The following is a 55,625-nucleotide window of genomic DNA, read 5'->3' on the forward strand; positions in this document are numbered from 1 at the left end:
AAATCCAACCCCCGCAACCATCATCACAGCACAACAAAAAGCCGCTGACCCACAAGGTCCGCGGCTTTCTTGCGTTTGGCCTCACCGATGCCAGCATATTGACCTGCTCAGAACGCGCCGATCGCGTCACCCGAACACGCCAGGACATTTGTCGATGGTGCGCGAACCGAAAATCGTCCTAGCATGTCGCCGATGGGCGATTCAGGCATGGAGGCGATATGCGGGTCAATCGGCGGACGTTGATCTTGGGTGCGGGGGCTGTGGCCATTGCCGGGCAGGCCAGATCTCAGGGGCGGGCAAACGGTTGGTATGATCGCGCCATCGTCATCGACGCGCTGGGCGGGATCGGCGATCCCTATGCGCCCGATGAGGTTCTGCGAATGAGCGACCGGGCCTGGGCGGAGACTCTGGCCACCGGCGTGACGATGGTACGCGACACGGTGTTTCCTGTCGGGAACGTCGCCGATCCCTGGGATGAGTATGTGAAGAGCATCGCCGGGAAGAAGGCATATCTTGCCGCCAATCCCGACCGGCTGCTGCTTGTGCGCAGCGCGGCGGACATTCTGAAAGCCAAGCGCGACGGCAGGTTCGCGGTTCTGCTGGGTACGCAGGATACCGCGATGGTTGGACCGAAGCTCGACCGCATCGCACAGCTGAAGAAGGACGGCGTGATGACCGTCCAGCTAACCTACAACAACCGCAACCTGTGCGGGGATGGCTCGCTCGAACCGGCGAACGCGGGCTTGTCGAAGCTTGGTCGCGCGACGATCGAGCAGATCGAGGCCGAGAAGCTTCTGCTCGATCTCAGTCATGGCGGCGTGCGAACGATGGCCGAGGCTGCGGCCCATGCCAAGCGCCCGCTCGTTATCAGTCATACCGGCGCGCGCGCGCTCGCCGACCATCCGCGCAATACGGCCGACGAAACCATCCGTGCCGTTGCGAACAAGGGGGGCGTCGTCGGCGTCTACTTCATGCCGTTCCTGACGCTCGACAGCAGCCCCAAGGGGGCTGATCTGATCCGCCATATCGAGCATGTCGCCAATGTCGCCGGGGAAGACCATGTCGGTATCGGCACGGACAATGGTGTTCTCCCAAATGCTATCGACGACGCGGCGAGGGAGAGTAATCGCCGCTGGGCCATGGAGCGGGCCAGGGCGGGCATCGCGGCGCCAGGAGAGGGCCCGGACGTGTTCCCGATTGTTGCCGACTATAACAGCGTCGATCGCTACCGCCGTCTCGCCGACGTGCTCGAAAAGCGAGGCTGGTCTACGGCGCGTCTGGAGAAGCTGTTCGGCACCAATTTTCTTCGGGTCTACCGCGAAGCATGGGGTGCGTGAGCAATCGCGACGGCAATCGGACGCGCGCTTCCGGGCGCAAAAGAGTCTGTCGCTGCGCCGCCCGCAGCTGAAGCCGGCTAGCAGGCTGTACGTCGGGTCCACCGCCGCCTAGCCTGCGTCCATGCGTCACGATGATCTTGCTGGTGGCCCGGTTCTCCGATCCGTACATCGCCGTGGCTTCGTTACGAGCGCCTTTGCGCTCTGTGTGGTGCCGGTCGCTGCGCGGAGCCGGCCCGATGCCGACGTGCCATACGTCCCGACACCCATTGAGGTCGTCGAGGGGATGCTGGACATGGCAAGGCTCAAGTCGGGCGAGCGGCTGATCGATCTGGGCTCGGGCGACGGTCGAATCCCGCGGGCTGCGGCACGGCGCGGGGCGAATGCGCTGGGGGTCGAGATCGATGCCGGACTTGTCGCCCGCGCCCGTTCGCTCACCCGGCTCGACGGACTGGAGGCGCGTGCGCGGTTCGTACGCGACGATCTGTTCACGGTGTCGCTGCGCGACGCGGATGTGGTAACATTGTACCTGCTGCCCGAGGTGAACGAGCGGCTGAGATCAAAAATTCTCAATGAGATGAAGCCCGGCGCGCAAGTCATCAGCCATGCCTTCGACATGGGTGACTGGCCGCCCGACGAGCACCGCGAGATCGCCGACAAGCATGTTTATCGCTGGACGGTCCCCGCGATCGCCGGCGGCGAATGGCGGGTGATCCGCGCGGACGGTTCGGTGGTGACGCTTGCAATCGAGCAGCGCTACAGCCGGATTACCGGAACACTCGACGGCCGTGTGCTGCGCGACGCGCGGCTCGCAGGCGCGGCGCTCAGCTTCACCGCAGACGGCATCGGCTATCACGGCGTCGTCGGAGATCGCGCCATCGCTGGCGATAACTGGCGGGCGGATCGGATCGACTAGATTATGAGCACTTAAGCCAGAGCAATAGCGAACCACCCATTGGGGGAGGTTCGGACCTCGCCCGCCGATTGCAGACGGTGAAACAGCGGATTGGAAGTTGACCATGGCAAAGGCTGATCGGCTTGCTCGCCTTGATGATCGTAGAGCGGAACTTGAAGCAGAATATACAGCGGCGCTGATTGCCGCGCTCCGAACCACGGCATCTGGCAAATGGGGACTTTTCGATCACAAAGGTGATCGCTGGTCGCGAGCAGCGGCGGCCCCGATAGTCGATAGCCTGAACGAAGTTGGCGATGCCATCGACGCGGCACGGGACCGGCTTGGCATGCCTCCATACGCGCTTCACCAGGAGTTTCTCGCGTCGCGGGGACCGGTTGGACCGCAAGCCGCGGGAGAACCCAAGCAAGCGCAGGCCTGGCTTGATCGCCTCGCAGGAACGGTGGCAACGGAATCTTAGTCCGGTCCGAAGCAGCCGTTCCGCTTTAAACATTTCCGGTCGCCTGATTGGAGGGTCCTGCCCGCTCGACCGCAGCGCCAACCGCCTCTAAGCCGTCAACATGCGCTACAACGACAACCTCACCGCCACCCGTCCGACTTTCGTTACCCATCTCGAATGCTCGATCACCGGCGAGCGATACGAGGCGGATACGCTGCACGGATTGTCGCGTGCCGGGCGGCCGTTGCTGGTTCGCTACGATCTTGATGCGGTCCGCAGCGCGGTTTCGCCGGCGGATCTGGCGAGACGCCCCGCGGATCTGTGGCGCTATCGCGAGTTATTGCCGGTTCGCCAGGTCGCAAACATCATCAGTCTGGGGGAGATCGCCACGCCGATCGTGCCGCTGAGCAAGATTGCAGCCGGGGCAGGCGCCTCAGCCCTGCTGGTCAAGGACGAGGGGCGACTGCCCACCGGATCGTTCAAGGCGCGGGGTCTCGTCATGGCGATCTCGATGGCGAAAGAACTGGGTGTCACCACCATCGCCATGCCGACCAACGGCAATGCCGGCGCCGCCGCGGCGGCCTATGCCGCGCAGGCGGGGATCGAGGCGGTCATCTTCTGCCCCGACGACACACCCGAGATCAACGTGCGCGAGATCGCAGCACAGGGCGCGCGCGTCTATCGCGTCAACGGACTGATCGACGATTGCGGCAAGCTGGTCGGTGCGGGGAAGGAGGCGAATGGCTGGTTCGACCTCTCGACGCTCAAGGAACCGTACCGGATCGAGGGCAAGAAGACGATGGGGCTGGAGCTCGCCGAACAGCTCGGATGGGAATTGCCCGACGTGATCTTCTACCCGACCGGCGGCGGCACCGGCCTGATCGGCATGTGGAAGGCGTTTGACGAACTCGAGGCGCTCGGCTGGATCGGGGCGAAGCGTCCCCGCATGGTCGCGGTGCAGGCCGAGGGTTGCGCGCCGATGGTCCGCGCATGGGAACAGGGCGAGCGCCACGCCACTCGCTGGGAAGATGCGCATACGCTCGCCGCCGGCATCCGCGTGCCGCAGGCGGTGGGCGATTTCCTGATCCTCGACGCGGTGCGCGCGAGCAACGGTTTTGCGATGGCGGTGAGCGACGCTGCGATCCTCGAAGCGGTCGACGACGCCGCGCGGCTCGACGGCCTGCTGCTTTGCCCCGAGGGCGGCGCGACACTCGCCGCGTGGCGCAAGGCATTGGTCGAGGGGCTGATCTCGCCTGACGACCGCGCGGTGCTATTCAATTGCGCGACAGGTCTCAAATACCCGATGCCCGATCAGTCGCTTACGCTCGATCGCCACGGCCCGATCGACTTCGCCGCGCTGTAGGCAATCCTCGGTCCTCTCCCCATTCGTCACCCCGGCCCTGTGCCGGGATCCACCGGGAGGCAAGCGTTGGACTGGAGGCTTCAGGTCTGTCGGTGCGGCGCAGTGGACCCCGGCACAAGGCCGGGGTGGCGGCGAGGAAGCGAGAAGCCCTACGCCTCCTTCACCCGCAACATCGCCACCGCCGCGAACAGCAGCGTCACTGCGGCGAAGGCCATCGTCCAGATCGGTTCGCCGGGGAAGAAGCGGTTCATGATCGAGCCCATCACGGTCGCGACCAGCAATTGCGGTACCACCACGAAAACGTTGAACAGCCCCATATAGATGCCGAGCTTGGCCTGCGGCAGGCTTGAGGCGAGGATCGCATAGGGCATTGCGAGGATCGAGGCCCAGGCGATGCCGATCCCGATCTGGCTGACGACCAGCCAGTGCGGATCGCGGATCAGGAAGAAGCTGGCAAAACCCGCAGCGCCGCAGATCAGCCCGATGATGTGCGTCCGCGCCTTGCCGATCCGGCTCGCGAGCAGCGGCAGCAGGGTCAGCGCCGCGACCGCCGCGATCCCGTTATAGACGGTGAACAGCACGCCGACCCAGTTCGCCCCCTCCTGATAGCGCGGGTCTGTCGCGTCCGCCGCACCGTAGAAATACTGCGCGACCACCGGTGTGGTGTTGATCCACATGATGAACAGCGCCGACCAGCTGAAGAATTGCGCCACAGCGAGCTTCTTCATCAGCGGCGGCATCCCCGCGAAGTCGCCGACGATATGGCTCAGCATGTTGGCGCCGCTGCCGCGCCGGGCGAGGCCGATCGCGATCAGGCTCGCTACGCCATAGCCCGCGAGAAGTCCGCCGAGCAGATAGACCTCCTTTTCCAGCCCGAACTTGCCGACCGCGACGACAACCGCCGCACCCGCCGCGATCCAGATCAGGCTGGATGTATTGCCGCGCGCGGCGAGCACGCGCATCGCGGTCTCGTCCGCCTCGGCGCGTGGGCCGTCGAACGCCGCCATCTCCTGCGGGCTGTATTCCTTCGTGCTCAGGACGGTCCACAGCACCGCCAGGAACAACGCCGCACCGCCGAACCAGAAGGCGTAGCGTACGGTATCCGGGATGCCGCCTCCGGGGGCGACGTTCGACACGCCCAGATGCTCCAGCCCCCAGGGAAAGATCGATCCGACGACCGCACCCGCGCCGATGAACGCGGTCTGCACCGCATAGCCCGCGCTGTGCTGGTCCTTGCGCAGCATGTCACCGACGAACGCGCGGAACGGCTCCATCGACACGTTGAGCGAAGCGTCGAGCACCCACAGCATCACCGCTGCGAACAGCAGCATCGGGGCCAGCGGCATCGCGAACAATGCCAGCGCAGCCATGATCGCCCCGGCCAGAAAATAGGGCCGTCGCCGGCCCAGCCGCCCGAGCCAGGTGCGGTCGCTCATATGCCCGATCACCGGCTGTACCAACAATCCAGTCAGGGGGGCTGCGACCCATAGCGCTGGCAGATCGTCGATGCTGGTGCCGAGCGACTGGAAGATCCGGCTCATATTGGCGTTCTGCAGCGCAAAGCCGATCTGGATCCCGAAAAAGCCGAACGACAGGTTGAACAGGCCCCAAAAGCCCTGACGCGGTTTCTCCATCACGGTTCCTTGAGATGATCTAGTGGGGTGAGCCGCACGAACGTCGCACCACCAGCGTGGCGGGCAGCAGCACATCATCGACGCGTTCTTCGCGGATGCGGCCGAGCAATGTCTCGACCAGGGTCCGCCCCGCAGCGCGGGTATCCTGAAGTACGGTCGTGAGCGGCGGGTTGGTGAAGCTCGCCGCGGCGATATCGTCGAAGCCGACCACGGCGATATCCTCGGCAACCTTGATGCCATGCGCGGCAAAGGCGCGCATCGCGCCGATCGCGATCAGGTCGCTCGCGGCGAGGATCGCATCGAACTTCTCGCCGCTCGCGATCAGCGCCTCGGCCGCCGCGGCGCCCGCTTCCTCGCTGGTCAGCGCGTCGAACTGAAGCCGCTTGCGCGGGATGATCCCGCTTTCCTTGAGCGCCGCGACATGGCCGCGATAGCGGTCGTGGAATTCGGGATAGTGGCTCGACGCGTGGCCGAGGAACGCGATGTTGCGTCGTCCGAGGCTCAGCAGATGCTGTGTCGCTGCGCGCCCGCCGCCATGATTGTCGCATCCGACGGTCAGGCCGATCCCGCCCGATTGCGATCCCCAGCGCACGAAATGCGTTCCCTGCGCCATCAGCTCGGTCAGCTTGTCGCGGTAGAGTTCGTAATCGCCATAGCCGAGCAGGATCAGCCCGTCGGCGCGGCGGCTGTCCTCGAAATCCTGATGCCAGTCGCTGGCGAGCTGCTGGAACGAGACCAGCATGTCCTGCCCGTTGTCGGCGCAGGCGCGCATGATCGATCCCAGCATCGACAGAAGGAAGGGGTTGATCGCGCTGTCGTCGGCGCTCTCGTCCTGAAAGATCAGTACTGCCAGCGTTTCGGCATGGCGGCTGCGCAGGTTCGATGCGGCCTTGTCGACGCGATAGTTCAATTTCTGCGCGATCGCCTCGATCCGCTTGCGCGTCGCTTCGTTGACGCCGGTCCCGCCGCGCAGCGCGCGCGAGACCGTGGGCTGCGACACCCCCGCGAGGTGCGCGATATCGAACGAGGTCGGCTTGCGTTGCATGGCCTTGGGCACTCTTCCCCTATCGTCCGCGGATGTGCCCTCCGCTCGACCTCTGAATGTTCACCCCGTTTCGCCCGCCGCGTCAATGTTGAGCACGGCCATCCGCGCCCACCACGCGACTGAATACGTATGCCGTGTTCTGGCCGCGGCGGCGGCTTGGCGCGAAGAGGGAGACGAACGCGCTGGAATCTGGCGCGCAGACAAGATGGCCCGGGCATAATGGGCCAGCATAGGGGAGGAACCATGCGTCACACCGCCACCGGCCGTCAGGCCGCCCGTCTCGCCATCACCGCCAGCGCCGGCGCCATCGCCGCCATGCTGCTCGTCGCGGCGCCTGCCTCCGCGCAGGATGCCGAACAGCCCGCCGCCGACGAAGGCAGCGAAGTCACCGTCACCGGCTTCCGCCGTGCGCTCGAAACCGCGGTCGCGACCAAGCGCGATTCGAACCAGATCGTCGAATCGGTCTCGGCCGAGGATATCGGCAAGCTCCCCGACAATTCGATCGCCGAAGCGATCGCGCGTCTTCCCGGCCTCACCGCGCAGCGCCTCGACGGACGGGCGCAGGTCATCTCGGTGCGCGGTCTCTCGCCCGACTTCTCCTCGACCCTGTTCAACGGGCGCGAGCAGGTCAGCACCGGCGACAATCGCGGGGTCGAGTTCGACCAATATCCATCCGAGCTGATCGGCGCGGTCGATGTCTACAAGACGCCGTTCGCTGGCCTGATCGGTCAGGGTCTGTCGGGCACGATCAACCTGCGTTCACTTCGTCCGCTCGACTATGGCAAGCGCGTGCTGGGCGTGAATGCGCGCGGCGAGATCGTCTCGCTGGGCAAGCTCAACGCCGGCTCCGACGACAAGGGCTATCGCGCCAGTCTCAATTATATCGATCAGTTCGCGAACGATACCGTGGGCATCACCTTCGGCCTCGCGCACATCAACTCACCGACCCAGTTTGAACGGTTCAACAGTTGGGGCTACCCCAGCTTCGACACCAACAACGATCTTTACGGCATCCGCGATACCAAGGGGACGGCCAGCCAGGCCGACGACACCTTCACCCCGCGTCCCGCCTATGCTGCGGCACAGGGCGCGCGGATCATCGGCGGCGCCAAGCCCTATGTGCAGTCGACCAAGCTGGAACGCACCACCGCGATGGCGACGCTGCAGTTCAAGCCGACACCCGATCTCAACATCCTGCTCGACGGCTATTATTCGAAGTTCAAGGACGCGCAGACACTGCGCGGCATCGAATTCCCGCTTCAGTGGGGCGGTGCGGTGCTTCAGCCGGGCTATACCGTCAAGGACGGCATCATCACCGACGGTACCTGGAGCGGCGTCAAGCCGGTGGTGCGCAACGACGCCAATCTGCGTGAGGCCGATCTTTATTCGGGCGGTCTGAACGTCAGCTACGTCACCGGCGGGTGGAAGATCACCGGCGACGCCAGCTATTCGCGCGTCGACCGTGAGGACAAGGTGCTGGAAACCTATTCGGGCACGTCGCGCGGCGGCGGCAACGGGCCGTTCGACACGCTCGGCTTCAGCCGCGACGCGCAGGGGCGCTACAGCTTCAAGTCGGCGATCGACTATGCCAATCCGGCACAGATCTTCCTGACCAGTCCGCAGGGCTGGGGCGGCGACAACACGCCGGGCGGGCAAGATGGCTTCCTCAACAACCCGAAGATCACCGACGAACTGATGGCCTTCCGCCTCGATGTAGAGCGCGAACTGGGCGACAATCAGGGCAAGATCGCCTTCGGCGCGAACTACAGCAAGCGCGAGAAGTCGCTCGATCTGAAACGCTGGTATCTGGGCCTCAAGGCGAATGCCGCCGATCCGCTGCACAACAGCAGCGTCGCAATCCCCGGCGATCAGCTGCTCGAACCGACCAAACTCGCCTATCTCGGCATTCCGGGTATGGTCAGCTACGATCCGCTCAAGCTCGCCTATAGCGGCCTCTACAACTTCAACGCCGCAACCGACGCCAACCTCTTCGCCTTTGGCTGGGGCGTGCGTGAAGAGATCCTGACCGGCTACGCCCGCTACGACATCGATGTCGAGATGGCGAACGGGTCGAAGCTCGGTGGCAATGTCGGCGCGCAGATCGTCTCGGTCGATCAGTTCTCGAATGGTCAGGGCGCGAGCGGATCGCCTGTCGCGACGGTCACCGACCTGTCGGACGGGGTGCGCTACACCTATGTCCTGCCCAACCTCAACATCGTGGCGCGGCTGAACGACGGCTTCACCGTGCGTTTCGGCGCGGCGCGTCAGATGGCACGGCCGCGGCTCGACCAGATGCGCGCGTCGATGGTCTTCAGCTACAACGCGTCGCTCGCGGGCAATACCGATATCAACTTCTCGCCCTGGGGCGGTGAGGGCGGCAACCCGCGGCTGCGGCCGTGGATCGCCAATGCGTTCGATCTGTCGGTGGAGAAGTACATCGCCCGTGACAGCTACATCGCGCTCGCCGGCTTCTACAAGCACCTCGAAACCTACATCTATCAGGAGAATCAGGTCTACGATTTCACCGGCTTCCCGGTGACCAGCGGGCCTGAGCCGCGGCTGCGTCAAGGCATCGCCAAGGTCTTCCGCAATGGCAGCGGCGGGCGGCTCTACGGCGCCGAACTGTCGGCGACCTTCTCGCTGCGCAACCTCTCCAGCGCGCTCGACGGATTCGGCGTGCTGGGCAGCGTGTCGTACACCGAAAGTTCGATCACGCCCGATCCCAACAATCCGGCGCAGCCGCTGCCCGGCCTTTCGAAATGGGTCGCGAACGGCACCGTCTATTTCGAGAAATGGGGCTTCTCGGCGCGTGCCAGCGTACGCCACCGGTCGAGCTTCCTCGCGGAACTGAGCGGCATCGGCACCGATCGTATCCAGCGGCTCGCCAAGCCCGAGACGATCGTCGATGCGCAGATCGGCTATGAGTTCCAGAGCGGCCCGCTCAAGGGGCTGGGAATTCTCGCACAGGCGCAGAACCTGACCGACGAGCCGTTTGTCACGCATGAAATCGCGGACGAGGCCCTGACGGTCGACCATCAGCGCTATGGCGTCCGTTACCTGCTCGGGTTGAGCTACAAGCTCTGACTTCCCCCCGCCTCCCCGCCGTGGTTCAACTGCGGCGGGGACGTTTTGAGGATCGCTGAAGGATGGCCGATCCCATGCCGCACAGCTCCCGCAGCATCGTCATCGCCGGCGGCGGTACCGCGGGCTGGATGACCGCGGCCGCGCTCGCGCGCTTCTGCGGGCAGGGCTGGACGATCACGCTGGTCGAGTCCGACGAGATCGGCACGGTCGGCGTGGGCGAGGCGACGATCCCGATGATCCGCCTGTTCAATCAGGCGCTCGGCATCGATGAGGCGGAGTTCCTGCGCGAGACGCAGGGCACATGGAAGCTCGGCATCGAGTTCGACGGCTGGCGCGCGCCGGGCGAGCGCTATATGCATGCCTTCGGGCAGGTCGGGCGTGGCCTCGGGCTATTGCCCTTTCATCACTACTGGCTGCGCGCGCATGCGTCGGGCCGGGCGGGGCCGCTCGGCGACTATGCGCTCAACGCGGTCGCGGCCAGGGCCGATCGCTTCGCGCATGTCGAGCGCGCGGCGGATAGCGTCCTGCCACCCATGCCCTATGCCTTTCATTTCGATGCCGGCCTCTATGCCGCCTATCTGCGCCGCTACGCGCAGGCGCGCGGCGTCGTGCGAATCGAGGGGCGGATCGAGCAGATTGAGCGCGATGGCGAGAGCGGCGATGTCGCCGCCCTCGTCCTCGCCGATGGCGTGCGTGTCGCGGGCGAGCTGTTCGTCGATTGCTCGGGCTTTCGCGGGCTGCTGATCGAGGGCGTGCTCGAGACCGGGTTCGAGGATTGGGGCCATTGGCTGCCCTGCGACCGCGCCTTCGCGGTGCCGTGCGAGCGCGCCGATCCGCTGATCCCCTACACCCGCGCCACCGCACGCGCGGCCGGATGGCAGTGGCGGATCCCGCTCCGGCACCGCACCGGCAACGGCTATGTCTTTTCCTCAGCGCATATCGGCGAGGATGAGGCGGCGTCGGTGCTGCTCGCCAATCTCGACGGTGTTCCGCAGGCGGAGCCCCGGTTGCTCAAGTTCCGCGCGGGCAAGCGGCGCAAGGCGTGGAACCGCAACGTCGTCGCGATCGGACTGGCCTCGGGATTTCTCGAGCCGCTCGAATCGACCAGTATCCATCTGATCCAGAGCGGCATCACCCGGCTGCTCGACTTCCTTCCCAATGGTCCGGTCAAGGACGTCGATCGCGATACCTATAACCGCCTCACCGATTTTGAGATCGAGCGGATCCGCGACTTCGTGATCCTCCATTATGCCGCCAACCGCCGGAATGATCCCTTCTGGGCTGCGCAGCGCGGAATGGTGCTTCCGGAGAGTCTCGCCTTCCGCCTCGACCTGTTCCGCGCGAGCGGCCGGATCATCCGTGAGGGCGATGAGCTGTTCGACGTTACCGGCTGGATTCAGGTGATGATGGGGCAGGGGCTCGTCCCCGAGCGCTGGCACCCGCTCGCCGGCGCATTGAGCGATGACGAGCTCGACCAGTTCCTGTCCACCCTGACCGATGCTTTTACCCGCGATGCCGCGCGCATGCCGGCCCACGCCGACTATCTCGAGCGCTTCTGCGCCGTTTTTTCAATCCCCAGCCAGTCGAGTATCGCATGAGAACGCTTGCCCTCGCTTTGACCCTGTTTGCCAGCACCTCCGCCGGCGCGCAGACCGCTGCCCCCGCCGATCTGCGCGCCCGCGCGGCGGAGACGGAGATTCTCTACTTCCTCCTTCCCGACCGCTTCGAGAATGGCGACCCGTCGAACGACAAAGGCGACCTCAAAGGGGATCGCCTGACGACCGGCTTCGACCCTTCGCACAAGGGGTTCTTCCACGGCGGCGATCTCAAGGGCCTGATCCGGCGGCTCGATTACATCCAGTCGCTTGGCGCCACCGCGATCTGGCTTGGACCGATCTACAAGAACAAGCCTGTGCAGGGCGGCCCAGGCGAGGAATCGGCCGGCTACCACGGTTACTGGATCACCGATTTCACCCGGGTCGACCCGCATTTCGGCACTAATGCCGAGATGAAGGCATTCGTCGATGCCGCCCACGCCCGCGGCATCAAGGTTTATCTCGACATCATCACCAACCACACCGCGGACGTGATCCAGTATCGCGAATGCCCAAAGAGCGCGTGCGACTATCGCAGCCGCGCCGACTATCCCTATCAGCGCAAGGACGGGGTGAAAGGCGCGGCGATCAACCCGGGCTTTGTCGGCGACAGCGTGCAGACCCCGGAGAATTTCGCGACGCTCACCGACCCGAACTACGCCTATACACCCTTCGTGTCCGAGGCGGAGCGGACCGTGAAGGTTCCCGCCTGGCTCAACGATCCGATCCATTATCATAATCGCGGCAACACGACGTTCCGCAACGAGAGCTCGACGATGGGCGACTTCGTCGGGCTGGACGATCTGATGACCGAAAGCCCGCGCGTGCTGCAGGGGTTCATCGACATCTATGGCGGCTGGATCGATCAGTTCGGGATCGATGGCTTCCGCATCGATACCGCCCGCCACGTCAATCCGGAGTTCTGGCAGGGCTTTTCCAAGGCGATGATCGATCGTGCGAAGGCGAAGGGCATCCCCAATTTCCATATCTTCGGCGAGGTCGCGAACGACGGGGATGTCGGCGATCTCGCGCTCCACACGCGCGTCCATCAACTCCCCAGCGTCCTCGACTTCGGTTTCCGCGCCGCAGTCCAGCACACGGTTGCGGGCGAGAAGGGACCCGACGTGCTCGCCGCGATGTTCGATCGCGACGCACTGTACGAGGGCGGCGCGGCGACCGCGCTGCTGCTGCCGACCTTCATTTCCAACCACGATCACGGCCGCTTCTCGACCGATGTCCGCAAGGCGTTCCCCAAGGCAAGCGATGCCGAGGTGCTGGCGCGCGTGAAGCTCGCCCATGCGATGCTGCTGCTGCTGCGCGGGGTGCCGACCATCTATGCCGGGGACGAGCAGGGCTTTGTCGCGGATGGCAACGATCAGGACGCGCGAGAGGACATGTTCCCGAGCAAGGTCGCGGTCTACAACGACAACCGGCTGCTCGGCACGAGCAAGACCACCGCTGAGTCCAACTTCGACACTGGCCATCCGCTCTACGCCGAGATCGCCAAACTCTCGATGATCCGCAAGGCAACGCCAGCTTTGTCGCACGGGCGGCAGATGACGCGCACCTATGACGAGAAGCCGGGGCTGTTCGCGGTCTCTCGCTTCGATCCGACAACCGGGAGCGAAGTGCTGGTCGCGCTCAACACCAGCGGTGCTGCGATCACGCGACAGGTGGAGGTCGGCGTTGATTCCAGTGCCTTTGCGCCGCTGGTCGGACAATGCGCGGCATCGGCGTCGGCGCCCGGGAGCGTCACCGTCACGATCCCGGCGTTCGGTTATATCGCGTGCGCAGTCATCGGGGGCGCCAAGTGAGCGAGCCGTCGCGCATGACGGGGACTCAGCCGAACCGCGACTGGTGGCGCGGCGCGGTGATCTATCAGATCTACCCCCGTAGCTTCGCCGACTCGAACGGCGACGGGATCGGCGACCTGCCCGGCGTTGCCGCGCATCTCGATCACGTCGCGTCGCTCGGTGCCGATGCGATCTGGCTCTCGCCCTTCTTCACCTCGCCGATGCGTGATTTCGGCTATGACATCGCCGATTATTGCGGGGTCGATCCGGTGTTCGGCACGCTCGCCGATTTCGATGTTGTGATTGAAAGAGCGCACGTGCTTGGCCTCAAGGTCATTATCGATCAGGTCTATTCGCACACCTCGGATCAGCACGCCTGGTTCCAGGAAAGCCGTGTGAGCCGCGACAATCCCAAGGCTGACTGGTATGTCTGGGCCGATGCCAAGGCCGATGGTTCGCCGCCGACCAACTGGCAGTCGGTGTTCGGCGGCCCGGCCTGGACCTGGGATGCGCGCCGTGGCCAATATTATCTGCATAATTTCCTGAGCGAGCAGCCCGACCTCAACCTGCATAACCCGCAGGTGCAGGACGCGGCGCTGGCGGCAGCGAAATTCTGGCTCGACCGTGGTGTCGACGGCTTCCGCGTCGATGCGATCAACTTCGCGATGCACGATCCCGAATTTCGCGACAATCCGCCCGCGCCCGACACGGGTGCACCGCGTACGCGTCCGTTCGATTTTCAGCAGCATCTCTACAATCAGAGCCACCCCGATATCGTCCGCTTCCTCGAGCGGCATCGCGAGCTGACCGACAGCTATGGCGGCCGCTTCACCGTGGCCGAGGTCGGCGGGCCGACGCCCGAGGCCGAGATGCATGCGTTTACGGAAGGGCAGGCGCGGCTCAACAGCGCCTACAGCTTCGACTTCCTTTATGCGGACAAGCTGACCCCCACACTGGTGAAGAAGGCGGTCGCGACCTGGCCCGATGCGCCGGGCACGGGCTGGCCAAGCTGGGCGTTCGAGAATCACGACGCGCCGCGTGCGCTCTCGCGCTGGGCGGATGGAGCGCATCGCGACGCCTTTGCCGCGATGAAGATGCTGCTGCTGATGTGTCTGCGCGGAAACGCCATCCTGTTCCAGGGGGAGGAACTGGGTCTGACCCAGGTCGAGATCGCCTATGACCAGCTTCAGGATCCCGAGGCGATCGCCAACTGGCCGCTGACCTTGAGCCGCGATGGCGTGCGAACTCCGATGCCGTGGCGTGCGGATGACGAGAATCTCGGTTTCACCCCGGGCAAGCCGTGGCTACCGCTCGGTCCCGATCACGCCGCGCTGGCGGTGGACAGGCAAACCACGCAGAACGGCTCGCTGCTCAACCAGACGCGCGGGCTGATCGCCTTGCGCGCCGCCAATCCGGCACTGCGTGTCGGCGCGATGGAGGTGCTGGAAGCGGGCGAGGCACTGCTCGTCTTCACCCGCACCGCGGACGGGCAGGCGCTGACCTGCGCGTTCAATCTGGGCAAGACGCTGCTGGCATGGCATCCAGCACAGCCGGATCGGTTCCGGGTGCTCGCGGCGGTCAATGGCGCTGCACCGGGATCGCTGCCCGCCTATAGCGGGCTGGTGCTCGAACAAATCGCCTGAGAAGATGGCCGCGTAACAGGAGAGTGAGATGGGCAGATTGATCGCGCTGACAGCGTTGACTTCGATGATGGCGATGCCGGCGCTGGCGCAGGGCGTGGTTCAGAACACGGCCCTGAAAGAAGGCGGCGCGACGGCGATCTCGCCCGACGGCAAGCTCCGCGTCACCGTGACCGTCGATGGCGACGGTCGCCCGCACTATGCCGTCGCGCGCAACGGCAAGGTCCTGATCGAACCCTCGCGGCTCGGTTTCCTGCTCACCGACGCGCCCAAGCTCGAACGCCGCTTCGCGATCGAGAGTCAGGCGACGACCTCGGCGGACTCGACGTGGGAACAGCCCTGGGGCGAGTGGAAGAGCATCCGCGACCGTCACACCGAATTCCGCGTGCGCCTCAAGGAAACGACCGCGCTGGCCCGCGTCATGGACGTAGTGTTCCGCATCTTCGACGAAGGGGTCGGCTTTCGCTACGAATTCCCCGATCAGCCCAATTTGAAGCACGCCAATATCGCGGACGAGCTGACCGAGTTCGGGCTGGCGGGCAATGGCACCGCTTGGTGGATCCCGGCGGGCGAGTGGAACCGCTACGAGTATCTCTACAACCGCACGCCGATTTCCGAAGTCGGTCAGGCGCACACGCCAATCACGGTGAAGCTGCAGGACGGCACGCATATCGCCTTCCACGAAGCGGCGCTGGTCGACTATTCCAGCATGTGGCTGCGCCGCGTGACCGGCACGCGCTTCAAGGCGCAGCTCTCGCCCGGTGCGGGTCCGGCCAAGGTGGTCAAGCAGGGGCCGTTCACCACGCCCTGGCGCACCATGGTGATCGCCGACGATGCGGCGGGCCTCTACACCGGCAGCCGCATGACGCTGAACCTCAATGAGCCGAACAAGCTCGGCGACGTCAGCTGGGTCAAGCCCGGCAAGTTCGTCGGCGTGTGGTGGAACATGATCAAGGGCAAGTGGAGCTGGGCGCGCGGGCCGCAGCACGGCGCCACGACGCAGAATGTGAAACGCTATATCGATTTCGCCGGCGCGAACGGCATCCCCGGCGTGCTGGTCGAGGGGTGGAATGTCGGCTGGGACGGCGACTGGTTCGGCAACGGCACCGACATGAACTTCTCCGGCCCGACCGAGGGTTTCGACGCCGCGGGTCTGGCTGCCTATGCCAAGTCCAAGGGCACCGCGCTGGTCGGCCATCACGAGACCGGCGGCTCGGCCAGCCACTATGACAAGCAGCTCGACACGGCGTTCGCCTGGTCAGCCGCGCATGGGCAAAAGGTGGTGAAGACCGGCTATGTCGCCGACGCCGGCCAGATCGGCCGGGTCGATCCCGACGGGTCGGAGCATCGCGAATGGCATGACGGCCAGTGGATGTCGAACCATCATCTGCGTGTCGTGCTCGCCGCGGCCAAGTACAAGATCAGCGTTGATCCGCACGAGCCGATCAAGGACACCGGCCTGCGCCGCACCTACCCCAACTGGCTCGCCCGCGAAGGTGCGCGGGGGCAGGAATATATGGCCTGGCAGGGCAAGAACCCGCCCGAGCACGAAGCCAATCTTGTCTTCACCCGGATGCTGTCGGGGCCGATGGACTTCACGCCGGGCATCTTGAGCCTCAAGGGCGAGAAGGACAGCGACATCCCCTCGACCATCGCCAAGCAGCTCGCGCAATATGTCGTGATCTACTCACCGGTGCAGATGGCCGCCGACGAGCCGGAGACTTACGCCAGGCTGATGGACGCGTTCCAGTTCATCAAGGACGTGCCGGTCGACTGGGCGGACACGCGCATCCTCAACGGCGAGGTCGGCGATTATGTGACGATCGCGCGCAAGGACCGCAACAGCGCCGACTGGTATCTGGGTTCGGTCGGCGACGAGCAGGCGCGCAATCTGGAGGTGACGCTCGATTTCCTCGATCCGGGCAAGACCTACACCGCGCAAATCTATCGCGACGCGCCCGACACGCGGTACGACAGCGATACGCGGCACAAATACGTGATCGAGACGAAGAAGGTGAAGCGCGGGGACAGGCTGATGCTGGCGCTGGCCCCGGGCGGTGGACAGGCGATCCGCTTCGCGGCAAAATAAGGGACGGAGTGCGTCAGGGTTCTCTTGCACCCCGACATCACCGCAACCTCATCACGTCACCCCGGCCTTGTGCCGGGGGCCACCTGGAGGCAGGCGTCGGGCAAGAGGGTTGAAGGTCGCCAGTGTGGCGCCGTGGACCCCGGCACAAGGCCGGGGTGACGGAAAGGGGAAATCGTTGTCCAACGATCCCCCTACGCGCGCACCCACTCCACCTTGGGATCGTTGAAGTCGATCACATCGGCCAGTTCCCACACATTGCGATAGCCATAGCCGACCAGGTTGATGAACGTCTGGATGTTGAGCGCCAGCGGGCGCGCCTTCATCGGCACGGGACGTGTGCGGTTTGAGAAATTGTTGTTGCAGTAGATCAGGATGCGGCGGTGGACGTTCGGTCCGACCGTCTCTTCCAGCGACTCCGCGTTGAAATCGGGGAAGGGCAGGTTGACCGCGCCCTTGATATGCCCCTCGCGGAACGCGCTTTCCGAACGCGCGTCGAGCAGCAATGTACCGGTCGAGGCAGCCTGTTTCTTGAACTGTGCGAAGGGCAGCAACCGCTCATTGCGCAGCGCGCCGACATCACCGGTCAGCCGCTGGAAGCCCGGATAGTCGATCTGCGGGTTGACGGCTTCGGCCGCGCGCGACTGGCCGAGTGCGGGCGTTGCTGCGCCGATGCCGACGAAGGACAGGAAGAGGCGGCGGTCCATCGATCAATCCTCCGAATGGCGAGAGCGTAACGACCCTGCGCCCGGCTCGCTGTCTGTCGCATGAACCGTTGACGGCGCGCGGACTGCGGCGCACCAGTCTCAGCTGCAACAAAGGGGGTTCCTATGGCTGGCGGACTGTTTCGGACGAAGACGGTGAAGGGGGCCGCCGACCATGCGCCCGAGCATCGCCTTGCCGCCACATTGAGCTGGCCACACCTTGTTGCGCTGGGTGTCGGCGCGATCGTCGGCACTGGCATCCTGACGCTGATCGGCGTCGGTGCGGGCAAGGCCGGCCCCGCCGTGATTCTGTCATTCGTCATCGCTGGCGCAATCTGCGCCTGCGCCGCGCTCGCTTATGCCGAAATGGCGACGATGATGCCCGCATCGGGCAGCGCCTATACCTATAGCTACGCCGTGCTGGGGGAGATCATAGCCTGGGTGGTCGGGTGGTCGCTGATTCTCGAATATTCGCTGGTGGTCAGCACGGTCGCAGTCGGCTGGTCCGGTTATGCGGCGCCGTTGCTCCATGCCTGGACGGGCATGCCGTTGGAATTGATGGCTGGACCGCACGCAAACGGGATCGTCAATTTGCCCGCGATTTTCATCATCGCGGTGGTTGCGGGGCTGCTGTGCCTCGGCTCCAAAGAGAGCGCGACGCTCAACGCCGCGCTGGTGGTGGTCAAGATCATCGCGCTCGCCGTGTTTGTCGCGGTGGCGCTGCCCTATTTCAACGGCGTCAACCTTGAGCCGTTCGCACCGTTCGGCTTCGCCAAGACGATGTCGCCCGACGGCGTCGAGCGCGGGGTGATGGCGGCGGCGGCGATCATCTTCTTCGCCTTCTACGGCTTCGATGCGATCTCGACAGCGGCGGAGGAGACCAAGAATCCGGGCCGTGATCTCGCCATCGGTATTGTCGGGTCGATGATTGCGTGCATCGCCATCTATATGCTCGTCGCGGTCGCGGCGGTCGGCGCGACGCCGTTCACCCACTTCGCCAACAGCCCGGAGCCACTCGCGCTGATTCTCCGCGATCTCGGGCGTCCCGGTTTCGCGACCTTCCTCGCCGTCTCCGCGGTGATCGCGCTGCCTACGGTGCTACTCGGTTTCCTATTCGGTCAAAGCCGCATCTTCTTCACCATGGCGCGCGACGGGATGTTGCCGATTGCCCTTGCCAAGGTATCGAGCCGCGGTTCGCCGGTGCGCATCACCCTGTTCACCGCGGCGATCGTTGCGGTGATTGCGGGTCTCTTGCCGATTGACGAGATCGCGGCGCTGGCCAATGCCGGGACGCTCGCCGCCTTCACTGCAGTCGCCGTATGCATGATGGTGTTGCGCCGTCGCGCGCCCGATGCACCGCGCACGTTCCGCACGCCGCTCTGGTGGCTGGTGGGCGGAGGCGCAGTACTCGGTTGCATCTATCTGTTCTTCAGCCTGCCGATGAAGACACAGCTTTGGTTCCTCGGCTGGAACGCGCTCGGGGTTGTCATCTACTTCGCCTACGCTCGTCCGCGGGTGAGTGCGAAGGGGGTGCAGTGAGCGACTGGCATATCGGGATCATTGGCGGTTCTGGGCTTTACGAGGTCGAGGGGGTCGAGGGCGGCGAATGGGTGAATGTAGTCTCGCCCTGGGGTGAGCCTTCGGACGCGATCTTCACCGGGCGGATGGGCCATACCCGCGTCTCGTTCCTGCCGCGGCACGGGCGTGGGCACCGGATTTCGCCGTCGGAACTCAACAGCCGCGCCAATGTGGATTGCCTGAAGCGACTGGGCGCTACCGATATTCTCGCTGTCTCCTCGGTTGGCGGGCTGACCGAGGAGCGTGCGCCGGGGACGTTCACTGTTGCCGATCAGTTCATCGACCGCACCAAGGGCCGCCCGTCGAGCTTCTATGGCAGCGGCATGGTCGCGCATATCTCGATGGCGGACCCGGTGTGTCCGCGGCTTTCACGTCTCGCCACGGAAGCGGCGCGGTCAGCAGGCGCGCAGGTGCACGAAGGCGGTACCTACCTTGCGATGGAGGGGCCACAATTCTCGACCCGCGCCGAAAGCCATCTCTACCGCAGCTGGGGCTGCGACATCATCGGCATGACCGCGATGCCCGAGGCCAAGCTCGCGCGCGAGGCCGAGCTGCCCTATGCGTTGGTGGGCATGGTCACCGACTATGACTGCTGGCGGGAGGAAGAGGCCGGGGTGGATGTCGCGCAGATCATCGCACAACTTTCGAGCAATGCCGCCAAGGCGCGTGCGATGGTGACGGCACTGCTACGTGGCCTACCCGAAATTCGCGAACCGTCGCCGATCGATACGTGCCTCGACGCCGCATTGATCACCGCGCCGTCCGCGCGCGACCCAGCCTTGCTGGCAAAACTCGATGCGGTAGCCGGGCGGGCGCTCGTCAGGTGATAGCGGATATGGGACGCAGATAGCCGACGAGCAGGCGGGTCACCTCGTTCACGAAGTTGGTTGCCTCGATTCTGGCTGAGTCTGGTGGACGAAGCACGATTTCATGGGTCAGCGTTTCAACCGTGGTCACGCAGATGAAGGTCGCGGTGTCGAGGTCAGTCACCCCGATCTCGCTCCGGCGCGATTCGAGATAGGCGCGAACCACCGCGCAGGTTTCGTGTTTGATCGTTTCGATCTCCGCGAGCTGCCCGTGACGGGGGACTTGCTCATCGAAGATCCGGTGCAGCTCGGGATCGACGCGGTGTGCATCGACCATCGCGCCGACCAACTCACGCAGCGCGGATTCAAGGTCGAGCGACGCTACCGCCGCCATCGCATCGCTCAGCAGCGCCAGAATCTGGCGGTTGTGGCGCGCCACCAGCGCCGCGACGAGCGACTCCTTGTTCGGGAAATACTAGTAGAGCGAGCCAATGCTGACTCCGGCGACCGCGGCGATCCGGTTGGTGCTGGCACGGTCGTACCCCTCGCGTAACAGAATGCGAGCAGTGGCACCGAGCAGCGCCTCGACTGTCACCTGCGACCGGGCCTGCGATGCCGATTTCCGCGGGTTCATCGAAATTGCGCGTGCCATCGCCGCTCAGCGCGCCAATGCGAGTAGACAATGTGAGCGATAGCTCGCAAATTTACGGCATGCAATCCATGGCTCCCGACCGCTATCTGCACGATGCCGCCGCACAGGCTGGCTTCACGCCTGCTTTTCCGCTGCTTGGCCTCTATGACCCGGTCGTCCGACTGCTTAGCCGGGATCGGGCGTGGCGATCGGCGTTACTCGAGCGGCTGGCACCGCGCGCGGGCGAGCTGATCGTCGATGCAGGCTGCGGGACCGGAACTTTCCTTGCGGAAGTCGGGGTCCATGCTCCCGGCGCCGAATTGTTCGGGCTGGACCCCGATGTCCGCATCCTGCGGCGTGCGCGCGGCAAGCTGGCGGCGGCGAGTGTTGCGGCAAATCTGCAGCAAGGCTTTCTGCGTGATATCGCCGGATTGCTCGAAGGCAGAGTGGCTGCAAAAATCAGCTGCAGCCTGGTATTCCATCAGATTCCGCTGGCCGAGAAGCGTGCAGGGCTGGCGGCGATGTACGATGCGCTAGCGCCGGGCGGGACGCTGCTGATCGCGGACTATGGATTACAGCGGACTGCGGCGATGCGCGCGCTGTTCCGGCTGGTCCAGATCGTCGACGGGTTCAGGGATACCCAGCCGAATGCCGACGGCGTGCTGCCGGTGCTGATGCGTGAGGCCGGGTTCGCGGATGTCGAGGAAACCGACCTGTTCGCGACCGCGACCGGCTCGGTTTCGATCTACCGCGCGATCCGGCCGGCCAAGGCTGCGCCTCTCGCCTGACGCGGTTCAGCGGAGAGCGCTCAGAGCCCCATCGAGGCAATGCGCGACAGGATTTCCCTTCGCCGGTCGTCGGTCGCGCTTGACCATTCGGCGATCTCGCCCAGCGTGCGCCCGCAGCCCTCGCACAGACCATCCGTCATGCGGCAGATGTTGATGCACGGGCTTTCGACCGCGGGCAGGGGTGTGAAGTCGAGGAAATCATCCTCGCCTTCAGTTGCGGTCACGCGGGAATGGTGAAGTTGAGGAATTCGGGAACGGGGCCGTTCCAGCCATCATCGGGACCATCGTCGCGCTCGTCACGGCGGCGGTCGCGATCACGGCGCGGACGATCATCCTTGCGCGCATCGCGCGATTCAGGACGCTCGGGGCGACGCTCTTCCTTCCGGGTTTCTCGCGGTTCGGGGCGGCGCTCTTCCTTCTGAGCTTCCCGGGGCTCGCGCGGCTCTTCCTTGCGTGGCTTGTCTTCGGGCTTCTTGTCCGATTTGGGCTTGTCGGCCTTCTTGCTGCGGCCCTTCTTCTCTTCCTTCGGTTCCTCGGCGGGCAGTTCGCCGATTCGCTCGATCTTCGTGCCCTGAAGCTTCTCGATATTCTCGATCGCCTCGGCGTCCGCGCTCGACACGAGCGTGTAGGCGGTGCCGGTAGCGCCCGCGCGGCCCGTGCGGCCAATGCGGTGGACGTAGTCGTCGGGATGCCAGGGGGCATCGAAGTTGAAGACGTGGCTCACGCCCTTGATGTCGAGGCCGCGTGCCGCGACGTCAGACGCCACCAGAATGTTGACGTCGCCAGCCTTGAACCGGTCAAGCTCGGCGATGCGCGACGACTGATCCATGTCGCCATGGATCTCCGCCGAACGATAACCGTGCTTCTGCAGGCTCTTGTTGAGTTCGCGCACCGTCGTCTTGCGGTTGCAGAAGATGATCGCGGTGCGAACATCTTCCCGCTCCAGCAACTTGCGAAGCGCCTCGCGCTTGCCAAAGGCGCTGTTCGGCACCGGCACGAGCCGCTGGGTGATGTTGGTGTTGGTCGAGGCGGGGCGTGCCACCTCGATCGTTTTGGGATTCGACAGGAACTTGTCGGCCAGCTTCTTGATCGGCGGCGGCATCGTCGCCGAGAACAGCAGCGTCTGGCGATTGGCCGGCAGCTTGGTGCAGATATTCTCGATATCGGGGATGAACCCCATGTCGAGCATCCGGTCGGCTTCATCGATCACAAGCAGGTTGCAGCCGGTGAGCAGGATCTTACCGCGCTCGAACAGGTCCATCAGGCGGCCGGGCGTGGCGATGAGGACGTCGACGCCCTTTTCCAACGCCTTGACCTGGTCACCCATTTGGACGCCGCCGATGAGCAGCGCCATGCTGAGCTTGTGGTGGGTGCCGTATTTCTCGAAATTCTCGGCGACCTGCGCGGCAAGCTCGCGTGTCGGCTCGAGGATCAGGCTGCGCGGCATCCTCGCGCGGCTGCGGCCATGCGCGAGGATGTCGATCATCGGCAGCACGAACGAGGCGGTCTTGCCCGTGCCCGTCTGGGCGATGCCGATCAGGTCGCGCATCATCAGCACCGAAGGGATTGCCTGGCGCTGGATCGGGGTGGGGTCGGTATAGCCGGCCTCTGTGACGGCCTTAAGCAATTCGTCAGAGAGGCCGAGATCGGCGAAGCTCATCCAGATGTCCGGAAAGAAGGGGCAAAAGCCCGCATTAAACAGCCGGGCGCATTGAGGAAATGCGCCACAAAGTCAAGGTAAAGACGAATTAGCGCTGCGGAACCAGTGTCCGGAACGCCTTGATCCGGCATTCGCCGCCCGATCGCGAACGGAATACGTCGCGCTTCGCGCAGACCATCCCGTCCTTGGTCGGCTTGACGTAGAAGCCGGTGTAGAAATCGAGCGCGGGACATTCATTACCCAGCCGCGCGCGTACACGCTTGCCGCCCGACAGGAACAGATCGACGCTGTCCGGGCGCGTGATCGTCGCGCCGGCCAGGTTCTGGATCTTGACGCATTTGTCCGAATCCTTCTCGACCCAAGCGATCGGGGGAAGCGGCGCGGCGGGGGCGGAGACGCGGCGGACGGTGTCGGGACGCGGCACGCGAATCACGACATGCTGCTGAATCCGCACCTGTGCGATCCGTGACGGGCCGATGACGACAGGTGCCGGTTTGCGTCCATCTCCCGGAGGAGCTGGAGGCAACAGCAGCGCAGTCGTGGCGGCAAGCAGCAGATACACCATTTCACCATGCCCTATAGCGGACGCGCTTGAACAGTGGATGAATTGCGGGCGGAGGCCCTCGATGGTAGCGGCGCAGCATGGCGCAGCAGAATGTGATCGATGCGGTGACGGCGCGGTTCGGGCCAAAGGCGGTACTGACCGATTCGCAGGCTATCGCGCCGTGGCTCTGTGACTGGCGCGGACGCTATCAGGGCACAGCAGCGGCGATCTTCCAGCCCGATTCGACGGCTGCGGCAGCTGTGATGGTGGCGCTTGCCGCGCAGCACGGCGTTGCGCTGGTGCCTCAAGGGGGCAACACCTCGATGGTTGGCGGCGCGACCCCGCCCGCGGATGGATCGGCGCTGATTCTCTCGCTGCGGCGGATGAACCGCGTGCGACGGATCGATGCGGCCGCAAACCTGGCCGAGGTGGAGGCAGGGCTGATTCTCGCCGATCTCCACGCCGCGGCGCTTGCACAGGGCCGACGCTTTCCACTGACGCTTGGGGCCAAGGGCAGCGCGACGGTGGGCGGCCTGGTCTCGACCAACGCCGGGGGGACGCAGGTGTTACGCTTTGGAACGATGCGCGGGCTGGTGCTGGGGCTTGAGGCGGTGCTGCCCGACGGAAGCGTCCATGAGGGGCTGGCCGCGCTCAAGAAAGACAATCGCGGCTATGACCTCAACCAGTTGCTGGTCGGGGCCGAGGGGACGCTGGGCGTGGTGACCGCGGCGAGCCTCAAGTTGGTGCCAGCGGTGCACGCGCGCGCTGTCGCGTGGGTAGGTCTGGCTTCGCCCCATGCGGCGCTTGACCTGCTGTGGAGGCTGGAAGCTGCGACCGACATGGTCGAGGGCTTCGAGATCATTCCCGCTCGTTCGCTGGCGGCGGTGCTGCAGCATATACCGGGTACCCGCGCGCCGTTGACCGGCGATCAGCCCTGGCACGTGCTGATCGAAGCGGTAGCGACCAGTGCCGATCAGGAATCGCCTGCCGTCCTGCTCGAACGACTGCTGGCAGTTGCGCTGGAACTTGGGCTGGTCGCCGATGCCGTGATCGCGGCGAGCGAAGCGCAGGCGGAGTCGTTCTGGAAGCTGCGCGAATCGATCTCTGAGGCGGAGCGCGCCTGCGGCCCGGCCTTGCAACACGACATTTCGGTGCCGGTGGCGGGCATGCCTGATTTCATGGTCGACGGCGCCAGGGCGGTCGAGGCGCGCTTTCCGGGCGTGAGCGCGGGTGCGTTCGGCCATCTCGGCGACGGCAACGTCCATTTCCATGTCCGCGCGCCAGCGGGCAGCGCTGCGGATTGGGTGAAGGCCAATTCGGACGTGATCAGCCCCTTCGTCCATGATCTTGTCGTTGCGGCCGGCGGATCCATCTCCGCTGAGCACGGTATCGGTCAGATGAAGCGCGACGAATTGGCGCGGCTGTCCTCGCCGGCGCGGATGCACGCACTCACGGCGATCAAGCGCGCCTTCGACCCGCGAAACCTGTTCAACCCAGGTAAGCTCGTTTCCCTTGCACCGGAGCGCCGGGGCCAATAGACCGCGGCAGCTTCATTTCCAGGAGAGTTTCATGGCGAGCGCGCCGCAAGCACAGGGTCTTCCGCTTTTCTATAACGATCTGCAGCCGCTCTCGAGCGATCTGCACGGCACTTGGCGTATTCGTCAGGCTGATGCGGCGCCGTTCATGGCGACTCAGCACGCGATCCCGCTGACAGTGGAGGAGTTCCCGCTGGTCCAGCGCAACATGCCGATCGTCTTCTCGGTTGGCGACGATTCGGTGCCGCTGGGGCTGATGGGCCTGAATGAGGGCGTCAACGTCTTCTTCGGTGCCGACGGCAAGATCAAGGAAGGCGAGAATCTTTACGTTCCCGCCTATGTCCGCCGTTACCCCTATCTGCTCGCCCGCCTGCGTCCGGAATCGGAAGAGCTGTCGCTTTGCTTCGACCCGACGTCCGACACGATTGGTGCGTTCGACGAGGGCGACGCCCTGTTCGAAGACGGCAAGCCGACCGAGCTGGTCCAGAACATCCTCAAGTTCAACGAGGAGTTCGAGATCGCAGGTCAGAAGACCAATGCGTTCCTCAAGGAACTCAACGATCTTGGCTTGCTGATGGATGGCGAAGTCGCGATCCAGCCGGATGGTGCGGAGCAGCCCTATATCTATCGTGGCTTCCGTATGGTCGACGAGACCAAGCTCAACGAGCTTCGCGGTGACCAGCTGCGCAAGATGGCGCAGAACGGAATGCTCCCGCTGATCTACGCCCACCTCTTCTCGCTGAGCCTGATGCGCGACATTTTTGCGCGCCAGCTTCAGCAGGGCAATGTCGTGCCGCAGACCGCGCCGGCTGTCTGACTTACCCACGCTCCCGCCGCGATCGGTGGCGGGAGCGTGTTCTCAACCAGCTTCTTGCCTTCTGGCGCCCCGCGCACGATATCCGCGCCGTTTCGGCCTTCGCGCGATTCTTCGCCGCAGATGAAGGATTTGGCGCCCGATCACCCACCTTCAACGCATTTGCGATTGTGGCCTTGAAGCCACGGTCAAGCCCTACTATATCCTGTTCAGTACGGTTTCGTGTTCCCCCTTTCGCGGAACCGTGCGGCACGCCCTCGGGCGTGTCTCCTCCCTGAACCTTGGCCGCCCGGTGGCAACACCGGGCGGTTTTTTTGTGCCCGCCGGGCCGTGGCGCGCGACTCCCCTGCGTGCGTTGCTGTTAGTCGGGGGGCGCCCGATCCCTATTGCGCGGCGGCGGTGAGAGGCAGCGCCTCGTCTGCGACAGCATCGATGATCCGACGAAGCAGCGTCGCCGCCGCGTCGAAGCCGGGGCCGGGCTGATCCCGGCGACGGTCGAGATAAAGTGTGCGGTCGATTTCGACCTGGATAGCGTGGATGTTCGATGCCGGATCGGCATGCCGGTCGAGGACATGCCCCCCGGCATAGGGCGTATTGACCGTGGCGCGGACCTCCGCCGAATGCACCACGCCCTCGATCCGTCCGATGAAGCGCGCGGCGGCCGCCCGGCCGAACCTGTCTCCGATCACCACACGCGCGCCGCCGGTGGCCAGGGGGGGCATCGAATGAATATCCAGTAGCACCGCCACACCGAACCGGTCGCGCGTTGCCGCCAGCGCCTCTGCCAGCGCTGTGTGATAGGGGCGGTGATCGTGCTCGATCCGCTCGCGGACTTCTTCGTCGGCGAAGCGCCGGCGCCACAGATCGGTTCCGCTCGCGCGGCGGGGAATAAGGCCAAGGCCGCTTCGCAGCTTCAATGACATCGCGCCCTCGGACAGCGGCTGCGCGCCCTCGTCGACCCGCGGATCGCGCTCATGCTCGGCGCGGTTGAGGTCGATCCACGCCCGCGCCCGGCTGGCGATGAACAGCATCTCGGCCCCGCGCGCCGCCAGCGTCAGTGTATCGGCGTGGCGGTCCTCGAGCGGGAGCAGGCTGGTGAGAGGGGCGCGTAACGCCGCGCGCAGCGGCAGTGGATAATCGCGCCCGGCATGGGGGACCGACAGCACGACCGGCGAAACCGGCGTTTCCGGGCCGTAGCGGTCGAAGGACGGTGTTACGCTCACTGGCGGCACCCTATGCGGACCGGGCACGCGCGGCAACGCCTGCCGCGGCTGGAAAATCTTAAGCCCTTCGGGCATATTCTATGCCCTGACGGCCGGCCCGGATTCGTGGGGCGGTGCAGCGCGGACAGCGCTTTAAGGGGTAGGGATGATCAGGATACTTCTGGCTGAGGACGATCGGGTGATGCGCGAGTATCTCGCGCGTGCGCTTGAGCGTTCCGGCTATTCGGTTACCGCCGTCGATCGCGGCACAGCAGCGCTGCCACTGCTTGAGACCGAGCGCTTCGATCTGCTGCTGAGCGATATCGTGATGCCTGAAATGGACGGGATCGAGCTGGCGCAGAAGGCGGGTGAGATCGCGCCGGACATGCGCGTGATGTTCATCACTGGCTTTGCCGCGGTGACGCTGAAGGCGGGCAAGCAGATCCCGACCGCGCGCGTGCTGTCCAAGCCGTTCCACCTGCGTGACCTGGTGCTCGAGGTCGACCGGCTGTTCGAGATGGAGCAGGTTCCGAGCCGGAATTGATATTCGGGTTGGGCGGATGACGAAATCCGCGCCAACCCGCTTGCATGGGTCGGCGGCCCCCGCTAAAGGGCCGCTTCCCGAGATTCGCCGCAAGGCAATCGGGCGCGTAGCTCAGTGGTAGAGCACTGTGTTGACATCGCAGGGGTCGCAAGTTCAATCCTTGCCGCGCCCACCATTACAAAGCCCCGGAAAGCATTGCTTTCCGGGGCTTTTCGTATGTCCGGCAGATGGGGAGGTGCGCCCGAACGCTACTCGCCCGGGCGCGCCCAATCGCGGTTGATCGCGAGCGCTGCGAGTGTACAGGCGGCCCCGGAGAGCAGATACGCGCCCACCGACCACAGGCCGAAATTGCTTGCCAGCAGCAGTGCCACCAGCGGCGCGAAGCCTGCGCCGATCAGCCAGGCAAGGTTCGCGGTGGTTGCCGCGCCGGTATAGCGCCGCTCGCTCGAGAAGCTGGCGTTGACCGCGCCCGACGACTGGCCGAATGCGAGGCCCAGCAGGATGAAGCCGGCGATCATATAGACCGTCTCGCCGAACCCGCCCGCGCCCAGCAGCTGCGGCGCGAAGCCGCTGTAAGCGCCGATCAGCACGGCCGAGACGCCCAGCACGGCGCGGCGGCCCACCCGGTCGGCGATGATGCCCGAGGCGATCATCGCCAGCACGCAGACGCCCGCACCGACGATCTCGATCACCAGGAACCGCTCCGCGGCCTCGCCGGTGTTGAGCAGGATCCACGAGAGCGGGAACACGGTCACGAGGTGGAACAGCGCGAAGCTGGCGAGCGGCGCGAACGAGCCAAGCGCGATCGTGCGCCATTCCTCACGCACCGTTTCCCAGAACGGCGCTGGCTGGAGTTCGCGGCTCTCGAACAACCGCTCGAATTCGGGCGTGGCGACGAGGCGCAAGCGAGCGAAGAGTGCGACGACGTTGATCGCGAACGCGACGAAGAAGGGATAGCGCCATCCCCAGGAGAGGAAATCGGCGTCCGACAGCGTCGCCATAAAGAAGGCGAACAGCCCTGCCGCTACGATCAGGCCGAGCGGCGCCCCGAGCTGCGGGATCATCGCATACCAGCCGCGGCGGTTCGGGGGCGCGTTGAGCGAAAGTAGCGAAGGTAGCCCATCCCACGCACCGCCCAGTGCCATGCCCTGCCCGATCCGCAACAGCGCCAGGATCCACACCACAGTCATGCCCGCTTGATTGTAGCTGGGCAGGAACGCCATCGACATGGTCGACCCACCAAGCAGGAACAGCGCGATGGTGAGCTTCACTCCGCGGCCGTGGTTGCGGTCGATCCACATGAACAGCGCCGAGCCGAGCGGCCGGGCAATGAAGGCGAGTGAGAAGAGCGCAAAGGAATAGAGCGTCCCGGTCAGCGGATCGACGAAGGGGAAGATCAGCGAGGGGAAGACCAGCACCGAGGCGATGGCGTAGACGAAGAAGTCGAAAAACTCGCTGGTTCGCCCGACGATCACCCCGATCGCGATCTCGCCGGGAGCGATTTTGTGCTCCCGGGCGGTGACGAGGCGGGCGTCGCGCTCGAGCGCGGTCGAGTTGGAGGCGGCGATCGGTGCAGTCATGCGGTTTCGCTCCGGCAGCTTCTTCGATGTTATTGCGTTTCGTCGTCCGCTGCACCAGAAAAGCAACACGACGGGGATAGGACAAAATGTCCAATGTCGGCGCGCAGGTGCGCCGGGATAGGCGGAGGTCCATGCGCGAAGACACGAAACTGTCCACTGCACGGCGGATCCTGACATTATTGCCGCTGACGGCAATATTGGCCGCGTGTGATCGATCGGTCCTCGATCCGGCTGGCGACATCGCGTTGCAACAACGCGATATCATCTACATCTCGACGGCGCTGATGCTGCTGATCATCGTTCCGGTGATCGCGCTGATCATCGTCTTCGCGTGGCGCTATCGCCACACCAACAAGGATGCGACCTACGATCCCGATTTCGACCACTCGACTTCGCTCGAGCTGGTGATCTGGTCCGCGCCCCTGCTGATCATCATCTGCCTCGGCGCGCTGACCTGGTGGAGCACACATCTGCTCGACCCGTTCCGGCCGCTCGATCGCGTTGCGGCTGGCAGACCGGTCGATCCCAAGGTCAAGCCGCTGGTCGTGCAGGTCGTCTCGCTCGACTGGAAATGGCTGTTCATCTACCCCGAACAGGGCGTCGCCAGCGTCAACGAACTGGTGATGCCGGTCGATCGCCCCGTGCGGTTCGAGCTGACCTCAACCAACATGATGAACACCTTCTACGCGCCGACGCTGGCCGGGATGATCTATGTCATGCCCGGGATGAAGAGCCAGCTGCACGCGGTGATCAACCGCGAGGGCAGTTTCCGCGGCATGTCGGCCAATTACAGCGGCGAGGGTTTCTCGCACATGCGCTTCAAGCTCTATGGCGTGAAGGACGGCGGGTTCGATGCCTGGGTCGCTCGCGTCAAGGCTGGCGGTCAGGCGCTCGATACCGCGCGCTATCTCGCGCTGGAGAAGCCCAGCGAGCGCGTCCCGGCAATGTATTTCGCGAGCGTCGACAACACGCTGTTCGACCGCGTCTATAATCGCTGCGTACGCCCCGGCACGCCGTGCATGAGCGACGTGATGCGCCGTGACATGAAGGCCGGCGGGCCGATGCATTCGGGCCATGGCAACCCGCCGCCGGATGGCGACAAGCCCAAGGGTGCGCTGTTCAAGACCGATGAGGAAAAGGGCGTCGCGCCCAGCCGAGCCACGCCACCCTCGCCGGTGCCGTCGGGCAAGCCCGCCGCCGAGCAGCATCAGGGCCACCAGAAGACCTCCTCCCTTCAACTTCCCGCCGTGCCGCGCGCGCACCGCGCCAGCGCAGCCTGAGGAGTCAGCATGTTCGACGAATCCGTCACCAGGGCGATCTTCGGCCGGCTCGGCTGGGAATCCTTCCCCTTTCACGAACCGATCCTGATCATCACCTTCGCCGTCGTGGCTCTGATCGGCCTCGGCATCGTCGGCGCGGTGACGAAGTACAAGCTCTGGGGTTATCTGTGGACCGAGTGGTTCACCACGGTGGACCACAAGAAGATCGGGATCATGTACATGATCCTCGGCATCGTCATGTTGCTGCGCGGCTTCGCCGACGCGCTGATGATGCGCGCGCAACAGGCGGTCGCTTTCGGCGCCAGCGAGGGTTACCTCCCGCCGCACCACTATGATCAGATCTTCACCGCGCACGGGACGATCATGATCTTCTTCGTGGCGATCCCGCTGGTCGTGGGCATCGTCAATTACGTCATGCCGCTCCAGATCGGCGCGCGCGACGTGGCCTTCCCGTTCCTCAATAACCTCAGTTTCTGGCTCACCGTCGCGGGCGCGGGGCTAGTGATGGTGTCGCTGTTCGTCGGCGAATTCTCGCGCGCGGGCTGGCTCGGCTATGTTCCGGTCGCGAATATCGAGAACAGTCCGGGCACAGGGCCGGACTATTATCTATGGGCGCTACAGATAGCCGGGATCGGCACGACCCTGTCGGGCATCAATATGGTCGTGACGATCATCAAGATGCGCGCGCCGGGCATGACGATGATGAAGATGCCGGTGTTCTGCTGGACGGCGCTGTGCAGCAACGTGCTGGTGGTCGCGATCTTCCCGGTGCTGACCGCCGCCTTCGCGATGCTGATGCTCGACCGCTATGTCGGCACCAACTTCTTCACCAACGATCTTGGCGGCAACGCCATGATGTACTGGAACCTGGTGTGGATCTGGGGTCACCCGGAGGTCTATGTCCTGATCCTTCCGGTGTTCGGCATCTACTCCGAAATCACCTCGACCTTCACCGGCAAGCGGCTCTTCGGCTATTCGTCGATGGTCTACGCCACGGTCGTCATTACGATCCTGTCCTACCTCGTCTGGCTGCACCACTTTTTCACCATGGGGTCGGGTGCGAGCGTCAACAGCTTCTTCGGCATCGCCACGATGGTGATTTCGATCCCGACGGGCGCGAAGATCTTCAACTGGCTGTTCACCATGTATCGCGGCCGCATCCGGTTCGAGCTGCCGATGATGTGGGTGATCGCCTTTATGATCACCTTTGTGGTCGGTGGCATGACCGGCGTGCTGCTCGCGGTGCCGCCTGCCGACTTCGTGCTGCACAACTCGCTGTTCCTCGTCGCGCACTTCCATAACGTGATCATCGGCGGCGTCGTGTTCGGCCTGTTCGCGGGCATGGATTACTGGTTCCCCAAGGCGTTCGGCTTCCGGCTCGACCGCTTCTGGGGCAAGGTGACCTTCTGGGGCTGGGTGATCGGATACTGGGTCGCCTGGACGCCGATCTACATCGTCGGCCTGATGGGCACCACGCGCCGCGTGAACCATTTCGAGGATCCGGCGCTGCAACCCTGGTTCATCATCGCGGCGATCGGCGCGGTGATCATCGGGATCGGCATCGTCGCGTTCGTCATCCAGATTGCCGTCAGCATCAAGAACCGCGACAAGCTGCGCGACACCACGGGTGATCCGTGGGACGGCCGCACGCTCGAATGGGCGACCTCGTCGCCACCGCCCAACTACAATTTCGCCTTCCAGCCACAGGTCCATGACCTGGATGCCTGGTACGACATGAAGAAGCGCGGTGCGCAGCGGCCGGAGGCAGGCTTCAAGCCGATCCATATGCCGCGCAACACCGGCGCAGGGGTGATCATCTCGGGTCTCGCAGCGGTGTTGGGCTTCGCGATGATCTGGTACATCTGGTGGCTGGCCGCGGTCTGTGCGGTGGGGCTGCTGGTCTATTCGATCGCCCACACCTTCAACTACAACCGCGACTATTACATCCCGGTGGATGAGGTCGCGGAACAAGAGGACGCGCGCACCCGGCTGCTCGCGGCGGGAGCGTGACCATGGCCGCGGAAGCAGCGAACGGCGCTGAAACGCGCGAGCCGACCTTCTATCTGGTCGAGGACGAGCATCACCATGAGCCGGGCGGGAGCACGATGCTCGGCTTCTGGATCTACCTGATGAGCGACGCGCTGATCTTCGCGACGCTGTTCGCGACGTTCGGCGTGCTCAGCACCGCCTTTGCCGGCGGGCCGACCCCGCGCGAGATCTTCTCGCTGCCGCTGGTCGCGCTCAACACCGCGATCCTGCTGGTCTCGTCGATCACCTATGGCTTCGCGATGATCGCGATGCAGGAAGGGCGGCTCGGCGGCACCAAATTCTGGCTGGTCGTCACCGGTCTGCTCGGCGCGGCGTTTGTGAGTGTCGAACTCTATGAGTTCGCCGAGCTGATCCATGAGGGCGCAACGCCGCAGCGCAGCGCTTTCCTTTCGGCCTTCTTCACGCTGGTCGCGACGCATGGCCTGCACGTCACTTTCGGGATCATCTGGCTGGTCGTAATGCTGTTCCAGCTCAACCAGCGCGGGCTGCATCCGGAGAATCAGCGGCGCCTGCAGTGCCTGAGCATGTTCTGGCACTTCCTCGACGTCGTCTGGATCGGCGTCTTCACCTTCGTCTATCTTCTCGGGGTTCTGCGATGAGCGATGCTACCCACGCCCATGATGCTGCGCATGGCGCGCCGCATGCGTCGCGCCGCACCTATGTGATCGGCTTCCTGCTCTCGGCCGTGCTCACCGCAGTGCCCTTCTGGCTGGTGATGACCGGGCCGCTCGACGCCACCACCACCGGGGTGCTGATCGTCGGTGCGGCGATCGTTCAGATCCTAGTCCACACCGTCTGTTTCCTGCACGTCAACACCCAGTCGGAGAGCGGCTGGACGCTGATGGCCTATATTTTCACCGCGGTGCTGGTGCTGATCGTGATCGCCGGATCGTTGTGGATCATGTTCCACCTCAACTCCAACATGATGCCGATGGTGGACGTCCGGTCGTCCTGAGGCTGGTATGAAACGCGCGCTGCTCCTCGTGCTGGCGCTGGCGGCCACGATCGGTTTCGTTGCGCTCGGCATATGGCAGGTCGAGCGGCGGGCATGGAAGCTCGGGCTGATTGCACAGGTCGAAGCAGGGACGCAGGCAGCGCCGGTTGCAGTGCCGGGACCGTCGCAATGGCCGGGGCTCGATGCGCGCGCGTCCGAGTATCGACGCGTCATGGCGAGCGGCAGCTTCCTGCATGACCGCGAGACGTTGGTGCAGGCACTCACGGTGCGCGGTGCGGGCTTCTGGGTCGTCACACCGTTGCGCACGCCGCAAGGCGTGGTGCTGGTCAATCGCGGGTTCGTCTCCTCCGAGCGGCGCGACCCAGCCTCCCGCGCCGCCGGACAGGTGACGGGGCTGGTGACCGTCACCGGATTGTTGCGCGCAAGCGAGCCAAAAGGGGGTTTTCTGCGCAGCAACGATCCGACGGGTGGCCGCTGGTATTCGCGCGATGTGCCCGCCATCGCGGCGGCGCAAGGGATCGGGCAGGCGGCGCCCTTCTTCGTCGATGCGGATGCGACTCCCAATCCGGGCGGATGGCCGGTAGGCGGGCTTACCGTGCTGCGCTTCAACAATAATCACCTCGTCTACGCACTCACCTGGTTCGGGCTGGCGGGCATCAGCCTTGCCGCGCTGTTCCTGTTGCTGAGGCGGAAGCCGGCATGATGGACGCGCCGCTGCTTGCGCTGACGCGCCGGGGTCCGGGCCTGATCGTTGAGACTGCTGCGGCGGCGAATATGCGCCAGCTGATTCAGCTGCGCTGGATAGCGGTCGCGGGGCAGACGCTAGCCATCCTGCTCGTCCATTTCGGTTTCGGAATCGCGTTGCCGGTGGTCGAAATGCTGGGCGTTGCCGCATTACTCGCCGTCGCCAATCTGCTGGCGACGATGGCGCTGCCGCGCCACCGCGTCCATGATGGCGAGGTGATGCTGGCGCTGCTCATCGACATGGGGGCGCTGACGCTTCAGCTCTATTTCAGCGGTGGGGCGACTAACCCGTTTATCTCGCTCTATCTACTTCAGGTCGTGCTCGGTGCGATTCTGCTGCCCCCGGCGGCGGTGGCGGTGCTCGCGACCGCGACCGCGCTCAGCTATGCGCTGCTCACCGTCAGCTATGTGCCGTTGCTGCTCCCCGCGCGATTGCTGGTCGAGCATGCTGACCTGTTCGCGATCGGCCACTGGATCGGTTTCGTGATGGTCGCGAGCCTGCTGGTGCTGTTCATCGTCCGGATCAGCCGCAATCTGCGTGCGCGCGACGCGCATGTCGCCGATCTGCGACAGCACGCGGCGGAAGAGGAAGGTATCGTCCGCATGGGGCTGTTCGCATCGGGCGCGGCACATGAACTGGGGACGCCGCTGGGTACGCTGTCGGTGATCCTTGCCGACTGGCGGCGGGTGCCCGTTGTCGCTGCTGACCTGCAGCTTGCGGGTGAGGTCGCGGAGATGCAGGCCGAGGTGCAGCGTTGCAAGGGAATCGTCTCCGACATCCTCCACTCTGCGGGCCAGCCGCGCGGGGAAGCGATGCAGAGTATGGCTGCGGCTGCCTTTCTGACCGATCTGGCGCAAGCGTGGCAGCCGACGTATCCGCAGGTGCCGCTCGCGGTCAGTGTGGAAGATGCCGGGGCGGCGGTGATCGCGGTCGATCCCGCGCTGCGTCAGGCGGTGGCGAACCTGCTCGACAATGCCGCCGAAGCCTCGCCGCTCGGGCTTCGCCTGACGGGCAAAATCGAAGAGGGGATGTTCGCGATCGTCGTGCGCGATTATGGACCGGGCTTCGATCCTGCGGCGCTGGCGCATGTGGGGGAACTGTATCGCTCGACCAAGGGGGCGGGGCACGGACTCGGCCTGTTCCTCGCCAGCAATGTCGCGCGGCGGATGGGCGGGCGGCTCGAGGCGCGCAATCCGGCGGGCGGCGGCGCCGAAGTGCGGCTGGTCCTGCCGTTGATCCATGCGGAGGCACGCTGATGGACGAGCCGAGCCTCATCCTCATCGAAGATGACACGACCTTTGCGCGCACCCTCCAGCGCTCGTTCGAGCGGCGCGGCTACCGGGTTCGGGTCGCCGCCAGCCCCGCCGAGCTCGACGCGCTGCTCGCGGTGGAGATACCGACCCATGCGGTGGTGGACCTGAAGCTCGGGATCGAATCGGGCCTGCCCTGTGTCGCGAAGCTGCATGCGCGGGATGCAGCGATGCTGATCGTGGTACTGACCGGCTATGCCAGCATCGCCACTGCGGTCGAAGCGATCAAGCTTGGCGCGTGTCACTATCTGGTGAAGCCGTCGAACACCGATGATATCGAGGCTGCGTTCGGCAAGGCGCCGGGCAATCCCGACGTCCCGGTCACGCCGCGCGCCGCCTCGCTCAAGACCCATGAGTGGGAGATGATCAACGAGACGCTGGCCGCGACTGGCTTCAACATCTCCGAAACAGCCCGCCAGCTGGGGATGCACCGTCGTACGCTGGCGCGAAAGCTCGAGAAGCGGCCGGTTAAATAGCCGCCAGCGCATCGTCAAATGCGACGGGCTGCGGATCGATCGGGGCAGGGGACTCGTTCTGTCATTGAGCGGCGAGCATCAGGAGAGACGTGATGAACCAGCGCGACCAGAACCGGAATCCCGGTGGGCAACAGCAACAGCAACGCGATCAGAAGGTCGACAAGCAACAGCAGCAGCAGCCGCAACGCCAGCAGGACGGCGGCGAGAAGAAACACCAGCCCGATGAGGGCGAACGCGAACGCTGAAGTTCGTCGACCGGACGCTTTGAAGGGGCCTTGCGGCCCCTTCTTCTTTTTGGCGCGCGGCTCGGGCATGTTGACGGCATGAACCCGATCTATGCCGCGCTCGGCACCACCATCTTCGAGACAATGTCGGCGCGGGCACGCGCGAACGGCGCGATTAATCTGGGGCAGGGTTTCCCGGATGGCGAGGGGTGCGTGCCGGTGATCCGCGCGGCGGCTGAAGCGCTTACGACGCGGTCGAACCAATATCCGCCCATGGCCGGGCTGCCCGAGCTGCGTCAGGCGATTGCGGGGCATTATGCCCGCCACCAGCAGCTCGATCTCGGGCTCGATGAAGTCATCGTCACTTCCGGCGCGACCGAGGCCATCGCCGCATCCTTTGCCGCGCTGATCGCGCCCGGTGACGAGGTGATCCTGATCCAGCCGCTCTACGACGCCTATCTTCCGCTGATCCGGCGCGCAGGCGGTGTTGCCCGGCTGGCCCAGCTGGAACCGGGAAGCTGGCGGCTCACACGCGCGGCGCTGGACGCCGTCGTGGGAGCGCACACACGGCTGATCGTCGTCAACAATCCCGTGAATCCCGCCGGCGCGATGCTGTCGCGCGAGGAACTCGCCGACCTCGCCGCCTTTTGCGTCGAGCACGATTTGATCGCGGTGTGCGACGAGGTGTGGGAACATGTCGTCTATGACGGCGCGCACCACATCCCGCTGATGGCGATGCCGGGAATGCGCGATCGGACCGTGAAGATCGGGTCGGCAGGCAAGATCTTCGCGCTCACCGGCTGGAAGGTCGGCTGGATGTGCGCCGCGCCGGCGATCGCAACCATCCTCGCCCGCGCGCACCAGTTCATGACCTTCTCGACCGCGCCCAATCTGCAATGGGCGGTGGCGCAGGGGCTGGAGACGCAGGACACATGGATCGCGGAATCGGTCGCGGGGTTCCAGCGTTCGCGCGACCGGCTGGCTGCAGGCCTCACCGTCGCGGGCTATCGCGTGCTGCCGTCGCCCGCGACCTGGTTCCTCTCGGTCGACCTCTCCGCCTCGGGCATTGCGCTCGACGATACCGTTTTCTGCGAACGACTGGTCGAGGACGCGGGAGTCGCCGCGATTCCGGTCTCGGCCTTCTATGCGCAAGCGCCGGTGACGCATCTGGTGCGGCTATGCTTTGCCAAGGCCGACGATGTGCTCGACGCGGCGATCGGGCGGATGGATGCGGCGCGGCGCGATTTCGCGCGTTAGCAGATCCGTGAAGCGGCTCTGGTTCATCACCAACCCCAATTCGGGTTCGGCAACGCACGAGATGTGTGAGGCGCTGGAAGCGGTGTTCGAGGAGCGCGGGCTGACGCTCGTGGGGCGAACGGCGTTTCCAGACACGCCGATTCCTTCGATCGGTGATCTTAGCGATGTCGATACGGTCGTGCTGTTCGCGGGCGACGGTACGATCAACGCGGCGCTCTGCGCACTCGCGGATTGGGATGGAGCGTTCCTGCTTCTGCCGGGTGGGACGATGAACCTGCTCGCCAAAGCGCTGCACGGCGAGGCTGAACCCGCCGCGATCGTCCACGCCGCGCACAAAGGCGGCCGGCGGGTGGCGCTGCCCTATGTCGAGGCGGGACCGCATCGCGCGTTCGTGGGGCTGATCCTTGGCCCCGCCGCACATTGGGGCCGCGCGCGCGAGGCGGCGCGCAAAGGACGCGTCGGGCGCGTGCTCGCGGCAATCCGCAGCGCCTGGCGGCGCACCTTCGGCAAGGGGATCCGCGTCGCGGGTGTTCCCGGGATGCGTGCGCGGTATCAGGCGGTGTTTGTCGCGCCGAGCCCCGATGCACTGGAGGTCGCGGCAATCGATGCGCGCGATTGGACATCGATCGCCGAGCTTGGCTGGAACTGGCTGACCGGTGACTGGGTCGCCGCGCGCGCCGTCACCGATCGCCGTGCGCAATTGCTACGGCCGGTGAGCAAGCGCCGGGTGCTGGCGCTGTTCGACGGCGAGCCGGTGACACTCCCGCCCGATATCGAGGTGAGCGGCGGAATGACGCGCCCGGCGTTCATCTCGACGCGCGGGGGCGACGGATGATCTGCTTGTTCCATGCCAGCGACGTGCATTTCGGTGCTGAGGACCGCGAGGCGCTCGATTGGTTCGCAGGATGCGTGCGCGAGGAGCAGCCCGATGCGGTGGTGGTGACCGGCGACCTTACGATGCGTGCGCGTGCGCATGAATTTGCGGCAGCGGCTGCATGGCTGGAGAGCCTCGGGCGGCCGGTAATGGTCGAAGTCGGCAATCATGACCTGCCCTATTTCAACCTCTGGGCACGGTTCGTGACGCCCTATCGCCGGTACCGCGCACTCGAGGCGATGATCGAGCGTCCGCTCGATCTGCCCGGGCTTACCATCGTCCCGCTCAAGACCACCGCGCGCTTCCAGTGGCGGCTCAACTGGTCGAAGGGGCATGTCAGCAACCGTGCGCTGCGGGAAACGCGGGCGCTGATCGAAGCGGCGCCAGTGGGGCACCGCATCGTGATTGCATGCCACCATCCGCTGATCGAAGCCGGGACGCGCAGCAGCTCGCGCACGCGCGGCGGGGCTGATGCGCTCGCGGCGCTGGCAGCGGCCGGCGTGGACGCCGTGCTGACCGGACACGTTCATGACCCCTTCGACATCTGCCATGCAGCGGCCGACGGGGAGGTGCGCCTGATCGGCGCGGGGACGCTGTCCGAGCGCGTGCGCGAGAGCGTGCCCTCGTTCAACGAAATCCACATCGGGACCGGAATCGAGACGATCGCGCGCCGGATGGGCGACGCGCCCGACACGCGTCTGTCGCCGAACTGATCGTAACCAAAAAGGCCGCCCCCGAAGGGACGGCCTCTTCGTTGCCGGAACCGGCGATCAGAAGCGGAAGGTGATCGATCCGCGATAGGTCTGCGCCGACAGATCACTGCGCGCGACCGTGGTATCGGCCGAAATCGACAGGTCGACCGATCCCGCCTTGAGCGTCAGGCCACCGCTGATCTCGCCCCAGTCCTTGTCCTGACCGTTGAGCGCGAAGGCGAAGCCGCTTGGTGCGCCGACCAGATTTGCGAAGACCACGCCGGGCTGATCGCTGAACTCATGGACAAAAGTGCCGGTGACGAACGGCCGCACCCTGGACGACTTTCCGGCGGCGAGGGTGAGGCCCGCGCGGCCCTGCCAGCTGCTATACTCCTGACGCCGCAGGTCGAGCGCGACCGGCCCGCCGGTCTCCAGCGCACTGCCGAAGCCGATATAGGTGCCGCGGCCGGCGATCCGTGGTGTGATCTCGAACGCGTCACCACCCAGATTCTTGCTGATGCCGAGCTCGGTGCTGAGCACCAGCGCGGCGTCCGAGGCGCGGAGCGTGTAGGGCGTGCCGAGGAAGTTCACCACGCGGCTGGTCTTCGAGTTGACTGCACCGGCGGTGACATGGCCGTCGACGATCAGGCCGCCGGCGGTGCTGGTCTTGGCGTAGAGGGTGCCCTGGAAGGACTGGTTCTGCGCCGTCTGCCCTGCGAGCGAGGCTGTGCCGTCGAGGTCCGTATAGGACAGCGCAAAGCCGACAAAGCCGCTGTCGCCCGCTGCGACTTCGATACCGCCGCCCAGGTACCAGCCGTTGAAGTCGTCGCGTCCGCCGATGCCGGTCATCGACCGGCCGTCACCGGTAAGATACCCGCCCGAGACGAAGCCGCTCATATTGTCGGGCAGCGCGCCTTCCTGCAGCACCATCGGTGCGGCCATGTCGCTGGCGACCGGCTTGGCCCCCGGCATCGGCGCGAGCCCGAGCGCGGCAACCTGGATCGGCCGGCCGTAATGCGCGACCGAGCCGTCCATGTTCGACGCGTCGAGGTTGCGGATGCGGTTGCGGATGAAGTTCGCGTTCGAATCCACCGCTGCGAAAGCCAGCGTCTGCACCGTCGATTCGGTCGCCGGCGCGAGGGCGCTGAGGGTCGAATTGATCGTCGCCGCATTCTGGAGATCGAGCGGACCGTAGAGTGAGTCGTAGTTCGCCGCACGGCTGCGGTTCGAGTCCAGCATGCGGGCGTAGGTGTAGGCGATCGTGTTCGTCGGCGAGACGATATCCCGGTAATTGCCTGCGACGATGTTCAGCGTCACCGCATTTGCACCGTAGCTCAGCGTCGGGCGCAGGATCGCGCTGAGTGAACCCGGTGCGTTGAACGTGCCGGTGACCCCGCCCTCCGCGGTCAGGATGGTGTAGCTGTTGCCGCCACGTAGCGTCGTCGCGGAGTAGGCGAGCTGCAGCGTACCGCCGACATTCGCCTGGTTGCCGGCGCCCGCCACCACGATGCGGTCTGAAGTCCCGTTGGCGCCAAGGTCAACCAGATAGCCCGATCCCGACGACATCACGAGGCCACCGTTGAAGGTCAGCGTGCCGACCGTCGTCACCGTGCCCGGCGCAAAGCTGCCCAGCACGCTGGTGGTGAACGGCGCGTTGACCGTGCCGGTGCCGGTCAGCAGGCCCGACAAGATCAGATAGTCGCCGCGGGAGGTCAGCGTGCCGTTGTTGACGATCGTACCGGTGTTCTGGCGGATCTCGATCAGACTGGTGAGCGACGCGCCGCTGGCAATGGTCAACTGCGAGGTGGCGCCCATGATCGAGAAGCGGTCGATCGTGACCGCCGAGTTGAGCGTGACTACACCGGCGTTGCGCAGCGTTACGTCGTAATAGCGCCCGATCTGACCGGTGGTTCGTACACCGTCGACATTGTTCGGCGTGAACCCGGTTGCGCCAGGCAGGCCGTTGGCGAGGGTCGGCGTCGGGCGCACCGTGTCCGAATAGCCGGGGGCGGCCTGAGCAGTCTCGACCGGGGTTAGACCGTTGCTGCCGGTGATTTCGGCAAGCGCCGGCGCGTTCGTCTCGCTCGAGCCGTTGGGCACGTTGTTGCGGACCTGACCGGTGGCGAGATCGTAGCACTCGTTCGACGCCGGGTTGCTCGACGTGCTCGGCGACTGGAAACACACCTCGCCGAAGTTCGGTCCGTTGCCCGAATTGGCGCCGCCAAGATTAGTCGGCAGGCCGTTGACCAGTTGTCCGTTAGTGATGATCTGATAATTCGGATCGAGCTCGGTCACCCAGGCGGCATTGTCCTCCCAGTTGCGGTTGCCCGCGACGGCTGTGACGTAGCGATACGGGTTGTTGGCGACGACCCAATCCCAGTAGAGGAAAAGCGGCTGGTAGAAGCTCTGCGTGCCATAGCTGCCGCCTTGCTGGCCGGCGAAGAAGGTTGAGCCGCCGGAGAGCACGCCGATCACGACCTGCTTCGAGAATGCGCGGTCGAGAATCAGCGGGCCGCCCGAGTCGCCAGGACCCGTGGTGCCTTCGCGCGGCAGCGCATTGTCCCGGAAACCGTTAAAGTCTCGCGGGTTCGCCGTGGCGGTGCCACGCGCGGGATCGTCGAAATCGAGGAAATAGAGCAACTGCGGCCGCGAGGGCGAGCCCGGGGCTCCGAACAGGGCGCTGTTGCGCGTGTCGAACGACGCCAGCGCACCAAGCATGTTCTCGGCGGCGCGGCGGCGGTAGTTGCCGCTGACGGACGCACCGGTCGTGCCGTTGCCATAGGCGCCATAGCCGCCGATGTTGACATGATAGCCGGTGCCGGTCGCGGGATCGATGCTGCCCGGGGTCGGCAGCGGCGAGAACAGCAGCGCCCAGGTCGGGACGCCGGCGGCGGGAGCGTCGAGCACGCCGGTCGCGATATCGGCCTCGAGGAAGCACGAAGTGGGCGCAGTGCACGACGCGGACGCCAGCGAGCGCGGATCGTAGAAGACCTGGCTCATATTGTAGAAGTGCTGGACGGTATTACTCTGGAAGCGGCCGGCCTGGCTCGCGCCGGATCCGAGCAGCCAGCGGACCAGCTCGTCGGTCTGGCCTGCCGCGTTGGCGCGGGTATTGGTCTCGAAGCCGACGCCAGCGCCGACGCCGCCCGAATTGGCGCCATAGGCAGTCGCCGCACGCGTATTCACGCAATGCGCGGCGAAGATGACCGTACGGGGATTGATCAGCGTGCCGGTGCAGGTGCCGATGAACCCACCGCCCGAGTCGACGATGATCTGTCCGATTCCGGTGATGTTGGTCGGATCATAGCTATTCGGCAGGGTCGGGCTGACGACCGGGCTGTAGTTGTTGTTGATCGTGATATGCGGCGACTCGACCACGTCATCCGGCGTGACGAAGCCATTCTGGGTAACCGGAACGACGCTGAGCGGCGTGGCGTGCGCCGTCTCGACCAGATCGGCGATCCGGACGCTGTTATGGGGGCTTTCGACGACGTCGCTGGCAGTGAGCGATTGGGCCTGAGCGATGCCGGGTGCAGTCAGCGCGAGGCCGAGTCCTGCGGCCGAAAGATAGAGAGAAGCGCGGACGCGCCGCTGCGAACGTGCAAAATGCATGATTAGCCCCCTGTGTTGACCCGGCCGGCCCAGACCAGGTTGGATAAGCGAAGGCTATGCGGAAGAAGGGGGGCGTCAAGTCCCGGTCGTTACAATTGTGTCTATTTGTCTGTCGATAGATGCGCGGCAGCCACAGTTTGTTACCGATCCGGGTAGATTGCTGTACCCGAAGCGGGAAGCCGTTCCGGAGGCGGAATTACTTGTAAACGGTTCCCGCGATGTTCAGCGCAGCCAGCGCGTCATCGCCGGGAATGCCGGGAGCCCCAAGGCTTTGGCCTGGCGCGGTTCTGCGCTCATGCCATAGAATTGCAGCATCGGTACGCCGATCCCGGTTCCGCCATTGGCATAGGATTTCATATAGTTCTCGCCTCCGCCATAATAGCCGGCCGCGTGAAAGACGTGTTCCGGGTCGATTTCCAGCGCGATCGCGGCGGCATAGGACCAGGCCATCGCCGCCATTTCCTCGCCCGGGTCGGAAGAGACTTCAGTTTGGCTGGCGCGCGTCGCCGGATCGCTCACCGCGATATGCCCGGCTTCGTGGAGCAGGTCGCCCGGCCAGGGCAGAACTTCCGGATCGAAGACCAGAGTATCGCCGCGCACTGTCGTGCCGGGCAGCAGCGAATCGCCGGGGACGGGCTCCACCGCCACGGGGATGCCGATCTCCTCAAGGAATGGGACGATCCGGGCGACAAGCGGGTCTGTGAAGCGCATGACGCGCTCTAAACGATGCGGGGGGCGGTCACGCAACGAAAAAGGGCGGCCCGTTGCGGGGCCGCCCTTGTTCTGTTCGATCCGGAAGGGATCAGCGCTTCGAGAACTGGAAGCTGCGGCGGGCCTTGGCCTTGCCGTACTTCTTACGCTCGACCGCGCGGCTGTCGCGGGTCAGGAACCCGGCGGCCTTGACCGGGGCGCGCAGCACCGGCTCATACTTCGTCAGCGCTTGCGCGATGCCGTGCTTGACCGCGCCGGCCTGGCCCGAAAGCCCGCCGCCCTTGACGGTGCAGATCACGTCATACTGGCCGTCACGCTCGGCGACGCCGAACGGCTGGTTGATGACGAGACGCAGCGTCGGACGCGCGAAATAGACTTCCTGGTCACGGCCGTTGATCGTGATCTTGCCCGAGCCGGGCTTGATCCACACGCGGGCAACGGCGTCCTTGCGGCGGCCGGTCGCATAGGCGCGGCCATAGGCGTCGAGTTCCTGCTGGCGCAGCGGAGCGTTCGACACAACCGGGGCACCTGCCAGATAGGCGTCAGCGCTGGTCGCTTCGACGGCGCCCTCGGGCGCGCCGGCGGCGATCTCGGCGAGATCGGAAAGGGACTGGCGATTGTCGGACATTATGCGCCCACCTTGTTCTTGCGGCTCATGGCCGCGATATCCAGGACTGCGGGGTTCTGGGCTTCGTGCGGATGCTCGGCGCCCTTGTAGATGCGCAGGTTGCGCATCTGCTGACGACCCAGCGGGCCGCGCGGGATCATGCGCTCGACGGCCTTTTCCAGCACGCGCTCGGGGAAGCGGCCTTCCAGCACCTTCTGCGCGGTCACTTCCTTGATGCCGCCGGCATAGCCGGTGTGCTTGTAATAGACCTTGTCGGCCAGCTTCTTGCCGGTGAAGCGCACCTTGTCGGCGTTGATGACGATGACATTGTCACCGCAATCGACGTGCGGGGTGAAGCTGGTCTTGTGCTTGCCACGCAGGACGTTGGCGATCACCACCGCAGCGCGGCCGACGACCAGGTTCTCGGCATCGACGATATGCCACTTCTTCTCCACCTCGGCCGGCTTTACCGACTTGGTGGTCTTCATCAGCGCCTTCATGGGGCCAGACCTCGTGTTAAATGCGTGACGCCGCCCATCACGGACGGCGCGAACGGCGGCCAAATGACGAATGAGGGGCGGAAAGTCAAGAAAACTGCGGGTTTGTTGACGGGTATTATGATACCTGCGTCATATGCAGCTGCTTCTGCGGTCTAAGGTACGCGAAGTGTTGTGATGCTCACGCGGGTAGCGGGCGGCGCTCCCGCCAGTTCGGTGCGCACCGAGTCGCGTGTTTCCAGCACCAGCCCGCTGACGGGATCGACCGTGCGGGAGCTCTCGAGTTCGATGCGGCCGGCGGCGGGCCCCCCGGACCCGCGTACCGTCACCTCGCCCGTCGCGCTGACCGAAACGACCAGGTGTCCCCCCGCACGACGCACGGCGCGAATTCCGTCCAGTTGTGTGGAGCCGAACGCAGATCCGGCCGGGACTCGCACCGCGCGCGGTTGCGATTCCCCGGCAATGGCAATGTCGGCGGCGATCAGCGGCTCGACCAGCGAGGCGAGGGTCTGTTGCTGGCGTTCGGGCGGCATCGGCGCGAGCGCGGCGAGGATCGCGCGGATTTGCGCGGCGCGCCTGCGGTCCAGATCACCGGTCCCTGTCGGCGCCAGCGCGGTGATGCCATCAAGGAACGCCTTCCACACTGTCGGCTGATCGTCGATTGCGGTCACGCGCCCCGCCCGATCGAGCTGAAGCACGACGGTCCGTCCGGCGATCCGGGCGAATCCGGCGCGGAACATGGCCGCGGAATTGTCGTCGTCCACGGTTGCGGGCGCGCCGGACTCGATCGTTACCTCGGCACGAAACCCCGTGTCGGCGCGGCGGAAGACGATGCGCCGGGCATTGGTGAAGCGCCGCGTGACGCCGGCGTCGGTCCGGGTCGCTTCGGTCACCGCGCGCAACGGTCGATCAAGGGGCGGCGCAAAGCCGGTGGTGCTTGCCTGAGCCGCGAAGAGGAGTGCCGCGATCAACGCGTGGAATCGTCGACCCAGTCCGCGACCGCATCTCCCGCGGCGGAGGGCCAGATCTCGATTGTGGGCAGGCCATAGCTGTGCAGCGCCGCAATCTGGTCAGCCAGTTCGCGGGCGAGCTGTGGTGTGGTCTTGAACAGCGCGCGATATTCGGTCGCGGTTTCGACCTTACCCTGCCACCGGTAGATCGAACTGCACGCGCCGAGCAGGTTGACGCAGGCGGCCAGCCCGTCCTCCACCATGCGCCGCCCGATATCCTCGGCCTCATCTGCCGTGGCGAAGGTCGCATGGACGAGCGCAATGTCGCTCACCTGCGGCGGCCTACCGAATGGGCGCCCCATGCGGCTGCGGCAACGACCAGCGCGCCAACCACCTGATGCGTCGCGGCGACATGGAGGTGGACGCCGGTCCATACGGTGGCGATGCCAAGCAATATCTGGGTACCGAACGCGATGTGGATCGCGACCGACGCCTTGCGGTCGCCCGCGGACTTCGCGCGCCGCGCCAGCACGATCAGCGCGGCAACCGTGACCCATGCCCACCAGCGGTGGAACCAGTGGATCATTGCCGGATCGTTGAGCATCGCGTCGAGGAAGGGCCGCACGGCGAGCACTTCGGACGGGAAGAACTTGCCGTTCATCAACGGCCATTCGTTGGTGACGAGGCCTGCATTGAGGCCAGCGACGAACGCGCCATAGACCAGCTGGATGAACAGAATCAGCCCGGTCCAGACGGCAACACCCGTCAGCCGCGCCGGACGGTAGCCGGGATCGCGGGCGAGCCCGCGCATGTCGAGCGCGGTCCAGACCAGCGCCGCCAGAATGAACAGCGCGAGCAGCAGGTGCGCGGCGAGGCGAAAATGGCTAACATCGGTTCGCTCGGCGAGGCCGGAGGTGACCATCCACCAGCCGATCACCCCCTGCAACCCGCCCAGGATCAGCAGGCCGGTGAGCCGGACGCCATAGCCTTGCGGGATTGCGCGGCGGATCGCGAACCAGACGAGTGGCAGCGCAAACGCGACGCCGATCAGCCGCCCGAGCAGCCGGTGCAGATACTCCCAGAAATAGATGCCCTTGAATGCCTCAAGGCTCATCCCGGCATTGATCTGCTGATATTCGGGGATGCGCTTGTATTTCTCGAACTCGGCCAGCCACGCGGCTTCGGACAGCGGGGGCAGAGTGCCCGTTACCAGTTTCCATTCGGTGATCGACAGTCCCGATTCGGTCAGGCGGGTGACCCCGCCCACGCCGACCATCAGCACGATCAGGACGGCGACGAAGAACAGCCAGTTGGCGATCGCGCGCGGGCGGGCGGTATGGGTAAACTGCGACACGCTCGCCGTTTATGCCGTGCCAACCATAAATGCCAGCGAAACGCCCGGAAACGCGTCGCAAATCACCGTGTATGTTATGTTGTAACTTCGCTGGTCTGCTTCTATATGGCGCGCATGGCCCATGCGCTTGCCCCACGATTCTGGGAACAGGTCGATTCGCGGTTCGATCGCTTTGCGATCGGGCTGTCGAGCCTGTGCCTGGCGCACTGCCTGGCCAGCACGGTGCTGCTCGCGCTCGCCTCGGCGGCAGGCGCTTTTCTGCATCCTGCGATCCATGAGATCGGGCTGGTCCTCGCGATCCTGTTCGGGCTGGTCGCGCTGGGGCGTGGCATCTGGAAGCATGGCTATATGCTGCCGTCCGCGGTCGGCGCTTTTGGCCTCGGCATGATGGCCGGCGCGCTGACGCTGCCGCATGGCGGGCAGGAGATCGTGTGGACGGTGATCGGCGTCGCGGTCCTTGCGCTCGGCCACGACCTTAACCGCCGTGCGACTTACTGAAGCTTGCTGCAACGCCCATGCGGGCCTACATTCTGCCTATGCACGCGCACAATCATAGCCATCACGAGCCGCAGGGCGCCGATCTCCCGCGCGCCGCGCAGGCGACGCTGGAAAAAGCCGGAGAGCAGTGGACCGCGATGCGCGCTTCGATCTTCGAGGCGCTTTCGGGGTTCGACAAGCCGGCGTCGGCCTATGACATCGCCGAAGCGGTGTCGAAGCGCGAAGGGCGCCGTGTCGCTGCCAACAGCGTCTATCGTATCCTCGACCTGTTCGTATCGACCAACCTTGCCCGCCGGGTGGAGAGCGCGAACGCCTATGTCGCCAACGCGCACCCGGACTGCCTGCACGATTGCATCTTCCTGGTCTGCGATTCGTGCGGTCAGACCACGCATATCGATGACGATACGATCACCAAGTCGGTCCGCACCGCTGCCCGGGGCGCGGGCTTCACGCCCGTGCGCCCGGTAATCGAGGTGCGCGGCAAGTGCGCCGACTGCAGCTGAACCTGGTCTAGCGCACTTCCACCATTGCCCGGATCGTGCGGTCGAGCTCCGTGATGGCCTCGTCGCGCGGCACCGCGCCCGTTGCTGCGGCATAGGAGAGCAGCTGCGCCGCACCGATCAGGCTCCACAGTCCTGCCGGTGAAATATCGCCCGACGGCGCGAAGGGCGCGAGCAGCACCCGGCATTTTTCCATGAACGCGGCGAAGAACTCGCGCTTGATGCTCTCCATTTCGGGCGAGCCTTCGAGTGCCGCGACGACCCCCGGAATCTCGCGGCCCTGCGAGAGCACGCAATCGACATAGGACGACGCGATCACGCTCGCCCGGTCGGCCAGCGTCGGCTTACTGTCATCGAGTGCAGCGTTCATCAGCGCGGTCTGGCGTGCGTCGAAGTTGCGGAACAGCGTCGCGAGTAGCCCCGCGCGCGTGCCGAAATGGCTGTACACCACCGGCTTCGTCACGCTGGCGCGCTCGGCCAGGTGGCCAAGCGTGAGCGCATCAGTCCCTTCTTCGCGAACGATCCTCCAGGCGAGGTCGAGCAACTGCGTAAGCCGGTCGTCGCGCGTCATTCGCACGCGCTTGTCGGCCCCGACGGCCGATGGATCACTTGACATCACTATATACCATTAGTAACTTACTATCAGTATATAGGCATCCAAGCCGGTATGCCAGACCCTTTTGGAGACTGAAGATGCGCAACCTGCTGGTGATTTCTCATCCCGATCCCAATTCGCTGACCCACGCCATCGCGGACGCGGTGGCGAACGGGCTTCGCGCATCCGACCCGATGGCGAGCATAGAGATCGCGGATCTCACGGCGGAAGGGTTCGACCCGCGCGAAACCGCGCGCGATCTTGCCGTTCACCTGCAGACGGAGACCCCGGCAGATGACGTGCTCGCCGAACAGGCGCGGCTCGACCGTGCCGACCGGCTGGTGCTGGTCTATCCGGTCTATTGGTGGTCCTTCCCGGCGATGCTGAAGGGCTGGCTCGACCGGGTGTTCACCAACGGCTGGGCCTATGGCTATGACGAGGGCAGCGACCGCAAGAAGCTCCGCCGGCTGGAAGTGGTGCTGATCGCCGTCGCGGGCGCCGATGCCGGCACCTATGCGCGCCATGGCTATTTCGGCGCGATGCGAACCCAGATCGATCACGGTATCTTCGACTATGTCGGCGCACGGGTGGTCCGGCACGAACTGCTGCTCGAATCGCATGGCGAGAGCCAGCAGGCCAATCTCGACGCCGCGTACAAGCTGGGTCATTCGCTGACGATGCGCCGCGCCGCCTGAGGGACGGGCGGCCGTTTCAGCGACTGCTCATCTTTCGCTCATGACGTTGAACCCCTTGTTGTTACAGGGGCGTTGGACAGGTTCATGACGCTGGAGTAAGTGCGCTAGATGGCCGACCTTCCCAAGACGCCGTTGCTCGACACGGTCGACACGCCGCACGATCTCCGCACGCTCAAGCCCGCCCAGTTGCGCCAGCTGGCCGATGAACTGCGCGCGGAAACCATCAGCGCCGTCGGCACCACCGGTGGGCACCTTGGTTCGGGACTTGGTGTGGTCGAGCTGACCGTCGCGATCCACTATGTGTTCAACACGCCCGATGACCGGCTGGTCTGGGATGTCGGGCACCAATGCTATCCGCACAAGATCCTGACCGGGCGTCGCGACCGCATCCGCACGCTGCGTCAGGGCGGGGGGCTCAGCGGTTTCACCAAGCGCAGCGAGAGCGAGTATGATCCGTTCGGCGCCGCGCACTCGTCGACCTCGATCTCGGCAGCGCTCGGATTCGCAGTCGCCAACAAGCTCGCGGGCACGCCGGGGCGCGGGATTGCCGTGATCGGTGACGGCTCGATGAGCGCCGGCATGGCCTATGAGGCGATGAACAATGCCGAGCAGGCGGGGAATCGCCTGATCGTCATCCTCAACGATAACGACATGTCGATCGCGCCGCCGGTGGGCGGACTTTCGGCCTATCTGGCGCGCGTCGTCTCTTCGTCCGAATATCTCGGCCTGCGCAACTTTGCGAAGAAGCTCACCCGCCGCATCTCGCGCCGCCTGACCAACGCGGCATCGAAGACCGAGGAATTCGCGCGTGGCATGGTCACCGGCGGCACGCTTTTCGAAGAACTGGGCTTCTATTATGTCGGTCCGATCGACGGTCACAATCTCGATCACCTGATCCCGGTGCTCGAGAATGTTCGCGACTCCAGGGAAGGCCCCGTGCTGATCCATGTCGTGACCAAGAAGGGCAAGGGCTATGCCCCCGCCGAAGCGGCGGCGGACAAATATCACGGCGTCCAGAAGTTCGATGTGATCACGGGTACGCAGGTCAAAGCGCCGCCGGGACCGCCGTCCTATCAGAATGTGTTCGGTGAGACGCTGGCGAAGCTCGCCGAGAGCGATCCGAAGATTTGCGCGATCACTGCGGCGATGCCCTCGGGTACCGGGGTGGACAAGTTCGCCAAGGCGCATCCCGACCGCGCCTTCGACGTCGGCATCGCCGAACAGCACGCCGTCACCTTCGCCGCTGGCCTCGCCGCACAGGGCATGCGCCCCTTCTGCGCGATCTACTCGACCTTTTTGCAGCGCGCTTACGATCAGGTCGTTCACGACGTCGCCATCCAGAACTTACCGGTGCGCTTCGCGATCGATCGTGCCGGCCTCGTCGGCGCCGACGGTGCGACGCATGCGGGCAGCTTCGACGTCACCTATCTCGCGACGCTGCCCAATTTCGTGGTGATGGCCGCCGCCGATGAGGCGGAGCTGGTCCATATGACCCGTACGGCCGCCGAATACGACGCGGGTCCGATCGCGTTGCGCTATCCGCGCGGCAACGGCGTTGGCGTGCCGCTTCCCGAGCCCGAACTGCTCGAGATCGGCAAGGGTCGCATCGTGCGTGAGGGCAAGAAGGTCGCGATCCTCTCGCTGGGCACCCGTCTCGCCGAAGCGCTTAAAGCCGCCGACATGCTCGAGGCCAAAGGGCTGTCGACGACCGTCGCCGATCTGCGCTTCGCCAAGCCGCTCGACGAGGCGCTGATCCGACGCCTGCTCACCACGCATGAAGTCGCGGTGACGATCGAAGAGAATGCCGTCGGCGGTCTCGGCGCGCATGTCCTGACGATGGCGAGCGACGCCGGGCTGATCGACAACGGCCTCAAGCTGCGCACGATGCGCCTGCCAGACATCTTCCAGGATCAGGACAAGCCCGAGCTGCAATATGACGAAGCCGGCCTCAACGCCCCGCACATCGTCGATACAGTGCTCAAGGCACTGCGCTGGAACGAGACGGCGGCCGAGAGCGGCGTACGCGCCTGAACCGCTTCCCAATAAATTCGTGAAGCGCGGCGCCGCGTTGCAATGTGGTACTCACGGAATATCGTGGCGGCGCCATGGCCGCATCCGCGCTTCTTCCAGATCTGTCGTCGCTCAATCCTGCCGAGCGTGAGGTGCTTGCCCTGCTAGCACAGGGGCATACCGCCAAGAGTATCGCGAACCTGACCGGCAGGACCGAGGGTTCGGTCAATGAGCGGTTGCGCGAGGCGCGTCGCAAGACTGGCGTCGCCTCTAGCCGTGAACTGGCGCGGCTGCTCGCGGAGGCGGATTCCCCGAAAAATCGTGACGAACAAATCGGGGTGGGCGCGACTCATGCTCCCGACGCATCCCAAGCCCGACGGGCCGCACTGCGCGGGCCGCGAGCGAAGGGAATTATTGCTATGGGAGTTCTTATCAGCGCCGTCGCGCTTGGCGCCGCCATGCTTGGGTTTCAGGAAGCACCGGCGAGCGGCAACAGCATAGCCGACGATTCGCTGCTGAACGCCTGGTCGATCGAGGTTCCGGCTGCGGCATCGCTACGGGATCTTCATGCGAAGCTGCGCGCCGAAACGCGCGACGCTGGCTGGGCGGATTCGGTCGAGCCGGCGGTCAAAGCGCGCTATGCGCGGATCGTGGGGCCGAATGACGAGCTTCGCGTTACGTGTGCCGGGCGACACTTTGCGAGGTGGTTGGTGTGCTGCCCGAAGGCGAACATGCCAAGGTGACATTGCAGTCGGTGCAAGAGCGTGCGCTCTATGCCGACATTGCGAAGCTCGGCTTCGGGTCCGATCTCTTTACCGTCACCACAGCCAACAAGAAGCGGCTGCTCTTCGTCAGCTACTGGCGCCGTAAATAGCGCGGTCCGGTCGCGCTTGGGAACGCCCGGACCGCGCTTCGGGATAGGCTAACCCAGATAATGCCGCTGCGCCGCGTCGGTCGCATTGACCGCCAATACGGTGTGCTGCTCCACGCGCCGCGGTCGCCCGCGCCGGTCGCTCGCCGCGTCGAGCACGCGATCGAGCAGCAATTGCCCCTCGTGCCACCAGCCCAGATCGCTGTCGGCGTTGATATGCCCCTGCGCGCCTGCGTCCACGAACACGCTGCCCCAGTTGGCAGCGAGATTACGTGCATGGTCGATATGCACCCACGGATCGTCGGTGCTCGCGACCAGGATCGAGGGGAAGGGCAGCGGCTTGGTGGGGGAGGGGGCAAAGGCGCGCAGCGCGGGATGCTCCCCGCCATCGACATCCGCCGGAGCCACCAGCAGCGCGCCCGCCACCGGCCAGCCATAGGGTTGCCCCGCCAGCTCCGCCCACCAGGCGACCGCGAGACAGCCGAGGCTATGCGCGACGAGCACTACCGGCGCCTGCGCCTCGCGGATCGCCTGATCCAGCTTTGTCACCCAGCTGTTGCGGTGCGGGGTGCTCCACATGCCGAGTTCCACCCGGCGGGTATCGGGACGCGAATCCTCCCACAGGCTCTGCCAGTGCGAGGGACCCGAGCCGCCCAGACCCGGAACGGTCAGGACGATCGGCGAATTCACGTCATGGGGCGAGAAAATGGACATGCCCGTTTCTCCAAATGACGACTCCATGCGGGCAATCTTATTCCTATCGATCAGATAGGCAATAAACATTGCGTTGCGAAGCGCCAAGCCTGCGGCGAACCGAATGGATCGCCGCAGGGGAGGGGTATGACGGTTGCCGGTAAGCGTTCGCGCGAGGGTTCAGGCCGTGGCTAGGGTGAGGTCGTCGAGGCGATCGTAGCTCACCGCCATGCCATGTTCCATGCCGGTCGCGAGCATCGCGGTGCGCGTTTCCGCGTCGGGTAGAGTCATGCGCATCGTCATCAGCGTGCCGCCGCCGTCCGCTTCGAACTGCGTTTCGACATGGTTGTCGGGGGTGGGGTCGGGCAGATGCATCCGCTCGACATGGACGATGCGGCTGTGCGGGGTCAGTTCGATATACTCGCCGGTGAGGAAGAAGCCGTTGCCGTTGCCGTCGCTCCACTCGTAGCGGATCTGACCTCCGGGACGCGCATCGTTGACGCACACCGGCATGGTCCAGCCCTCATCGCAGCCCAGCATCCACTGCTGGATCAGTTCGGGCTCGACATGCGCGCGATAGACGCGCTCGGGCGCCGCGGCGAAGCGCCGGGTCACCACGACATGCGTGTCGCCTTCGGTCCGGATATCAAGTTTGCTCATCATGTTCTCTCCTTTGGGTCATCCATTGCCGCCAGCACCGCGTCGAGGCGGTCGTAATTGGCCGAAAGCATCGTGCGCAGCATCGTCAGCCACTCCTCGATTCCGGCGAGGGCATCGGGCGCGATCCGGCATGGCCGTTTCGTGCCCTCCACCCGCCGCACGATCAGCCCCGCACCCTCCAGCACCTTGAGGTGCCGTGAGATCGCCGGCTGACTCATCGCAAAGGGCCGGGCGAGCTCCATCACTGTCGCTTCGCCCGCCGCGAGCCGTGCTACGATCGCACGACGGGTCGGGTCAGCAAGCGCAGCAAATGAAGTGTCAAGGTTGATCATAACGTCCTCACTATATAACGAATCAGTTATATTAATCCGTGCAGCGTGTCAAGGCATGTGAAAGATTGGAGGAATCCAGACGCAAACCGGTTCCATCGACTGTGGATCGATGTCTCAATCTGCTCGGAAAGCGATTCAGTTCTCCGTGTCGGATATGCCGCGGGAGTTTCCGTGCTTCGTGGAGGATGTTACTGTGGATATCGTTCCGGCGTTGCGGCGCCGCAGGGCGGGAGAGGCTGATGGCCACTGAACATGCGATGCAGCCACGGCCGGCGCCACAGCGCCACGCCCCGCCGGGTCAGGAATCGGGTCATGCGCCACAGGCGCTCGGGGCGCTTGCATCCAGGCTGAATTCTGCGCCGCGCGTCCAGGGCCTCGCGACGCTCCAGGCTGCGATGGCGAACACGGTGGCCACCGGATCCGCGCCGGAATCGAATAATCGGACTGGGCTTCCTGATCGACTCAAGGCCGGCGTCGAGGCGATGTCCGGCGTGTCGCTGGACGGCGTGCAGGTGCATTATGATTCGCCCGAACCCGCGCAGCTTCAGGCGCATGCCTTTGCGCGGGGCCGCGATATCCATCTCGGGCCGGGCCAGGAACGGCATCTTCCGCATGAGGCGTGGCACGTCGTTCAGCAGGCGCAGGGCCGCGTGCGGCCTACGGTTCAGCTCGAACGCGGCACATTGGTGAACGACGACGCAGGTCTTGAGCGCGAAGCCACGATCATGGGTGCGCGCGCTTTCGGGCTGCCCGAAGGAGCGGACAATCGTGGCCCCCCCATACAGCGGACGCAGGCCACCGCGACGGAAGGATCGGTCGTCGGGATCGAGACAGCGCAGCTCGCGTTCGCGCAGGGCGAAGTGGTGCAGGGCGAATTCGCGGTGCAGGTTTCGGCTGGCCGGACGGCGCCGGGCACCGCCCGCAGGGTGACCAACGTCCAGTTCGGCGAGCGGCCGCAGACCCAGTTCGGCGCCCGGCAGGAAGATCATGTGCTGGCCTGGACGATCAAGACCAACGAGATTCGTCACGCCGTGATGGGCGCCGATAATCTGCGCGACGCCATCGGGATGCTGATGTTGATCATGGAGGACACCAACGCCTTGCTAGAGGACCCGCGCATCCTCCAGGTCACCCAACAGGTCGCCGCTGCGAGGCAGAGCGCCGAGGATGATCTGGATATGCAGCAGATATTGCAGACCGGGATCGAGCAGTTCCTGATCGCCTATAACGCCAATCCGGCGACAACCCGCGAACGCGAGGGTCCCGCCGATCGCGGCGAGGGCGCTCGCGTTCGGGCAGCGAAGGACAGGATCGTCGACCGATACAGCGAGCTCCCGTCCGCGGCGCTTGTCAACGACCGGGCGCGCGGCGCGGAAATCGGTGGTTATGTCCGGACACTCGGCAATACCTTCCAGTTCGACGCCGGGCCGCAGGAACTGCTGAACGACAGGGCTCAGGGATTTCCGGCGCTCACCCAGGCGCTTTATGCAGCGCTGGTGGCGGGCTTCAATCTGATCAGCAGGGGTGCGCTGATCAATCACCCCAATGTGATCACGATCCGGTTCCTCCGTCAGGAGCTGACGCATCTCGGCCTCGGGGCCGCTGACGGCAGGATCATCCTGAACAATCTCAAACGGGATCCGCGCTTCGCATCGTTCCTGGAATGATGCAGCGCTCGTTTCGCGCGGCGCCCTGTCAGTCCTGGACGTTGTCCACCGTCTCAGACGCCGTGCTCGGGGGTGAAAGCGAAGGCGTGAGGCAGAAGGGCGTCGCTCCCTCCGCGTTGTTCAGAACCAGGTCGCCGTCATAGGACACGCCATCGACGGCCTGACCGCCGATCTTCTGCGCGAGGCAATATCCCTGCGC

The 55,625-nt window shown here is 65.0% G+C and carries 56 protein-coding genes and 1 tRNA gene (1 of these 57 running past the window's edge); 34 read left to right on the plus strand and 23 right to left on the minus strand.

Annotated features, from left to right (window positions below; translation table 11 throughout):
- The 5 genes from AC07NK_RS19315 to AC07NK_RS19335 all read left to right on the plus strand — a co-directional run.
- Positions 1-182, plus strand: a 182-nt coding sequence (locus tag AC07NK_RS19315; protein WP_495172255.1) for a hypothetical protein, incomplete at its 5' end; no start/stop codon positions are given.
- A 36-nt stretch (positions 183-218) separates the two neighbouring features.
- Complete coding sequence (locus AC07NK_RS19320; RefSeq protein ID WP_495172256.1) at positions 219-1,337, plus strand: dipeptidase; 1,119 nt, start codon at positions 219-221, stop codon at positions 1,335-1,337.
- 292 nt (positions 1,338-1,629) lie between these two features.
- A complete protein-coding gene (locus tag AC07NK_RS19325; RefSeq protein ID WP_495172257.1) occupies positions 1,630-2,250 on the plus strand; it encodes a class I SAM-dependent methyltransferase in 621 nt (206 codons plus the stop codon).
- A 103-nt stretch (positions 2,251-2,353) separates the two neighbouring features.
- The gene (locus AC07NK_RS19330) at positions 2,354-2,707 is read left to right on the plus strand and encodes a hypothetical protein (RefSeq protein ID WP_495172258.1); all 354 of its coding nucleotides are present in this window, start codon (positions 2,354-2,356) and stop codon (positions 2,705-2,707) included.
- A gap of 100 nt (positions 2,708-2,807) precedes the next feature.
- Positions 2,808-4,049, plus strand: coding sequence for a threonine synthase (locus AC07NK_RS19335; RefSeq protein ID WP_495172259.1), 1,242 nt, complete (start codon positions 2,808-2,810; stop codon positions 4,047-4,049).
- 149 nt (positions 4,050-4,198) lie between these two features.
- Here AC07NK_RS19335 and AC07NK_RS19340 read toward each other — a convergent pair whose 3' ends face one another.
- Together AC07NK_RS19340 and AC07NK_RS19345 are read right to left on the minus strand one after the other, a co-directional pair.
- Positions 4,199-5,683, minus strand: a complete 1,485-nt coding sequence (locus AC07NK_RS19340; protein ID WP_495172260.1) for an MFS transporter — start codon at positions 5,681-5,683, stop codon at positions 4,199-4,201.
- A 19-nt stretch (positions 5,684-5,702) separates the two neighbouring features.
- Entirely contained in the window at positions 5,703-6,728 is a 1,026-nt protein-coding gene (locus tag AC07NK_RS19345; RefSeq protein WP_495172261.1) for a LacI family DNA-binding transcriptional regulator, read from the minus strand.
- 243 nt (positions 6,729-6,971) lie between these two features.
- On the opposite strand from AC07NK_RS19345, the gene AC07NK_RS19350 reads away from it, so the two are divergent.
- From AC07NK_RS19350 to AC07NK_RS19370, 5 genes are all read left to right on the plus strand, one after another.
- A complete protein-coding gene (locus AC07NK_RS19350) occupies positions 6,972-9,812 on the plus strand; it encodes a TonB-dependent receptor (protein WP_495172262.1) in 2,841 nt (946 codons plus the stop codon).
- 62 nt (positions 9,813-9,874) lie between these two features.
- A complete protein-coding gene (locus tag AC07NK_RS19355) occupies positions 9,875-11,410 on the plus strand; it encodes a tryptophan halogenase family protein (RefSeq protein WP_495172263.1) in 1,536 nt (511 codons plus the stop codon).
- Entirely contained in the window at positions 11,407-13,221 is a 1,815-nt protein-coding gene (locus tag AC07NK_RS19360) for an alpha-amylase family glycosyl hydrolase (RefSeq protein WP_495172264.1), read from the plus strand. Before AC07NK_RS19355 ends, AC07NK_RS19360 begins: the two co-directional genes overlap by 4 nt.
- A gap of 14 nt (positions 13,222-13,235) precedes the next feature.
- Positions 13,236-14,843: an alpha-amylase family glycosyl hydrolase gene (locus AC07NK_RS19365; RefSeq protein WP_495172381.1), complete on the plus strand. Its 1,608-nt coding sequence runs from the start codon at positions 13,236-13,238 to the stop codon at positions 14,841-14,843.
- Between the two features lie 28 nt (positions 14,844-14,871).
- Positions 14,872-16,929: a glycoside hydrolase family 97 protein gene (locus AC07NK_RS19370; RefSeq protein ID WP_495172265.1), complete on the plus strand. Its 2,058-nt coding sequence runs from the start codon at positions 14,872-14,874 to the stop codon at positions 16,927-16,929.
- A 191-nt stretch (positions 16,930-17,120) separates the two neighbouring features.
- Here AC07NK_RS19370 and AC07NK_RS19375 read toward each other — a convergent pair whose 3' ends face one another.
- Positions 17,121-17,633 carry a rhodanese-like domain-containing protein gene (locus tag AC07NK_RS19375; RefSeq protein ID WP_495172266.1) on the minus strand — a complete coding sequence of 171 codons (513 nt, stop codon included), beginning with the start codon at positions 17,631-17,633 and terminating at the stop codon, positions 17,121-17,123.
- A 123-nt stretch (positions 17,634-17,756) separates the two neighbouring features.
- On the opposite strand from AC07NK_RS19375, the gene AC07NK_RS19380 reads away from it, so the two are divergent.
- Together AC07NK_RS19380 and mtnP are read left to right on the plus strand one after the other, a co-directional pair.
- Entirely contained in the window at positions 17,757-19,169 is a 1,413-nt protein-coding gene (locus AC07NK_RS19380) for an amino acid permease (protein ID WP_495172267.1), read from the plus strand.
- The gene (gene mtnP, locus AC07NK_RS19385; RefSeq protein WP_495172268.1) at positions 19,166-20,035 is read left to right on the plus strand and encodes an S-methyl-5'-thioadenosine phosphorylase; all 870 of its coding nucleotides are present in this window, start codon (positions 19,166-19,168) and stop codon (positions 20,033-20,035) included. Before AC07NK_RS19380 ends, mtnP begins: the two co-directional genes overlap by 4 nt.
- Here mtnP and AC07NK_RS19390 read toward each other — a convergent pair.
- Entirely contained in the window at positions 20,028-20,453 is a 426-nt protein-coding gene (locus tag AC07NK_RS19390; RefSeq protein ID WP_495172269.1) for a hypothetical protein, read from the minus strand. The genes mtnP and AC07NK_RS19390 overlap by 8 nt on opposite strands.
- A 36-nt stretch (positions 20,454-20,489) precedes the next feature.
- Positions 20,490-20,666 (minus strand): TetR family transcriptional regulator, encoded by a 177-nt coding sequence (locus AC07NK_RS19395; RefSeq protein ID WP_495172270.1) that lies wholly within the window; start codon positions 20,664-20,666, stop codon positions 20,490-20,492.
- Positions 20,667-20,725: 59 nt separating this feature from the next.
- Here AC07NK_RS19395 and AC07NK_RS19400 point away from each other — a divergent pair, with 59 nt between their 5' ends.
- Positions 20,726-21,433, plus strand: coding sequence for a class I SAM-dependent methyltransferase (locus AC07NK_RS19400; protein ID WP_495172271.1), 708 nt, complete (start codon positions 20,726-20,728; stop codon positions 21,431-21,433).
- 20 nt (positions 21,434-21,453) lie between these two features.
- Here AC07NK_RS19400 and AC07NK_RS19405 read toward each other — a convergent pair whose 3' ends face one another.
- The 3 genes from AC07NK_RS19405 to AC07NK_RS19415 form a co-directional block, all read right to left on the minus strand.
- The gene (locus tag AC07NK_RS19405; RefSeq protein ID WP_495172272.1) at positions 21,454-21,657 is read right to left on the minus strand and encodes a DUF1289 domain-containing protein; all 204 of its coding nucleotides are present in this window, start codon (positions 21,655-21,657) and stop codon (positions 21,454-21,456) included.
- Positions 21,654-23,093, minus strand: coding sequence for a DEAD/DEAH box helicase (locus tag AC07NK_RS19410; RefSeq protein ID WP_495172273.1), 1,440 nt, complete (start codon positions 23,091-23,093; stop codon positions 21,654-21,656). The genes AC07NK_RS19405 and AC07NK_RS19410 overlap by 4 nt, the downstream gene beginning before the upstream one ends.
- Before the next feature lie 88 nt (positions 23,094-23,181).
- The gene (locus tag AC07NK_RS19415; protein ID WP_495172274.1) at positions 23,182-23,658 is read right to left on the minus strand and encodes a hypothetical protein; all 477 of its coding nucleotides are present in this window, start codon (positions 23,656-23,658) and stop codon (positions 23,182-23,184) included.
- A gap of 77 nt (positions 23,659-23,735) precedes the next feature.
- Between AC07NK_RS19415 and AC07NK_RS19420 the strand changes: the two genes are divergently transcribed.
- Both AC07NK_RS19420 and AC07NK_RS19425 read left to right on the plus strand, forming a co-directional pair.
- Positions 23,736-25,175 (plus strand): FAD-binding oxidoreductase, encoded by a 1,440-nt coding sequence (locus AC07NK_RS19420; protein ID WP_495172275.1) that lies wholly within the window; start codon positions 23,736-23,738, stop codon positions 25,173-25,175.
- Between the two features lie 31 nt (positions 25,176-25,206).
- Positions 25,207-25,989, plus strand: a complete 783-nt coding sequence (locus tag AC07NK_RS19425) for a SapC family protein (protein WP_495172276.1) — start codon at positions 25,207-25,209, stop codon at positions 25,987-25,989.
- Positions 25,990-26,369: 380 nt separating this feature from the next.
- Here the strand turns inward: AC07NK_RS19425 and AC07NK_RS19430 are convergent, their stop codons facing one another.
- Positions 26,370-27,209, minus strand: a complete 840-nt coding sequence (locus AC07NK_RS19430) for an N-formylglutamate amidohydrolase (RefSeq protein ID WP_495172277.1) — start codon at positions 27,207-27,209, stop codon at positions 26,370-26,372.
- Positions 27,210-27,354: 145 nt separating this feature from the next.
- Here AC07NK_RS19430 and cpdR point away from each other — a divergent pair, with 145 nt between their 5' ends.
- Together cpdR and AC07NK_RS19440 are read left to right on the plus strand one after the other, a co-directional pair.
- On the plus strand, positions 27,355-27,732 hold the full coding sequence (gene cpdR / locus AC07NK_RS19435; RefSeq protein ID WP_495172278.1) for a cell cycle two-component system response regulator CpdR: 378 nt from the start codon (positions 27,355-27,357) through the stop codon (positions 27,730-27,732).
- Between the two features lie 100 nt (positions 27,733-27,832).
- Positions 27,833-27,907 (plus strand) — tRNA-Val (locus tag AC07NK_RS19440).
- A 73-nt stretch (positions 27,908-27,980) separates the two neighbouring features.
- On the opposite strand, the gene AC07NK_RS19445 is transcribed toward AC07NK_RS19440, so the two are convergent.
- Positions 27,981-29,312, minus strand: coding sequence for an MFS transporter (locus AC07NK_RS19445; protein ID WP_495172279.1), 1,332 nt, complete (start codon positions 29,310-29,312; stop codon positions 27,981-27,983).
- Positions 29,313-29,443: 131 nt separating this feature from the next.
- Between AC07NK_RS19445 and cyoA the strand changes: the two genes are divergently transcribed.
- Genes cyoA through AC07NK_RS19480 form a run of 7 tightly spaced genes read left to right on the plus strand, consistent with a single transcriptional unit; the run spans position 29,444 to position 36,127 of the window.
- On the plus strand, positions 29,444-30,592 hold the full coding sequence (gene cyoA / locus AC07NK_RS19450) for a ubiquinol oxidase subunit II (protein ID WP_495172280.1): 1,149 nt from the start codon (positions 29,444-29,446) through the stop codon (positions 30,590-30,592).
- Between the two features lie 9 nt (positions 30,593-30,601).
- Positions 30,602-32,602: a cytochrome o ubiquinol oxidase subunit I gene (gene cyoB, locus AC07NK_RS19455; protein WP_495172281.1), complete on the plus strand. Its 2,001-nt coding sequence runs from the start codon at positions 30,602-30,604 to the stop codon at positions 32,600-32,602.
- Positions 32,603-32,604: 2 nt separating this feature from the next.
- Positions 32,605-33,240: a cytochrome o ubiquinol oxidase subunit III gene (cyoC, locus tag AC07NK_RS19460; RefSeq protein WP_495172282.1), complete on the plus strand. Its 636-nt coding sequence runs from the start codon at positions 32,605-32,607 to the stop codon at positions 33,238-33,240.
- Positions 33,237-33,596 carry a cytochrome o ubiquinol oxidase subunit IV gene (cyoD, locus tag AC07NK_RS19465; RefSeq protein WP_495172283.1) on the plus strand — a complete coding sequence of 120 codons (360 nt, stop codon included), beginning with the start codon at positions 33,237-33,239 and terminating at the stop codon, positions 33,594-33,596. Before cyoC ends, cyoD begins: the two co-directional genes overlap by 4 nt.
- A 7-nt stretch (positions 33,597-33,603) precedes the next feature.
- The gene (locus tag AC07NK_RS19470) at positions 33,604-34,299 is read left to right on the plus strand and encodes an SURF1 family protein (RefSeq protein WP_495172284.1); all 696 of its coding nucleotides are present in this window, start codon (positions 33,604-33,606) and stop codon (positions 34,297-34,299) included.
- A complete protein-coding gene (locus AC07NK_RS19475; protein WP_495172285.1) occupies positions 34,296-35,597 on the plus strand; it encodes an ATP-binding protein in 1,302 nt (433 codons plus the stop codon). Before AC07NK_RS19470 ends, AC07NK_RS19475 begins: the two co-directional genes overlap by 4 nt.
- Positions 35,597-36,127: a response regulator transcription factor gene (locus AC07NK_RS19480; RefSeq protein WP_495172286.1), complete on the plus strand. Its 531-nt coding sequence runs from the start codon at positions 35,597-35,599 to the stop codon at positions 36,125-36,127. The genes AC07NK_RS19475 and AC07NK_RS19480 overlap by 1 nt, the downstream gene beginning before the upstream one ends.
- Before the next feature lie 14 nt (positions 36,128-36,141).
- On the opposite strand, the gene AC07NK_RS19485 is transcribed toward AC07NK_RS19480, so the two are convergent.
- Positions 36,142-36,441, minus strand: coding sequence for a hypothetical protein (locus AC07NK_RS19485; RefSeq protein ID WP_495172287.1), 300 nt, complete (start codon positions 36,439-36,441; stop codon positions 36,142-36,144).
- Between the two features lie 9 nt (positions 36,442-36,450).
- Here AC07NK_RS19485 and AC07NK_RS19490 point away from each other — a divergent pair, with 9 nt between their 5' ends.
- Genes AC07NK_RS19490 through AC07NK_RS19500 form a run of 3 tightly spaced genes read left to right on the plus strand, consistent with a single transcriptional unit; the run spans position 36,451 to position 39,195 of the window.
- Positions 36,451-37,608 carry an aminotransferase gene (locus AC07NK_RS19490; RefSeq protein WP_495172288.1) on the plus strand — a complete coding sequence of 386 codons (1,158 nt, stop codon included), beginning with the start codon at positions 36,451-36,453 and terminating at the stop codon, positions 37,606-37,608.
- A 7-nt stretch (positions 37,609-37,615) separates the two neighbouring features.
- A complete protein-coding gene (locus tag AC07NK_RS19495) occupies positions 37,616-38,443 on the plus strand; it encodes a diacylglycerol/lipid kinase family protein (RefSeq protein ID WP_495172289.1) in 828 nt (275 codons plus the stop codon).
- Positions 38,440-39,195 carry a metallophosphoesterase family protein gene (locus AC07NK_RS19500; protein ID WP_495172290.1) on the plus strand — a complete coding sequence of 252 codons (756 nt, stop codon included), beginning with the start codon at positions 38,440-38,442 and terminating at the stop codon, positions 39,193-39,195. The genes AC07NK_RS19495 and AC07NK_RS19500 overlap by 4 nt, the downstream gene beginning before the upstream one ends.
- Positions 39,196-39,252: 57 nt before the next feature.
- On the opposite strand, the gene AC07NK_RS19505 is transcribed toward AC07NK_RS19500, so the two are convergent.
- The 7 genes from AC07NK_RS19505 to AC07NK_RS19535 all read right to left on the minus strand — a co-directional run bounded on the left by AC07NK_RS19505 (position 39,253) and on the right by AC07NK_RS19535 (position 46,905).
- Entirely contained in the window at positions 39,253-42,786 is a 3,534-nt protein-coding gene (locus AC07NK_RS19505; protein WP_495172291.1) for an autotransporter family protein, read from the minus strand.
- 222 nt (positions 42,787-43,008) lie between these two features.
- Positions 43,009-43,497 (minus strand): hypothetical protein, encoded by a 489-nt coding sequence (locus AC07NK_RS19510; protein WP_495172292.1) that lies wholly within the window; start codon positions 43,495-43,497, stop codon positions 43,009-43,011.
- Between the two features lie 91 nt (positions 43,498-43,588).
- Positions 43,589-44,125, minus strand: a complete 537-nt coding sequence (rpsI, locus tag AC07NK_RS19515) for a 30S ribosomal protein S9 (RefSeq protein WP_495172293.1) — start codon at positions 44,123-44,125, stop codon at positions 43,589-43,591.
- On the minus strand, positions 44,125-44,604 hold the full coding sequence (gene rplM, locus AC07NK_RS19520) for a 50S ribosomal protein L13 (protein WP_495172294.1): 480 nt from the start codon (positions 44,602-44,604) through the stop codon (positions 44,125-44,127). The genes rpsI and rplM overlap by 1 nt, the downstream gene beginning before the upstream one ends.
- 152 nt (positions 44,605-44,756) lie before the next feature.
- Entirely contained in the window at positions 44,757-45,503 is a 747-nt protein-coding gene (locus tag AC07NK_RS19525) for a hypothetical protein (protein ID WP_495172295.1), read from the minus strand.
- Between the two features lie 65 nt (positions 45,504-45,568).
- Positions 45,569-45,883 (minus strand): divalent-cation tolerance protein CutA, encoded by a 315-nt coding sequence (cutA, locus tag AC07NK_RS19530; protein ID WP_495172296.1) that lies wholly within the window; start codon positions 45,881-45,883, stop codon positions 45,569-45,571.
- On the minus strand, positions 45,880-46,905 hold the full coding sequence (locus AC07NK_RS19535) for a COX15/CtaA family protein (protein ID WP_495172297.1): 1,026 nt from the start codon (positions 46,903-46,905) through the stop codon (positions 45,880-45,882). The genes cutA and AC07NK_RS19535 overlap by 4 nt, the downstream gene beginning before the upstream one ends.
- Before the next feature lie 105 nt (positions 46,906-47,010).
- On the opposite strand from AC07NK_RS19535, the gene AC07NK_RS19540 reads away from it, so the two are divergent.
- On the plus strand, positions 47,011-47,403 hold the full coding sequence (locus tag AC07NK_RS19540; RefSeq protein WP_495172298.1) for a MerC domain-containing protein: 393 nt from the start codon (positions 47,011-47,013) through the stop codon (positions 47,401-47,403).
- Positions 47,404-47,441: 38 nt separating this feature from the next.
- The gene (locus AC07NK_RS19545; protein WP_495172299.1) at positions 47,442-47,906 is read left to right on the plus strand and encodes a Fur family transcriptional regulator; all 465 of its coding nucleotides are present in this window, start codon (positions 47,442-47,444) and stop codon (positions 47,904-47,906) included.
- 7 nt (positions 47,907-47,913) lie between these two features.
- On the opposite strand, the gene AC07NK_RS19550 is transcribed toward AC07NK_RS19545, so the two are convergent.
- The gene (locus AC07NK_RS19550; protein ID WP_495172300.1) at positions 47,914-48,519 is read right to left on the minus strand and encodes a TetR/AcrR family transcriptional regulator; all 606 of its coding nucleotides are present in this window, start codon (positions 48,517-48,519) and stop codon (positions 47,914-47,916) included.
- A 77-nt stretch (positions 48,520-48,596) separates the two neighbouring features.
- Between AC07NK_RS19550 and AC07NK_RS19555 the strand changes: the two genes are divergently transcribed.
- From AC07NK_RS19555 to AC07NK_RS19570, 4 genes are all read left to right on the plus strand, one after another.
- Positions 48,597-49,193 (plus strand): NAD(P)H-dependent oxidoreductase, encoded by a 597-nt coding sequence (locus tag AC07NK_RS19555; protein WP_495172301.1) that lies wholly within the window; start codon positions 48,597-48,599, stop codon positions 49,191-49,193.
- 108 nt (positions 49,194-49,301) lie between these two features.
- Positions 49,302-51,224 (plus strand): 1-deoxy-D-xylulose-5-phosphate synthase, encoded by a 1,923-nt coding sequence (gene dxs, locus AC07NK_RS19560; protein ID WP_495172302.1) that lies wholly within the window; start codon positions 49,302-49,304, stop codon positions 51,222-51,224.
- 74 nt (positions 51,225-51,298) lie between these two features.
- Positions 51,299-51,946 carry a helix-turn-helix domain-containing protein gene (locus AC07NK_RS19565; RefSeq protein ID WP_495172303.1) on the plus strand — a complete coding sequence of 216 codons (648 nt, stop codon included), beginning with the start codon at positions 51,299-51,301 and terminating at the stop codon, positions 51,944-51,946.
- Entirely contained in the window at positions 51,943-52,077 is a 135-nt protein-coding gene (locus AC07NK_RS19570) for a hypothetical protein (RefSeq protein WP_495172304.1), read from the plus strand. Before AC07NK_RS19565 ends, AC07NK_RS19570 begins: the two co-directional genes overlap by 4 nt.
- A gap of 48 nt (positions 52,078-52,125) precedes the next feature.
- Here the strand turns inward: AC07NK_RS19570 and AC07NK_RS19575 are convergent, their stop codons facing one another.
- The 3 genes from AC07NK_RS19575 to AC07NK_RS19585 all read right to left on the minus strand — a co-directional run bounded on the left by AC07NK_RS19575 (position 52,126) and on the right by AC07NK_RS19585 (position 53,759).
- The gene (locus AC07NK_RS19575; RefSeq protein ID WP_495172305.1) at positions 52,126-52,788 is read right to left on the minus strand and encodes an RBBP9/YdeN family alpha/beta hydrolase; all 663 of its coding nucleotides are present in this window, start codon (positions 52,786-52,788) and stop codon (positions 52,126-52,128) included.
- A 159-nt stretch (positions 52,789-52,947) separates the two neighbouring features.
- Positions 52,948-53,427, minus strand: coding sequence for an SRPBCC domain-containing protein (locus tag AC07NK_RS19580; RefSeq protein ID WP_495172306.1), 480 nt, complete (start codon positions 53,425-53,427; stop codon positions 52,948-52,950).
- On the minus strand, positions 53,427-53,759 hold the full coding sequence (locus tag AC07NK_RS19585) for an ArsR/SmtB family transcription factor (RefSeq protein WP_495172307.1): 333 nt from the start codon (positions 53,757-53,759) through the stop codon (positions 53,427-53,429). Before AC07NK_RS19585 ends, AC07NK_RS19580 begins: the two co-directional genes overlap by 1 nt.
- Positions 53,760-53,998: 239 nt before the next feature.
- Here AC07NK_RS19585 and AC07NK_RS19590 point away from each other — a divergent pair, with 239 nt between their 5' ends.
- Positions 53,999-55,426 (plus strand): eCIS core domain-containing protein, encoded by a 1,428-nt coding sequence (locus AC07NK_RS19590; RefSeq protein ID WP_495172308.1) that lies wholly within the window; start codon positions 53,999-54,001, stop codon positions 55,424-55,426.
- 28 nt (positions 55,427-55,454) lie between these two features.
- Here AC07NK_RS19590 and AC07NK_RS19595 read toward each other — a convergent pair whose 3' ends face one another.
- Positions 55,455-55,625, minus strand: partial view of a DUF1906 domain-containing protein gene (locus AC07NK_RS19595; protein ID WP_495172309.1) — the 3' end only. The gene runs 3,075 nt beyond the window's last position; the window shows 171 of its 3,246 coding nt (coding positions 3,076-3,246); the start codon falls outside the window, past its right edge; the stop codon is at positions 55,455-55,457.

Source organism: Sphingomonas sp. GW821-FHT09B04, assembly GCF_059418285.1.

What these genes read in the sequence shown, in the direction of transcription:
- AC07NK_RS19320 (WP_495172256.1), top strand. Translation starts at nt 219, where the DNA reads ATGCGGGTCAATCGGCGGACGTTGATCTTGGGTGCGGGGGCTGTGGCC.
- AC07NK_RS19325 (WP_495172257.1), top strand. Translation starts at nt 1,630, where the DNA reads ATGGCAAGGCTCAAGTCGGGCGAGCGGCTGATCGATCTGGGCTCGGGC.
- AC07NK_RS19330 (WP_495172258.1), top strand. Translation starts at nt 2,354, where the DNA reads ATGGCAAAGGCTGATCGGCTTGCTCGCCTTGATGATCGTAGAGCGGAA.
- AC07NK_RS19335 (WP_495172259.1), top strand. Translation starts at nt 2,808, where the DNA reads ATGCGCTACAACGACAACCTCACCGCCACCCGTCCGACTTTCGTTACC.
- AC07NK_RS19340 (WP_495172260.1), bottom strand. Translation starts at nt 5,683, where the DNA reads ATGGAGAAACCGCGTCAGGGCTTTTGGGGCCTGTTCAACCTGTCGTTC.
- AC07NK_RS19345 (WP_495172261.1), bottom strand. Translation starts at nt 6,728, where the DNA reads ATGCAACGCAAGCCGACCTCGTTCGATATCGCGCACCTCGCGGGGGTG.
- AC07NK_RS19350 (WP_495172262.1), top strand. Translation starts at nt 6,972, where the DNA reads ATGCGTCACACCGCCACCGGCCGTCAGGCCGCCCGTCTCGCCATCACC.
- AC07NK_RS19355 (WP_495172263.1), top strand. Translation starts at nt 9,875, where the DNA reads ATGGCCGATCCCATGCCGCACAGCTCCCGCAGCATCGTCATCGCCGGC.
- AC07NK_RS19360 (WP_495172264.1), top strand. Translation starts at nt 11,407, where the DNA reads ATGAGAACGCTTGCCCTCGCTTTGACCCTGTTTGCCAGCACCTCCGCC.
- AC07NK_RS19365 (WP_495172381.1), top strand. Translation starts at nt 13,236, where the DNA reads ATGACGGGGACTCAGCCGAACCGCGACTGGTGGCGCGGCGCGGTGATC.
- AC07NK_RS19370 (WP_495172265.1), top strand. Translation starts at nt 14,872, where the DNA reads ATGGGCAGATTGATCGCGCTGACAGCGTTGACTTCGATGATGGCGATG.
- AC07NK_RS19375 (WP_495172266.1), bottom strand. Translation starts at nt 17,633, where the DNA reads ATGGACCGCCGCCTCTTCCTGTCCTTCGTCGGCATCGGCGCAGCAACG.
- AC07NK_RS19380 (WP_495172267.1), top strand. Translation starts at nt 17,757, where the DNA reads ATGGCTGGCGGACTGTTTCGGACGAAGACGGTGAAGGGGGCCGCCGAC.
- AC07NK_RS19395 (WP_495172270.1), bottom strand. Translation starts at nt 20,666, where the DNA reads ATGGCACGCGCAATTTCGATGAACCCGCGGAAATCGGCATCGCAGGCC.
- AC07NK_RS19400 (WP_495172271.1), top strand. Translation starts at nt 20,726, where the DNA reads ATGCAATCCATGGCTCCCGACCGCTATCTGCACGATGCCGCCGCACAG.
- AC07NK_RS19410 (WP_495172273.1), bottom strand. Translation starts at nt 23,093, where the DNA reads ATGAGCTTCGCCGATCTCGGCCTCTCTGACGAATTGCTTAAGGCCGTC.
- AC07NK_RS19415 (WP_495172274.1), bottom strand. Translation starts at nt 23,658, where the DNA reads ATGGTGTATCTGCTGCTTGCCGCCACGACTGCGCTGCTGTTGCCTCCA.
- AC07NK_RS19420 (WP_495172275.1), top strand. Translation starts at nt 23,736, where the DNA reads ATGGCGCAGCAGAATGTGATCGATGCGGTGACGGCGCGGTTCGGGCCA.
- AC07NK_RS19425 (WP_495172276.1), top strand. Translation starts at nt 25,207, where the DNA reads ATGGCGAGCGCGCCGCAAGCACAGGGTCTTCCGCTTTTCTATAACGAT.
- cpdR (WP_495172278.1), top strand. Translation starts at nt 27,355, where the DNA reads ATGATCAGGATACTTCTGGCTGAGGACGATCGGGTGATGCGCGAGTAT.
- AC07NK_RS19445 (WP_495172279.1), bottom strand. Translation starts at nt 29,312, where the DNA reads ATGACTGCACCGATCGCCGCCTCCAACTCGACCGCGCTCGAGCGCGAC.
- cyoA (WP_495172280.1), top strand. Translation starts at nt 29,444, where the DNA reads ATGCGCGAAGACACGAAACTGTCCACTGCACGGCGGATCCTGACATTA.
- cyoB (WP_495172281.1), top strand. Translation starts at nt 30,602, where the DNA reads ATGTTCGACGAATCCGTCACCAGGGCGATCTTCGGCCGGCTCGGCTGG.
- cyoC (WP_495172282.1), top strand. Translation starts at nt 32,605, where the DNA reads ATGGCCGCGGAAGCAGCGAACGGCGCTGAAACGCGCGAGCCGACCTTC.
- cyoD (WP_495172283.1), top strand. Translation starts at nt 33,237, where the DNA reads ATGAGCGATGCTACCCACGCCCATGATGCTGCGCATGGCGCGCCGCAT.
- AC07NK_RS19470 (WP_495172284.1), top strand. Translation starts at nt 33,604, where the DNA reads ATGAAACGCGCGCTGCTCCTCGTGCTGGCGCTGGCGGCCACGATCGGT.
- AC07NK_RS19475 (WP_495172285.1), top strand. Translation starts at nt 34,296, where the DNA reads ATGATGGACGCGCCGCTGCTTGCGCTGACGCGCCGGGGTCCGGGCCTG.
- AC07NK_RS19480 (WP_495172286.1), top strand. Translation starts at nt 35,597, where the DNA reads ATGGACGAGCCGAGCCTCATCCTCATCGAAGATGACACGACCTTTGCG.
- AC07NK_RS19485 (WP_495172287.1), bottom strand. Translation starts at nt 36,441, where the DNA reads ATGCCCGAGCCGCGCGCCAAAAAGAAGAAGGGGCCGCAAGGCCCCTTC.
- AC07NK_RS19490 (WP_495172288.1), top strand. Translation starts at nt 36,451, where the DNA reads ATGAACCCGATCTATGCCGCGCTCGGCACCACCATCTTCGAGACAATG.
- AC07NK_RS19500 (WP_495172290.1), top strand. Translation starts at nt 38,440, where the DNA reads ATGATCTGCTTGTTCCATGCCAGCGACGTGCATTTCGGTGCTGAGGAC.
- AC07NK_RS19505 (WP_495172291.1), bottom strand. Translation starts at nt 42,786, where the DNA reads ATGCATTTTGCACGTTCGCAGCGGCGCGTCCGCGCTTCTCTCTATCTT.
- AC07NK_RS19510 (WP_495172292.1), bottom strand. Translation starts at nt 43,497, where the DNA reads ATGCGCTTCACAGACCCGCTTGTCGCCCGGATCGTCCCATTCCTTGAG.
- rpsI (WP_495172293.1), bottom strand. Translation starts at nt 44,125, where the DNA reads ATGTCCGACAATCGCCAGTCCCTTTCCGATCTCGCCGAGATCGCCGCC.
- rplM (WP_495172294.1), bottom strand. Translation starts at nt 44,604, where the DNA reads ATGAAGGCGCTGATGAAGACCACCAAGTCGGTAAAGCCGGCCGAGGTG.
- AC07NK_RS19540 (WP_495172298.1), top strand. Translation starts at nt 47,011, where the DNA reads ATGGCGCGCATGGCCCATGCGCTTGCCCCACGATTCTGGGAACAGGTC.
- AC07NK_RS19545 (WP_495172299.1), top strand. Translation starts at nt 47,442, where the DNA reads ATGCACGCGCACAATCATAGCCATCACGAGCCGCAGGGCGCCGATCTC.
- AC07NK_RS19550 (WP_495172300.1), bottom strand. Translation starts at nt 48,519, where the DNA reads ATGTCAAGTGATCCATCGGCCGTCGGGGCCGACAAGCGCGTGCGAATG.
- AC07NK_RS19555 (WP_495172301.1), top strand. Translation starts at nt 48,597, where the DNA reads ATGCGCAACCTGCTGGTGATTTCTCATCCCGATCCCAATTCGCTGACC.
- dxs (WP_495172302.1), top strand. Translation starts at nt 49,302, where the DNA reads ATGGCCGACCTTCCCAAGACGCCGTTGCTCGACACGGTCGACACGCCG.
- AC07NK_RS19565 (WP_495172303.1), top strand. Translation starts at nt 51,299, where the DNA reads ATGGCCGCATCCGCGCTTCTTCCAGATCTGTCGTCGCTCAATCCTGCC.
- AC07NK_RS19575 (WP_495172305.1), bottom strand. Translation starts at nt 52,788, where the DNA reads ATGTCCATTTTCTCGCCCCATGACGTGAATTCGCCGATCGTCCTGACC.
- AC07NK_RS19580 (WP_495172306.1), bottom strand. Translation starts at nt 53,427, where the DNA reads ATGAGCAAACTTGATATCCGGACCGAAGGCGACACGCATGTCGTGGTG.
- AC07NK_RS19585 (WP_495172307.1), bottom strand. Translation starts at nt 53,759, where the DNA reads ATGATCAACCTTGACACTTCATTTGCTGCGCTTGCTGACCCGACCCGT.
- AC07NK_RS19590 (WP_495172308.1), top strand. Translation starts at nt 53,999, where the DNA reads ATGGCCACTGAACATGCGATGCAGCCACGGCCGGCGCCACAGCGCCAC.